The organism is Thermoplasmata archaeon (assembly GCA_036395115.1).
Classification (GTDB): Archaea; Thermoplasmatota; Thermoplasmata; order RBG-16-68-12; family RBG-16-68-12; genus RBG-16-68-12.
This window is the reverse complement of record DASWDU010000022.1, coordinates 1-56,070: the sequence shown is the minus strand read 5'-3', so window position 1 is coordinate 56,070 and position 56,070 is coordinate 1. Positions and strand designations below refer to the sequence as shown.

Annotated in this window: 58 protein-coding genes; 26 read left to right on the top strand and 32 right to left on the bottom strand. The window is 61.1% G+C overall.

From position 1 onward, the window contains the following. Positions 1-163 precede the first annotated feature (163 nt). Positions 164-1,216 (bottom strand): TIGR03118 family protein, encoded by a 1,053-nt coding sequence (locus VF992_05150; protein ID HEX9340542.1) that lies wholly within the window; start codon positions 1,214-1,216, stop codon positions 164-166. 195 nt (positions 1,217-1,411) lie between these two features. Between VF992_05150 and VF992_05145 the strand changes: the two genes are divergently transcribed. Then, positions 1,412-2,659 carry an amidohydrolase family protein gene (locus VF992_05145; protein HEX9340541.1) on the top strand — a complete coding sequence of 416 codons (1,248 nt, stop codon included), beginning with the start codon at positions 1,412-1,414 and terminating at the stop codon, positions 2,657-2,659. A gap of 356 nt (positions 2,660-3,015) precedes the next feature. On the opposite strand, the gene VF992_05140 is transcribed toward VF992_05145, so the two are convergent. The 5 genes from VF992_05140 to VF992_05120 form a co-directional block, all read right to left on the bottom strand. Beyond that, positions 3,016-4,278: a metallophosphoesterase gene (locus VF992_05140; protein ID HEX9340540.1), complete on the bottom strand. Its 1,263-nt coding sequence runs from the start codon at positions 4,276-4,278 to the stop codon at positions 3,016-3,018. Between the two features lie 19 nt (positions 4,279-4,297). Continuing rightward, positions 4,298-6,880, bottom strand: a complete 2,583-nt coding sequence (locus VF992_05135; protein ID HEX9340539.1) for a GMC family oxidoreductase — start codon at positions 6,878-6,880, stop codon at positions 4,298-4,300. Then, on the bottom strand, positions 6,871-7,560 hold the full coding sequence (locus tag VF992_05130; protein HEX9340538.1) for a hypothetical protein: 690 nt from the start codon (positions 7,558-7,560) through the stop codon (positions 6,871-6,873). The genes VF992_05135 and VF992_05130 overlap by 10 nt, the downstream gene beginning before the upstream one ends. Before the next feature lie 252 nt (positions 7,561-7,812). Further along, positions 7,813-8,271 carry a peptidylprolyl isomerase gene (locus VF992_05125; GenBank protein ID HEX9340537.1) on the bottom strand — a complete coding sequence of 153 codons (459 nt, stop codon included), beginning with the start codon at positions 8,269-8,271 and terminating at the stop codon, positions 7,813-7,815. Positions 8,272-8,377: 106 nt separating this feature from the next. Then, a complete protein-coding gene (locus VF992_05120; protein ID HEX9340536.1) occupies positions 8,378-9,136 on the bottom strand; it encodes an SDR family NAD(P)-dependent oxidoreductase in 759 nt (252 codons plus the stop codon). 180 nt (positions 9,137-9,316) lie between these two features. On the opposite strand from VF992_05120, the gene VF992_05115 reads away from it, so the two are divergent. Then, positions 9,317-10,123, top strand: a complete 807-nt coding sequence (locus VF992_05115; GenBank protein HEX9340535.1) for a class I SAM-dependent methyltransferase — start codon at positions 9,317-9,319, stop codon at positions 10,121-10,123. Positions 10,124-10,159: 36 nt separating this feature from the next. Here the strand turns inward: VF992_05115 and VF992_05110 are convergent, their stop codons facing one another. Beyond that, on the bottom strand, positions 10,160-10,978 hold the full coding sequence (locus VF992_05110) for a hypothetical protein (protein HEX9340534.1): 819 nt from the start codon (positions 10,976-10,978) through the stop codon (positions 10,160-10,162). A 197-nt stretch (positions 10,979-11,175) separates the two neighbouring features. Here VF992_05110 and VF992_05105 point away from each other — a divergent pair, with 197 nt between their 5' ends. The 5 genes from VF992_05105 to VF992_05085 are packed head-to-tail and all read left to right on the top strand — an operon-like array spanning position 11,176 to position 15,245. Further along, positions 11,176-12,147 (top strand): ABC transporter ATP-binding protein, encoded by a 972-nt coding sequence (locus tag VF992_05105; GenBank protein ID HEX9340533.1) that lies wholly within the window; start codon positions 11,176-11,178, stop codon positions 12,145-12,147. Then, a complete protein-coding gene (locus tag VF992_05100; protein ID HEX9340532.1) occupies positions 12,144-12,941 on the top strand; it encodes an ABC transporter permease in 798 nt (265 codons plus the stop codon). The genes VF992_05105 and VF992_05100 overlap by 4 nt, the downstream gene beginning before the upstream one ends. Further along, entirely contained in the window at positions 12,938-13,414 is a 477-nt protein-coding gene (locus tag VF992_05095) for a PadR family transcriptional regulator (GenBank protein ID HEX9340531.1), read from the top strand. The genes VF992_05100 and VF992_05095 overlap by 4 nt, the downstream gene beginning before the upstream one ends. An 8-nt stretch (positions 13,415-13,422) precedes the next feature. Next, the gene (locus tag VF992_05090; GenBank protein ID HEX9340530.1) at positions 13,423-14,412 is read left to right on the top strand and encodes an ATP-binding cassette domain-containing protein; all 990 of its coding nucleotides are present in this window, start codon (positions 13,423-13,425) and stop codon (positions 14,410-14,412) included. Beyond that, the gene (locus tag VF992_05085; GenBank protein HEX9340529.1) at positions 14,409-15,245 is read left to right on the top strand and encodes an ABC transporter permease; all 837 of its coding nucleotides are present in this window, start codon (positions 14,409-14,411) and stop codon (positions 15,243-15,245) included. Before VF992_05090 ends, VF992_05085 begins: the two co-directional genes overlap by 4 nt. A 24-nt stretch (positions 15,246-15,269) precedes the next feature. Here the strand turns inward: VF992_05085 and VF992_05080 are convergent, their stop codons facing one another. Both VF992_05080 and VF992_05075 read right to left on the bottom strand, forming a co-directional pair. Further along, positions 15,270-15,836, bottom strand: coding sequence for a DUF5655 domain-containing protein (locus VF992_05080; GenBank protein HEX9340528.1), 567 nt, complete (start codon positions 15,834-15,836; stop codon positions 15,270-15,272). Positions 15,837-16,338: 502 nt separating this feature from the next. Next, entirely contained in the window at positions 16,339-17,580 is a 1,242-nt protein-coding gene (locus tag VF992_05075; protein HEX9340527.1) for an amidohydrolase family protein, read from the bottom strand. Positions 17,581-17,706: 126 nt separating this feature from the next. On the opposite strand from VF992_05075, the gene VF992_05070 reads away from it, so the two are divergent. From VF992_05070 to VF992_05055, 4 genes are all read left to right on the top strand, one after another. After that, the gene (locus VF992_05070) at positions 17,707-18,198 is read left to right on the top strand and encodes a hypothetical protein (protein HEX9340526.1); all 492 of its coding nucleotides are present in this window, start codon (positions 17,707-17,709) and stop codon (positions 18,196-18,198) included. A gap of 33 nt (positions 18,199-18,231) precedes the next feature. Further along, the gene (locus VF992_05065; GenBank protein HEX9340525.1) at positions 18,232-18,870 is read left to right on the top strand and encodes a TMEM175 family protein; all 639 of its coding nucleotides are present in this window, start codon (positions 18,232-18,234) and stop codon (positions 18,868-18,870) included. Between the two features lie 72 nt (positions 18,871-18,942). Continuing rightward, the gene (locus VF992_05060; protein ID HEX9340524.1) at positions 18,943-19,287 is read left to right on the top strand and encodes a VOC family protein; all 345 of its coding nucleotides are present in this window, start codon (positions 18,943-18,945) and stop codon (positions 19,285-19,287) included. A 377-nt stretch (positions 19,288-19,664) separates the two neighbouring features. Continuing rightward, positions 19,665-21,419: an amidase gene (locus tag VF992_05055; protein HEX9340523.1), complete on the top strand. Its 1,755-nt coding sequence runs from the start codon at positions 19,665-19,667 to the stop codon at positions 21,417-21,419. A 164-nt stretch (positions 21,420-21,583) separates the two neighbouring features. On the opposite strand, the gene VF992_05050 is transcribed toward VF992_05055, so the two are convergent. Next, complete coding sequence (locus VF992_05050) at positions 21,584-21,820, bottom strand: hypothetical protein (protein HEX9340522.1); 237 nt, start codon at positions 21,818-21,820, stop codon at positions 21,584-21,586. Positions 21,821-22,002: 182 nt separating this feature from the next. On the opposite strand from VF992_05050, the gene VF992_05045 reads away from it, so the two are divergent. The 3 genes from VF992_05045 to VF992_05035 all read left to right on the top strand — a co-directional run bounded on the left by VF992_05045 (position 22,003) and on the right by VF992_05035 (position 23,308). Beyond that, positions 22,003-22,470, top strand: a complete 468-nt coding sequence (locus VF992_05045; GenBank protein HEX9340521.1) for a helix-turn-helix domain-containing protein — start codon at positions 22,003-22,005, stop codon at positions 22,468-22,470. Between the two features lie 14 nt (positions 22,471-22,484). Then, positions 22,485-23,057 carry a DUF6036 family nucleotidyltransferase gene (locus VF992_05040; GenBank protein ID HEX9340520.1) on the top strand — a complete coding sequence of 191 codons (573 nt, stop codon included), beginning with the start codon at positions 22,485-22,487 and terminating at the stop codon, positions 23,055-23,057. Positions 23,058-23,119: 62 nt separating this feature from the next. Then, a complete protein-coding gene (locus tag VF992_05035; protein HEX9340519.1) occupies positions 23,120-23,308 on the top strand; it encodes a hypothetical protein in 189 nt (62 codons plus the stop codon). An 807-nt stretch (positions 23,309-24,115) separates the two neighbouring features. On the opposite strand, the gene VF992_05030 is transcribed toward VF992_05035, so the two are convergent. After that, the gene (locus tag VF992_05030) at positions 24,116-24,376 is read right to left on the bottom strand and encodes a DUF5678 domain-containing protein (protein ID HEX9340518.1); all 261 of its coding nucleotides are present in this window, start codon (positions 24,374-24,376) and stop codon (positions 24,116-24,118) included. A 153-nt stretch (positions 24,377-24,529) separates the two neighbouring features. Here VF992_05030 and VF992_05025 point away from each other — a divergent pair, with 153 nt between their 5' ends. Then, a complete protein-coding gene (locus VF992_05025; GenBank protein HEX9340517.1) occupies positions 24,530-24,721 on the top strand; it encodes a hypothetical protein in 192 nt (63 codons plus the stop codon). 101 nt (positions 24,722-24,822) lie between these two features. Here VF992_05025 and VF992_05020 read toward each other — a convergent pair whose 3' ends face one another. The 4 genes from VF992_05020 to VF992_05005 form a co-directional block, all read right to left on the bottom strand. After that, positions 24,823-25,089, bottom strand: a complete 267-nt coding sequence (locus tag VF992_05020) for a 50S ribosomal protein L35ae (protein ID HEX9340516.1) — start codon at positions 25,087-25,089, stop codon at positions 24,823-24,825. A gap of 63 nt (positions 25,090-25,152) precedes the next feature. Then, entirely contained in the window at positions 25,153-25,701 is a 549-nt protein-coding gene (locus VF992_05015) for a TATA-box-binding protein (protein ID HEX9340515.1), read from the bottom strand. A gap of 93 nt (positions 25,702-25,794) precedes the next feature. Next, a complete protein-coding gene (locus VF992_05010; protein ID HEX9340514.1) occupies positions 25,795-27,600 on the bottom strand; it encodes an ABC-F family ATP-binding cassette domain-containing protein in 1,806 nt (601 codons plus the stop codon). A gap of 202 nt (positions 27,601-27,802) precedes the next feature. Beyond that, positions 27,803-28,255 carry a hypothetical protein gene (locus tag VF992_05005; protein ID HEX9340513.1) on the bottom strand — a complete coding sequence of 151 codons (453 nt, stop codon included), beginning with the start codon at positions 28,253-28,255 and terminating at the stop codon, positions 27,803-27,805. Positions 28,256-28,520: 265 nt separating this feature from the next. Between VF992_05005 and VF992_05000 the strand changes: the two genes are divergently transcribed. The 7 genes from VF992_05000 (at position 28,521) to VF992_04970 (ending at position 32,306) form a co-directional block, all read left to right on the top strand. Further along, on the top strand, positions 28,521-28,838 hold the full coding sequence (locus VF992_05000) for a ribbon-helix-helix domain-containing protein (GenBank protein HEX9340512.1): 318 nt from the start codon (positions 28,521-28,523) through the stop codon (positions 28,836-28,838). 329 nt (positions 28,839-29,167) lie between these two features. Then, positions 29,168-29,419, top strand: a complete 252-nt coding sequence (locus VF992_04995) for an AbrB/MazE/SpoVT family DNA-binding domain-containing protein (GenBank protein HEX9340511.1) — start codon at positions 29,168-29,170, stop codon at positions 29,417-29,419. Next, on the top strand, positions 29,416-29,856 hold the full coding sequence (locus tag VF992_04990) for a putative toxin-antitoxin system toxin component, PIN family (protein HEX9340510.1): 441 nt from the start codon (positions 29,416-29,418) through the stop codon (positions 29,854-29,856). The genes VF992_04995 and VF992_04990 overlap by 4 nt, the downstream gene beginning before the upstream one ends. 130 nt (positions 29,857-29,986) lie before the next feature. After that, entirely contained in the window at positions 29,987-30,346 is a 360-nt protein-coding gene (locus tag VF992_04985) for a hypothetical protein (GenBank protein ID HEX9340509.1), read from the top strand. Beyond that, complete coding sequence (locus VF992_04980) at positions 30,343-30,960, top strand: nucleotidyltransferase domain-containing protein (protein HEX9340508.1); 618 nt, start codon at positions 30,343-30,345, stop codon at positions 30,958-30,960. Before VF992_04985 ends, VF992_04980 begins: the two co-directional genes overlap by 4 nt. Positions 30,961-31,414: 454 nt before the next feature. Beyond that, positions 31,415-31,588, top strand: a complete 174-nt coding sequence (locus VF992_04975; GenBank protein ID HEX9340507.1) for a hypothetical protein — start codon at positions 31,415-31,417, stop codon at positions 31,586-31,588. A 76-nt stretch (positions 31,589-31,664) separates the two neighbouring features. Beyond that, on the top strand, positions 31,665-32,306 hold the full coding sequence (locus VF992_04970; protein ID HEX9340506.1) for a hypothetical protein: 642 nt from the start codon (positions 31,665-31,667) through the stop codon (positions 32,304-32,306). A gap of 504 nt (positions 32,307-32,810) precedes the next feature. On the opposite strand, the gene VF992_04965 is transcribed toward VF992_04970, so the two are convergent. Next, positions 32,811-33,983, bottom strand: a complete 1,173-nt coding sequence (locus tag VF992_04965; protein HEX9340505.1) for a hypothetical protein — start codon at positions 33,981-33,983, stop codon at positions 32,811-32,813. A gap of 152 nt (positions 33,984-34,135) precedes the next feature. Beyond that, positions 34,136-34,813, bottom strand: a complete 678-nt coding sequence (locus tag VF992_04960; protein HEX9340504.1) for a hypothetical protein — start codon at positions 34,811-34,813, stop codon at positions 34,136-34,138. Positions 34,814-35,038: 225 nt separating this feature from the next. Here VF992_04960 and VF992_04955 point away from each other — a divergent pair, with 225 nt between their 5' ends. The 3 genes from VF992_04955 (at position 35,039) to VF992_04945 (ending at position 38,053) form a co-directional block, all read left to right on the top strand. After that, positions 35,039-36,115 (top strand): RelA/SpoT domain-containing protein, encoded by a 1,077-nt coding sequence (locus VF992_04955; protein HEX9340503.1) that lies wholly within the window; start codon positions 35,039-35,041, stop codon positions 36,113-36,115. Further along, positions 36,116-36,487 carry a hypothetical protein gene (locus VF992_04950; protein HEX9340502.1) on the top strand — a complete coding sequence of 124 codons (372 nt, stop codon included), beginning with the start codon at positions 36,116-36,118 and terminating at the stop codon, positions 36,485-36,487. Positions 36,488-36,796: 309 nt separating this feature from the next. Then, positions 36,797-38,053, top strand: a complete 1,257-nt coding sequence (locus tag VF992_04945) for a 7-cyano-7-deazaguanine synthase (protein HEX9340501.1) — start codon at positions 36,797-36,799, stop codon at positions 38,051-38,053. Between the two features lie 128 nt (positions 38,054-38,181). On the opposite strand, the gene VF992_04940 is transcribed toward VF992_04945, so the two are convergent. The 10 genes from VF992_04940 to VF992_04895 all read right to left on the bottom strand — a co-directional run bounded on the left by VF992_04940 (position 38,182) and on the right by VF992_04895 (position 52,960). Continuing rightward, positions 38,182-40,191, bottom strand: a complete 2,010-nt coding sequence (locus VF992_04940; GenBank protein HEX9340500.1) for an ATP-binding protein — start codon at positions 40,189-40,191, stop codon at positions 38,182-38,184. A gap of 4 nt (positions 40,192-40,195) precedes the next feature. Continuing rightward, positions 40,196-41,290 carry a DNA double-strand break repair nuclease NurA gene (locus VF992_04935; GenBank protein ID HEX9340499.1) on the bottom strand — a complete coding sequence of 365 codons (1,095 nt, stop codon included), beginning with the start codon at positions 41,288-41,290 and terminating at the stop codon, positions 40,196-40,198. A 212-nt stretch (positions 41,291-41,502) separates the two neighbouring features. Further along, positions 41,503-43,260 (bottom strand): AIPR family protein, encoded by a 1,758-nt coding sequence (locus VF992_04930; GenBank protein HEX9340498.1) that lies wholly within the window; start codon positions 43,258-43,260, stop codon positions 41,503-41,505. Positions 43,261-43,349: 89 nt separating this feature from the next. Further along, the gene (locus VF992_04925; GenBank protein HEX9340497.1) at positions 43,350-44,120 is read right to left on the bottom strand and encodes a hypothetical protein; all 771 of its coding nucleotides are present in this window, start codon (positions 44,118-44,120) and stop codon (positions 43,350-43,352) included. A gap of 1,094 nt (positions 44,121-45,214) precedes the next feature. Further along, the gene (locus tag VF992_04920) at positions 45,215-45,754 is read right to left on the bottom strand and encodes a hypothetical protein (protein HEX9340496.1); all 540 of its coding nucleotides are present in this window, start codon (positions 45,752-45,754) and stop codon (positions 45,215-45,217) included. Positions 45,755-45,837: 83 nt separating this feature from the next. Then, positions 45,838-47,328 carry a restriction endonuclease subunit S gene (locus VF992_04915; GenBank protein HEX9340495.1) on the bottom strand — a complete coding sequence of 497 codons (1,491 nt, stop codon included), beginning with the start codon at positions 47,326-47,328 and terminating at the stop codon, positions 45,838-45,840. Continuing rightward, positions 47,325-48,746 carry a class I SAM-dependent DNA methyltransferase gene (locus VF992_04910; GenBank protein ID HEX9340494.1) on the bottom strand — a complete coding sequence of 474 codons (1,422 nt, stop codon included), beginning with the start codon at positions 48,744-48,746 and terminating at the stop codon, positions 47,325-47,327. Before VF992_04910 ends, VF992_04915 begins: the two co-directional genes overlap by 4 nt. After that, positions 48,743-51,406 (bottom strand): type I restriction-modification enzyme R subunit C-terminal domain-containing protein, encoded by a 2,664-nt coding sequence (locus tag VF992_04905; GenBank protein HEX9340493.1) that lies wholly within the window; start codon positions 51,404-51,406, stop codon positions 48,743-48,745. The genes VF992_04910 and VF992_04905 overlap by 4 nt, the downstream gene beginning before the upstream one ends. Before the next feature lie 190 nt (positions 51,407-51,596). After that, positions 51,597-51,884 carry a hypothetical protein gene (locus VF992_04900; GenBank protein ID HEX9340492.1) on the bottom strand — a complete coding sequence of 96 codons (288 nt, stop codon included), beginning with the start codon at positions 51,882-51,884 and terminating at the stop codon, positions 51,597-51,599. Beyond that, the gene (locus tag VF992_04895) at positions 51,881-52,960 is read right to left on the bottom strand and encodes a tyrosine-type recombinase/integrase (GenBank protein HEX9340491.1); all 1,080 of its coding nucleotides are present in this window, start codon (positions 52,958-52,960) and stop codon (positions 51,881-51,883) included. Before VF992_04895 ends, VF992_04900 begins: the two co-directional genes overlap by 4 nt. Before the next feature lie 100 nt (positions 52,961-53,060). Here VF992_04895 and VF992_04890 point away from each other — a divergent pair, with 100 nt between their 5' ends. After that, on the top strand, positions 53,061-53,240 hold the full coding sequence (locus tag VF992_04890) for a ribbon-helix-helix domain-containing protein (GenBank protein HEX9340490.1): 180 nt from the start codon (positions 53,061-53,063) through the stop codon (positions 53,238-53,240). 190 nt (positions 53,241-53,430) lie between these two features. Here VF992_04890 and VF992_04885 read toward each other — a convergent pair whose 3' ends face one another. The 5 genes from VF992_04885 to VF992_04865 all read right to left on the bottom strand — a co-directional run. After that, a complete protein-coding gene (locus VF992_04885; GenBank protein ID HEX9340489.1) occupies positions 53,431-54,051 on the bottom strand; it encodes a nucleotidyltransferase domain-containing protein in 621 nt (206 codons plus the stop codon). Then, positions 54,048-54,410: a hypothetical protein gene (locus tag VF992_04880; GenBank protein ID HEX9340488.1), complete on the bottom strand. Its 363-nt coding sequence runs from the start codon at positions 54,408-54,410 to the stop codon at positions 54,048-54,050. The genes VF992_04885 and VF992_04880 overlap by 4 nt, the downstream gene beginning before the upstream one ends. Positions 54,411-54,892: 482 nt before the next feature. Then, the gene (locus tag VF992_04875; GenBank protein ID HEX9340487.1) at positions 54,893-55,189 is read right to left on the bottom strand and encodes a UPF0175 family protein; all 297 of its coding nucleotides are present in this window, start codon (positions 55,187-55,189) and stop codon (positions 54,893-54,895) included. Then, positions 55,186-55,692, bottom strand: a complete 507-nt coding sequence (locus VF992_04870; GenBank protein HEX9340486.1) for a hypothetical protein — start codon at positions 55,690-55,692, stop codon at positions 55,186-55,188. The genes VF992_04875 and VF992_04870 overlap by 4 nt, the downstream gene beginning before the upstream one ends. A 190-nt stretch (positions 55,693-55,882) precedes the next feature. Then, positions 55,883-56,070, bottom strand: a 188-nt coding sequence (locus VF992_04865) for an Lrp/AsnC ligand binding domain-containing protein (protein ID HEX9340485.1), incomplete at its 5' end; no start/stop codon positions are given.

Here is a 56,070-nt window from a genome sequence, read left to right as displayed (position 1 = left end):
ATGGCTGAGTCCCAGCACCGGGGGGCCAAGCCGGGCGGTATCAATGCGGCAGACGGGCCCGAAGGCGCCGCCGATGGACGGAAAAGCCAAACGCGCTCCGAGCCTCGTTGCCGGAATGCGAGCCTCGCCGACCCCGGCACGGGAACTCGGTTCCACGATTGGTCTACGCGGCTCGGATCGAGCCGAAGAGTCCGTCCTCCTCGTCGTTCGGGCCCGCGGTGAAGAACAGCGTGTCCGTCGGGCCGTTGGCCGTCGCGCCGTGTCCGAACTGCAAGGCCCAGAGTCCGTCGATTGCAAGCCTGTGTCCGTCGGACGTGCGGAGCGTACCGGCCAGCTCGAAGGTCCCGTCCGCCTGTTCTTGGTACGCGTTGATGTGGCCGTCCCCGAAGTTTCCGATGAGCAGGTCGCCGCCGAAGAAGCCGAAGCTCGCCGGGGCCATCGCAATGCCCCACGGCGCGTTCAGCTGGCCGCGCTGCGCGACGCGGACGAGCAGGTTCCCGGTGGTGTCGTAGGCGTCGACGAAGCCGAGGCTCGGACCAGCCGTCTCGTCATTCGAGCCCGGGGTTTGCCTCGCGTATGTGACGAAGATTCGCGTGCCGATCGTCTGGATCCCGAACGGGGCGTATCCGGCGGGGAGACTCGGATCGACGAATCCGCCCGTCGTCTGCACGGCCCAGGTCGTGTTGATCACATCGACGCGCGCGTTGGCGAAATCGGTCGCATAGAGCTGCAGCCCGGTCGCGGTCGAGGCGATCGCGAGCCCCTTGTAGACCGCGCCCGCGCCGGAGGAGTCCACCTTCACCTGCGCCACGGTCCCGAGGGACGGATGCCAGCCGGCAATCGTGCCGCCTTCGGTCGCGAAGATGAACAACGCCCCGGCGTTGCTGCTGCCCACACGGAAGCTCGTCGAATCGCAGTTGAAGACGAGACCGGTCGGAGCACCCGCAACGCCGACTTCGAGGGCGCGCTTCGCCCCGGTCGCGTTGTAGAGCGTCGATAGGTCCGCGCCGTTGTCCGCGACCCACCAAGGCGTCGCTGGGCCGGCGACGAGACCCCATGCGTTCACGAGGTTCGCGTCCACCACCGTGCCCGGCACGCCGTTGTTTGAGACGAGGGGCGTGACGGTGTATCGGTTCGGACTGACCGCGGCGGCGGACGGTGCCGTGAGGACCGCGACCGCCGCCAATGCGAACGCAAGTATGCCGATTTTCTTCACGCCATTGAATCCAGAAGTCCTCACCATGATCCCCGCCCCGTGAGGCGCGGGATGGCCCGTGCCGGGTAGATAGTCGTATGCCCAAATCGTCCTCGGGGCGCGGTTGCGGCTCTCGATTGCGGAGCGCGAACAAGGCCACCCGCGCTGTGCAACGCTCCCAGAATCCTCATTCATACGGAGGCGTTCCCGTTGGGCATGGAACGCATCGAAGCCGACCTCGTGATCCCGGGACGCGGCGAGCCGATCCGGAACGGGTGCGTCGTGATCGATGGCCCGACAATCGCATACGCCGGGCCGATTGAGGGTGCGCCGAAGACGCCACAGGATGTCCCCGTGCATCGCGTGCCCACTGTCATGCCGGGGATGTGGGATTGCCACGGCCACCTGATGGGCATCCGGTCCGCGAACGTCGAGGAGACCGCCAAGACGTCGCTGCCGGTCATGGCGGCGCGGGCCATGAACAACGCGGAGACCGGGCTGATGGCCGGCTTCACCAGCGTGCGCGATCTCGTCGGCCTCGGCGTGCACCTTGCGCGGGTGGTCGACGAGGGAACGCTCCCCGGTCCGCACATCTACGGCGGCGGGGCGATGCTCAGCCCCACCGCGGGCCACGGCGACCTGCACATGTTCCCGACGTCGTACATCCATGCGCTCGGCGAATCGGGGCACTACTTCCAGATCTGCGACGGCGTCGACGAGTGCTTGCGGGGCGTGCGCAACCAGCTCCGTCTCGGCGCGAGGGTGATCAAGCTGTGCGCGTCCGGCGGGGTGATGAGCGAGGTGGACCACCCGGAGCACCAGCAGTTCTCCGACGACGAGTTGAGGGCGATCGTCGGGGAGGCAGCGCGAGCGGAACGCGCCGTCGCGGCGCACTGCCACGGCAAGCCGGGCATCATGGCCGCGTTGAAGGCCGGGTGCGCGACGATCGAGCACGGCTCGTTCCTCGACGACGAGGCCGCGGACCTCTTGCGCGAGAAGAACGCCATCCTCGTCCCGACGCGGTACATCATCGAGCGCCTGCTCAAGGAGGGTCCGAAATTCGGCGTGCCGGACTACGCGTACCGCAAGGTCGTCGCCTTCGGGGACCAGCACAAGCGCTCGCTGCAGCTCGCCGTCCGGAAAGGCGTGCGGATCGCCCTCGGGACCGACATCTGGAGTACCGGCGAAGACACGATCGCCCCGTGGGGCCAGAACGCGCGGGAGTTCCTCCACCTCATCGAGGCCGGGATGAAACCCCTGCAGGCGATCGAGGCCGCGACCGCGAACGGGCCGCTGACGTTGGGGCCGCAGGCGCCGAAGTCGGGTCAGCTCCGGTCAGGGTACGATGCGGACATCCTGGCGGTTCGGAAGGATCCGCTCGCGGATCTGTCGATCCTGACGTCGCCCGAGGCGATCGTTCGGGTGTGGAAGTCCGGGCGGCTCGTCAAGAGCGTTTCCGCGTGATGGGGCCCAAATTCCCCGCGGGGATGCGTCGATTCGCTCCGCCGTGCGGCGTGGAAGACGCAGCTCGGAGCCGGCAGACCGATCATGGGTCCGAGTACGAACAGCCCCGCGTGCGTGGGGAGGGAGGCCATCCCCTGCCCGGGCTTGGGAAACATTGGACGACGATGGTGACGTCGTCCTGTTTGCCCGACGTGTCCGTGACGGTCATGGTCGGGGTGGCCATCATGAGAAATAGCAGGAATGCCGCCCGTGGAAAACACGGCGGGCCGCACGCGGTCAGAAACCCGGTTGGACTGCCGAATGGAAACCGGTGCGCGGTGTCGAGCGTTCCGCGGCGGTTCTCTTGGGGGGCTCATTCAGGTTTTCTGGACATGCATGAGCCTTCGGGATTCCGATCGAGCGGACCATATGGTCCGCGCTTTCTCGTCCGTCCGACTCCACTTTTCGATTAGCTTTTCCGGCCAACCCAGACGTTGCGCGATTTCCGCTTCTGACGAGGAGAGCCGGCGCGTCGGTCGAAGGCTGACGAATTCGAACGGGATATGAAATGGCTTCTTTGCGTTCCAGTCCCAGCCGAGGAATAGAGGGCCTTCTGCGTCCGCGTATAGAAGCGTCGCCGACGTGACCGTTTCGTAGCCACCTCCAGCCGAGATCCAGGACGAGATGTTGTAGGCCGCGTGAGCCTGCTCCCGGCGCCGCTCAGGAGCGTCAGCAGCTAGGTCGCGTTGCGGTCGCACGGCGGGCGCTTTTGGTGGAGGGTCGACCTCGAACCAGTCCAAGACGTGGGTGTGCCCGAAGACGACGGCCAGGGACGCGGTCAGCCGTACCTCCTCCCGAAAACGATTCCACCACCGATGGAATCCGTCTCGTGCGGCCGATCGCCGATACCGCGTGCCGAAGAGACGACGCCAAAGGCGTCGGCCGACCGTCATATAGGCCCGAGGGGTGAACAAGAGAATGAGCGCCACGAGCAGAAGCCAGGCAGCCGCGACCGGCGCCACGATTAAGACCGAGAGGACCGCAAGGAGCATGAGGCCGAAGAAAACCCAAGCGTAACTCCCCAGGGCGGCGCCGATGTGCCGTAGATGTCCGAGCAATCTCCACGTGCGTCCCGCGTGCATGAAATGTCGGTCCAGTTGATGGCCGTGAACGAAGACATAGGACTGGTCACCGATCTGGAGGGGCTCTACTATCCCATCTTTGCCGGGCAACGGGAAGACGTTGGGTACGACGCTCATCGAGAGCGCCGAGATCGGGTAGGTTCCGGCGGATTCTTCGAGGATGTTGTCGTGGTTTCCGAGCACGTAAACGATTTGGCCTTGGATCGAGGCGAGGAACGGCACGACGGAAGCGGCCGACAGGAGGACGGTCTGGTTCTCCGCGTCCCAGAGCTCGAGGATGTCACCCAAGAGGATCAGATGGGTGAGGGGCTTGAGCGTTCGAGTCCCGATTCCCACGGGCTCCAAGACGGGGATGGCCTCCCCCGCGGGAGGTAGCCGGGAAAGCCACCGCAGGAAACCCGCGACGACGGCCGGCGCATCGCTGCTCCGCTCCCAGCCGCGCTCCCGCAGCCCGAGATGGGTGTCTGCGATCGTGTACACGACGGGGTCGGTCGTCACTTTTCTCGCTCGCTGCGCATCAATCGCTATACTCCCGGAACGCGGAGGCGCTGCCGATTCTCTTGAGGACGTACGGAATCGTTACGGTCGACTGGGACCGGTCGATTCGGAGGAAGTCTAAACCATCGGGGAGCCAGCGAAAGAGGCCGTCCCTAGGGGATACGTAGCGGCCGACCATGAGGTCCCGATTCACCTCTCGGATCTCGTCGTGGAATGCACCGGTGATGTCTTGCATCTCGAGGTGATCCTCCGCCTCGTTCACCACCGCGGTCCCGGCCAAGGTCCGGTTGAACACGTAGTCGTTTTTGAGGGTCGGGCCATCGAAGTAATATCGGAAACGGAAGAGCGGATCCGTCCAGGCGGAGTCGGATACCAACTGCCCGTCCCACACTCCGACCATCGTCTCGAGGTTCGGCTTGGTCATCCGGTCGTAGAGCATGGCGTGGTCCTCCGTCGTCATGAACTCAAGCGGATACCGGCGGGCCATGCAGAACGTCAAGACTTCCTGGCCTCGCTTCGGCTCGATCAGGAAGGCCTTTCCCAGGAGGATGTCTTGGTTCACGACCTTGAGCACGTCGTGGAACAAGGAGTAGGGAGCATCCGGATAATCGAGCCGGATGGCTTTGCCGAACTCCGGCGTCTCCCAATCGATCGCCCGATTCCGAGCGTACACGGGAAACAGGTAGGGATGCGTCGTCCCCTCGACCCCGGTCGGCCCCCGTCCGAATCGCTTCCAGAAGCCTCCGAAGTAGTGCGTGAGGGTGCTCGCGACGTCCCCGTCGCGGGGGAAGATTCCCTTCCAATGAGAATTGTTCCCGATCATCAGTGTGTGCGGGTCGAAGGACCAGTTCGTCGAGTCTGCGATCTCGCTCGAGCTATTCGGAAGCACCTCGGTCCCCAGTTTAGGCTCCAGTGTGTCGAACAGCTGCGAGAGGTTGGCCCGGTCGCAATACATCGGCTGCGTGAGCGAGCCCGTGCGGCCGAGACTCTCGCTGACGGTCAGCCTGGCATAGTCCGTGCTCCAATCCAGGAGGATCCGTGCACTTGTCATCGACGCGATGGCCATCACCGTGATTTGCGGGTTCACGCCAACGGAGGTCGGGAAGACGCTCGCATCGCACACGAAGAGGTTCTGAAACCCGTGGACGCGGCACCGGGAGTCGACGACCGAATCGCGTGGATCGCTTCCGATTCGGTTCCCGGATTGAGGATGAGCGGAACCGAGGAGGAGGTGGTCGGAGGCGCCGCGGATCAAGTCCGTGAGCTTCGGCAGGTCGGCCTCCCGCTCGACGACGGTCAGGTCTCGATGCGGGGTGATGACTCGCTTGGCGCCAAGGGCGAACCACATCTTGCCGATGAGCGAGATCCCCAACGCAGTGACGTCCCGCTCCCGGTCGCTGAGGCGATACTGCACGCTCGCCCGATCCGTGGACGTCAGGGACACGCGGCCGTTGTTCGCGTCTCGGATGAGGACCCCGGCCATGGCGAGGTTGTTGAGCCGCTGGAGCAGTTTGCGGTGTTCCCCCACGCCGGCGGGGATTGCCATGGAGAGCTGAACGAGCGGGAGAAAGATGCCTTCGATCAGAAACTCCCCATCGTGGAAGTTGTACGAATCCCTGGCGGCCTCCGAAGTCCGCGTGACCCCGAAGTCGTGAATCGTGTAGGCCATCGGAATGCCCTGATTCCCTTTGATCTCATAGTCGAAGTCGCCAATGAGGAACGGGGCTGGGTGGAGACAGAGACCGCGGCCCGCCGTTTCTTGCGCGATGCCGTTCTGTAACAGCAGCTTGCTCGAGGCGATCGCCCCGGCGCTCACAATCGTGAGCTTCGCGTTCACCCGGATCCGATACCGTGGATTTCCGTCGATGTCCCGAAACTCGCCTTCGACGCCTTCGACCACGCCGTCCTCGTGTACAATCCGATTCGCGTAGCAGTTGCAGTAGACGCGGATTGGGTCGTCGGGCCGTTGAAGGGCGTCGTGCAGGTACGTGACCAGGACGTTCCGCTTGGTTTCGTAGTGACAGCCGAGATGGCAGAATCCGCACTGCATACAGTTCACGCAATTCCGGCGGTTCTTCCGATGATCATTCAATCCGATCGCCTTCGCCCCTTGGCGGACCATGCGATTGTTGCGGTTCAGCTCCTCCTCGGACACGTCCGTCACCTGAAGGATGCGGTTCACCCGTGCCGTGTGGTCGCTCCATTCCCGGTCCGTGAAGTCGACGCCGAGGGACCGCCACTCGGAGATGACCCGCAGGGGTGGGTCGAAGCAAACCGCGTCGTTGATGATGGTCGAGCCGCCGAGACATGACCCCTGGGCGATCGGGATTCGGAAGTTGTCGTCGAAGTTGAAGCCGCCGTTCTTCCAGAGCAGGGGCATCATGTCGACATCCCTCTGGTTCATGTCCGGTCCTTCGTAGTACCCTCCGCGCTCGAGGAGCACGACACTTCGGCCCCCTTCCACGAGCTCTTTCGCGAGGACAGCTCCCGCCGCGCCGGAGCCGATGATGCAGACGTCCGCGGTGTCGACGACGTCTCCCGAGACGACCTCATACCGCTCGTTCCGCCGGGGCACGTCGTCGACGCCGAAAATTACGCCCATCGAAATCCCTCCCGACGCGACCACTGAATCGCGTCTGCGTGTGCTTCACGACGCGGTATGTGCGGGACCTGTGGGCCGTCATACCCGATTGCGCCCAGCCGGCGCTCCTCCATGTCGCGATTGACGACGCCATCGAGCAGGGCCATGAGATGGTTGAAGTTCGCGAGGTTGTCGTCGAACGCCTCCGTCGACTGGCGCAACCGGTCCTGCATGTCGGTTGGGAAGTTTGGGTTCTGAAGGACGTCGAGATTCCAGCGATGCTCGATTCCCATCGTCGCGCCCGCCTCCCGCAAGTACGCGAGCAGGCGACGCGCATTGCCTGCGTATGGGTCGATGGCGTCGGGATGCGGTTTCTCATCGCCGAGTTTGATGTGATACTCGATTTCCTTTCCGGTCTTGCATACGGAGGTCCTGAGCGTTTCCTTTCCGTGCGCGTCCCTCATGATGAGGTAAACGTCCGGAGATCCCTCCAGGACCGCGAGGAATCCCGCGAACTTCGAACTGTCGAAGTCGATTCGGAAGGTTCCGCGTTCGTCGCTCGTGGCCTCGCCGAGGAAATCGTCCGGATTGATGAGTGGGTCGCTGTCATACGCCGCCACGGTCGCACCTTTGAGTGGCTCCCGTCCAGCCGTGATGATCTTGCCGTGAAGTGTGAACGCGGACGAGGTCTCCTCCCCCATTGCGCGACCGGACTAGTTGGCGGCGACTTCGTCGAGACCGAGCCGGTGCAGAATCTCCTCTACCCCGGGGGCGTGAACACATGTCATAGATGATAGAACTTTCGGAGGTATGTCACGCAGTTGGACGCGGTTCGGCGGACCGAAAGCGATCGGCTCTCGGGTAATGGCTGGCGTTTCACGCTCAGTCGTAGCTCATTCCGCCGCCCAAGAGTCGCCTTGTCTCTCGACGGCAAGAGTCCGAAGAGACCCAACCTACGGTAGAACGCTCGCCTTCCGGATCGTGACCTTCGTCCGGGGCCGGTCCTGGTCGTCCGTCGGCGCTCGGCTCATCGCGTCGACGACCTCCATCCCGTCCACGACCCGGCCGAACGCGGGATGCTTCCGGTCCAGCCGCGCGTTGTCGACGACGTTGATGAAGAACTGGCTCCCGCCCGTGTTCGGTCCTGCGTTCGCCATGGAGATCGTCCCTCGCGCGTTCCGGTTGTCTGAGGGGAGCTCGTCTTTGATCGTATAGCCGGGTCCGCCATGTCCGGTGCCCTCGGGGTCGCCGCCTTGGATCATGAAGCTCTTGATCACGCGATGGAAAATCGTGCCGTCGTAGAAGTGCGTCTCGACGAGCTTGCGAAAATTCCCTGTCGTGATCGGCATGCGATCATCGAAGAGCTCGATCTTCACGTCGCCCATCGTCGTCTGCAAGAGGACGGTCGTCATGGTGCCCGCCATCCGTCCTACCTATGTAAAGCCGTGTCGATGCGACACAGGAACTTTCAAACGAAGGAACGGGCAAATCGGGCGCCAGTGGCTGGTCCACGCGCGACTACACCATGACCGCACCACCGGTCACGTCCAAGACGACGCCGGTGATCCACGTCGATTCGTCGGAGGCGAGGAACAGCGCCGCGCGCGCGACGTCCTCGGGCGTGCCAAGACGTCGGACTGGGTGCGTCTCGATGAGTGCCTCCTGTTGCGCCTTGGTGATCCACTCCTTGTTGCGTTCCGTGAGGATCGTCTCGGGGGCGATGCAGTTCGCCCGGATGCCGTACGGGCCGATTTGAGCGGCGAGGTCCTGCGTGAGGATTTCGATGCCCGCCTTCGCGGCGGCGTATGGGATGGGGGACCGGGGATGGGGTCGGCGGCCCGCGGAGGAGGAGATCGTGATGATGTTTCCGCGCTTCCGTTCCTTCATGCCGGGCAGGATGCTCTTGATCGTCAGGAACGTCGCGGTGAGGTTGCCGTCGACCGGCGCGTGCCACCCTTCCTCGGGCGTGTCTTCGAGCGGCCCGGGTGGCGTGAGGCTGCCCCCCGCGTTCGCGACCAGGATGTCGATGGGCCCAAGCTCTCGTTCGATCTGGTGACGCATCGCCTCGATCTCGGCGAAGTTGGTCGTCTCCGCCACGACTCGAATCACGCGTCCGCCCGCGCGCTCGATCTCCGCCTGCACCGCGGACAGGGCTGCCACATCTCTGCCGTGCACCGCGACGCTTGCGCCTCTCTCGGCGAAGAGCTTGGCGATCGCCGCACCGATGCCGCGCGAACTGCCTGTGACCAACGCCACCTTGCCGTCGAGGGCGCTCATACGACCACTCATGAAGGCGACTAGGCCCCGGAGGTTCATCTCGCCTCGGGCCTCTGAGCCTCGAAATCAGAGCCTCTTTATAAAACGCCCGCCCGGTCCGGTGCGACCAGCTGGCTTGGGGCCATTCGCAAACGGCGCCCGAAGCGTTATCCGCCTCAATGCGCTGCCGCGGGCGAAACCATGACGTCCGATCCCTTCGAAGCGTTCAAGATGGCCCAACGCGAGGTGTGGAAATCGTTCGCGCCGCTCGCTCAGATGACGACGCCGACCGCGGCGAAGCTCGTGCACTTCGCCGACGTCCGGCCGGGACAGAAGGTGCTCGACGTCGGATGCGGGACCGGCGTCGTCGCGATCACGGCGCGGCGCGTGGGCGCCGTCGTCACGGGCCTCGACCTGACGCCGGAACTCCTCGCGGTCGCGAAGGAGAACGCGGCGATTTCCGAAGTCGACGACATCGCGTGGAAGGAGGGCGACGTGGAGAGCCTGCCCTTCCGAGACGGCGAGTTCGACGTCGTGCTGAGCCAGTTCGCGCACATCTTCGCCCCTCGTCCCGAAGTTGCGGTCAAGGAAATGCTCCGCGTGCTGAAGCGGGGCGGCACGATCGCCTTCCACACGTGGCCTCCGGAATTGATGTTCGGTCGGGTGTTCGCGCTCGTCGCGCAGTACATGCCTCCGCCCCCGGACCCGAAGCCCGCTCCCGCGAGCCAGTGGGGCGATCCGAACGTCGTGCTCCAGAGGCTCGGGAGTGCCGTCCGCGACGTGACGTTCGACCGCGGGGTGCAAACCGCGCCGGCCCTGAGCCCCCAGCACTATCGGCGGATGATGGAGCAGACCGGTGGACCGATGGTCCGGGTCATACAGACCTTGAAGGACGATCCCACGCGCCTGGCCGCCTTCCGTCGCGAGTACGACGGGATCGTGGCCCAGTACTTCGACCGGAACGTCGTGCACCAAGACTTCCTGATGACGCGCGCGATTAGGGCCTAGCGATCGCTCGTTTATCGGGAAGCTGCCGACCCGGATTCATTTCCGCCGTATCCACCGGGGGACGCCACCGTGGCCGAACCATCCGTACAGTCCGAGCGGGAGGATACTCAACAGGAAAGCAAGGTATACCCACCCGGAGGGGCCGCTCCAATCGACTCCCCCGGAGTACCGACCGAGTGCGACGAGTTCCAAGATCGCGAAGACCGTGTAACCGCCACCCAGCGGCCGGATGCGGAGGAAGTCGTTCTCCCGGACCCCGTGGAACGCGGCGAAGCCAATCCCGACGAGCCACGCCCCGATCGCCCGTCCGGTCAACGCCGTCAGGGCCCACGGCCACATCCGGCCGACGTCGGTCGGCGCGGCGAGGAGGCCCAACCCGAAGGCGAGCATGCCGCCGCCTTGGGCGAGGACCACGATCCGCATCCACCTCGGAGGGGCGGGCCCGGCCGGCGGATCGACTCCCGGCGCGCGAAGTTGCAGCCAGCCGACGAGGAGCATGGCGATTGGCACGCCTGTGTAGATCGCGAGCCAGAACCACGCCGCGCCTTGGGCGCTCGGGACCGAGCTGGAGCTGGAGAAGTGGAAGCGGTCGAAGTGGACGAGGGTGACGACGAGGGTGAGTGTCGTAAAGAGCCAGATCGCCGGGACCGCGACGCGCGCGTGCGACCAGGTCTTCTGGCGTGCGGCGATGACCTCGACAGGTACGGCGGCCCAGTACGCCGCACCGAGGAACGCCGCGGTGATGGGCGGCGAGACGGTCCAAGCGAAATAGGTGGCCGTCTGCTCCGAGAACACCGTCAGTTGGAAACCCGCGAGGAAGACGAGGGCGCTCGCCGCGTACAAGAGCCAACGCATCGATTTGATCAAGGGGCGAACGCCCGGAGACGGACCTGGATCCAACATGTCTCGAGGCCTAACGCGGGGAACGACTCAGACCATAAGAAGCATGCTGGATGGCCGGCCCTCGTTCTACGGTACGTGTCGGCATGTGAACCCGTGTTCTCGCAACCACCTCGAAGAGTTTAAGTATATCGCGATATATCGCGATTCCCATGCAATCCTCCCGCGCACGATCGAGCACGCGCGATTTCCCGGTCCAGCTCGAAAGGCTCGGCAAGGAGTACGGTCACTTCACCGCGCTGAAATCACTCGACCTCACGGTCCCGGAGGGCACGTCCCTGGGCTTCCTCGGGCCGAACGGTGCGGGGAAGTCCACGACGATCAAGATCATGACGAACCTGATTCGACCGTCCCGAGGCCGTGCCGCGTTGTTCGGCATCGATGTCCGGAAGGAGCCGACCCGCGCGCTCGCACGGATCGGCGCGGTCATCGAGACCCCGGAGTTCTACGGCTACCTCTCGCCGCTCGAGACCCTCGCATACGCAGGACGCCTCCGCGGCATGTCGTCCAAGGAGATCGAATCGCGCAGCGAAGACGTCCTGAAAGGCGTCAAGTTGAGCGACTGGGCCGACCACCGGATCCAGGAGTTCTCGAAGGGAATGAAACAGCGCCTCGCGATCGCCCAGGCGCTCCTCAACGAACCCGCCCTCCTCATCCTCGACGAGCCCACGTCGGGCTTGGATCCGAGGGGCATGGCGGAGGTCCGCGACGTGATCCAATCGCTGAAAGGCGAGGGCCGGACGATCTTCATGAGCTCCCACCTCCTCGGCGAGGTCCAGGAGGTCTGCGACGATGTCGCGCTCCTGAACCATGGGGAGCTTCTGATCCACGGTTCCGTGCGCGACCTTTCCCGGGGGTCCGACACCTCCACGTTCCAGACGAGCTTCCTCCGTCCGCCGACGCCGGAAGATCTCGAAGCCCTCGCATCAGTCCCCGGAATTGTGGAGATCAAGAACGAGGGTGACTCGACGATCGACCTCCGAATCTCGGGCGGTGAAGAAGGGCAGGCGCGAGTGCTCGAAGCGATGGTGACCCGCGGCCTGAAAGTCATCACGTATCGGCCGCTCGGCTCATCGCTCGAACAGCTCTACCTCGACCGCATCCAGGAGTCGGATCGCCTATGACGACGACGCCGTTCGGTCAGGTCGTCACCGTCGCGAGCTACGAGATTCGCAAGTACATCCGGGGCCGCCGCCTCCTCGGCATGCTGATCCTCGTGGGGCTGATCATCGGCCTCTTCCTCGGCCTCCCGCCGGGCTTGGGGATCCCGTACGCGTCGACCCCGAACGCGTTCGTCTCGACGTTCGCGACGTTCAGCGGTTTGCTCGTGGTCCTCAGCGGGGTCCTCTTCGCGGCCGACGCGCTCGTCTCAGAGCACGAAAAGCGGACGGGCTACTTCCTGTTCCCGAACCCGGTCCGCCGGGAGGTCCTCGTCGTCGGGAAGATTGCCGCCAGTCTGATCGTTTCCGCCGCCGTCCTCACCGTGTACTACGGCGCCGCGGCGATCGCGGCCCTCGCGATCACGGGCTCCCTGACGTGGGACGTCGGGCTCTCCTACCTCTACGCGCTCGCGTACATGACCGCGGTCGTCGGGGTCGCCTATCTCCTCTCGGCGTTGTTGAAGAGCACGGTCGCGGCGACGGTCCTGACGTTCTTCCTGTTCACGCTGATCTTCGGCATCGTCGGGGCGATCCTCCCGGTCGCGAAGATCGACCCCTGGTTCATCCCGACGTCGGCTTCGGGGATCATCACGAACGCGCTCGGTGGCACAGGGGTGCGACCGGGACCCGGAGGAGGCCAGGAGGGTGTCGGGTTCGTGCCGGATCCCGCGACCTCCGTCCTCGTCTTCGCGGCGTACGCCATCGTCTGCGGCGTGCTCGCGATCCTCTGGTTCCGGCGACGGGAGCTCTCCTCGTGAGCTCCCCCGAGAAGTTCGGCGGGTTCTTCCATTTCTTCGGCAAGGGCGACTTCAAAGAGCTCGTCCTCCGGCTGCTCGAGGAACGCCCGATGCACGGGTACGAGATCATCAAGGCGATCGAGGAACGATACCACGGGTTCTACAAGCCGAGCGCGGGTGCGATCTATCCGGCGCTGAGGGCGCTTTCGCGCAAGGGGTATCTCTCCGTGAGCGGCGAGGAGCGGCGCAAGACGTACCGCATCACCCGCGAAGGCAAGGCGTATCTGCGGAGTCGTCGGAAGGAGATCGAGGCGCGCTTCCGCGCCTTCGAGTCCGCGGTCGGGCCGGAGCGGGCCGCGCTGTTCCGAGAGTTCCGAGCGACGGGCAAGCTCCTCCGGGCGAACATGAGCGACGTGACCCCGAAACAGGCGGAGGAGCTCCGCCGGATGGTCGTCGAGATGCGCGAGAAGGCGCTGCGGATCCTCTCGAAGTGAGGATGGGAATGGCCATGGTCAACAACGCGATCGTCACGGAAAATCTGACGAAGGTGTACGGAAAGCTGACGGCCGTCGACCACGTCACCCTGAACGTCGCCTCGGGGACGGTCTTCGGACTCCTCGGCCCGAACGGGGCCGGCAAGACGACGATGATCAAGCTGCTCACGGGCCTGACCGACATGACGGAGGGCGATGCGTCCGTCGCAGGTTTCGACGTCCGCCGGGATCCGATGCACGTCAAGCAGCGGATTGGCTGGGTCGCGTCCGAGGTCATCCTCGACGACGACTTCACGGCGTGGGAGAACCTCTGGTTGCAGGCGAAGCTCCAGAGCCTTCCAGAGTGGAAGGACCGGGCGGAGAACCTGCTGAAGTACTTCGGCCTCCTCGATCGTCGGAAGGATCGCGTGAAGACCTTCTCGACGGGGATGCGAAAGAAGCTCGAGATCGCCCTGGCGCTGCTCCATCAACCCGAGGTCGTGTTCATGGACGAGCCGACGATCGGCCTCGACGCGAACACGCGACACATGCTCTGGGACTTGATCACGGGCGTGAACCGGGAGTTCGGGATCACGGTGCTGCTGACGAGCCACTACATCGAGGAGGCGGACGCACTCTGCGAGCAGATCTCGATCATCGACCATGGGAAGTTCGTCGCCTCGGGGAGCCCGACGGACCTCAAGGCCAGGGTCAAGTCGGACTTCGTCGAGCTCGAGACAAGCGAGGAGGTCGATGAAGCGAGGTTGCGCGCGATCCCCGGCGTCTCCGACGTCCGCACCCAGGGGAAGACGTGGATCCTACGCGTGTCCGCGGCGGAAGAGGTCCTCCCCCATCTCTTCTCGACGCTGAAGACGGACGAGATCCGGCGGATCAATGTGGAGAAGCCGAGCCTCGAGACGGTCTTCCTGGACATCACGGGCAAGCGGATCGACCAACCGGGGTCCGATGTGCCCGACTACCGCAAATTCTACGCGCAGATGAGGAGGGCTCGACGATGAGCACGGAAACGACCCATGCACGGGTATCGCGGCGGGAGTTCGTGTCCGAACGACCGCGGGTGAGCCAGCGGAGCCAGTTCGTCGGGCTGTACGCTCGTGAGCTCCTTCGGACCTTCCGGAATCCGTGGGTGCTCGTCATCACGTTCGTCCAACCGTTCATGTGGCTCGCGTTCTTCGGGAGCAGTTTCAGTGGGGCCTCGCCCGCCCTGGTGCAAACGATCTTCCACACGGACAGTTACATCGCCTTCCTGCTCCCCGGGGTCCTGTCGACGTCGATGCTGACCGTTGGCATGTTCGGATCGATGAGCACGATTCAGGACAAACGCTTCGGATTCATGAAACGCATCCTGCTGACGCCTACGAGCAAGGCGACCGTGTACTGGTCCAAGGTCCTCGGGTCGACGAGCCGCGGGCTCATTCAGATCCCCGTGATGATCGTGGCCGCCCTCGTGTTCGGCGTGCGCTTCGCGGGGGATCCCCTCATGTGGCTCGGATGGATCCTTGGGATCTTCTTCCTCGGGCTCGGCATGTCGTGCTTCTTCCTCGCCGTGACCGCGTCGAGCACGGACTGGCAGACGCCCGGCGTGATTTCCAACTTCATCACGATGCCGCTCATGTTCGCGAGCGGCGCGCTCCTCCCGCTCGCCAACTTCCCCGCGTGGATGCAGGCGATCGCGAGCGTCAACCCGGTCTCGTTCTCCGCGCTCCTGGGTCGCGGGATCGTCGTCTTCGGGACCGTGGAGTGGTCGTATCTCGGATACCTCGCCCTCTTCGCGACGGGCATGCTCGTTTCGGGAACCGCGATCGCCAGTCGCTACCTGAAGGCGGAGTGAATCATCTTCTTCCGAATCAACCTCTCAGGCGTTCTCGCGGTACGCTCGCTGTAGCCAACGCACCACTTCGGCGTCGACCTCTTTCGCGGACCGGAGGCCGATGTGGACGGGCATCGTCTCGTGGATCCTCGATGGTTGCAGGCGTCCGCCAGGCTTCACCCGCTCGGTGCGCAACGCAAGATCGACCCGGTCCTTCGTCGTGGCCTGGATGCGCGCGAACGTCCGGCGGGGCGAGACGAGCGAGACGAACGTCTTGCGGGCCTGGATCGTGACGTCCCCGAGGCCTGCAGCCGCGTCGATGACGGCATCGTAGATGGGCCTCAGCTGCGGCCGATCCGCATACTGCCCGTCGATGAGTTCGTCCGCCGTCGCAGTGAGGAAGTCCGGGTAACCGAACCGTTCCATCACCAGGAGCGTCTGGGCGTATCCCGTCACCCCGTGTTCCGTCAACCACGTGCGAAGTCCCTCTTCGTCCTCGAAACCCTCCTTCTGGACGCGCCGATTCCAAGCCGCCACGCCCTCTCCCGTCCGTTCTTCGAGGAGGCGGGCGGACATCGTCCGCATATCCTCCCAGTCGCGAATCTTCGCCATGCGCGATCACGCTCGACGGGTCACACGTCGCTCGGAGCCAAGAAAGTTATCCTCCGCCGATCCCGGAACCGCACGGCGCTCGCTGCAGGCGTCGGGGGCCCCTCCGTCGGTTTCCCGAGCGACAACTCGAAAAGAGTCCCTCCCCCCGGTTCCTCCACTGCTGATGGTCGGACCTGGCCCCTTGCTCGTGCCGACCCGTAGATGGGGGCGCGTCGCAACGTCCCCGCTGACGCACCCCCTTGTCCCCGATCGCGGTGCGTCGTCCAGGGTACCCTAATCCAATCGGAACGTTCTCGAAGACGGCATGTCCTCGGTGCGGCTTCCCCAATGCGATTCTCGTTCAGGACCGGTGGTACTGCACAAATCTGCAACATCCCGCACGGCAAGGAAAGTGCGACGGAATTCGTCGTCCGACAATCGTACCGGCCGTAAACGGCAGGGCCGTGCCGTGAGGTTTCCGTGCGGCAACCTTCTGCAATTGGGTACCCTAGCGGCGAGGCGGCTAGACTGCCACCGACGATCCGCGGGGGCGAGCCTGAGGCTCCCAGAGCCACGCGACTTTCCACACCCGCCACAGGGCTGTCGGGTCGGCGAGCGGGTCACCGTGGACGAGGAAGAAGTCGGCGGGTCCGCCCTCGACGATCCGGCCGGCATCGGCCTCTCCGAGGAGTTCCCCGCCCCGCAACGTCGCGGAGGCGAGCGCCTCCCACGGCTTCAGGCCGGCCTCGACGAGCGCCTCGACCTCCCATGCGAGGTGGTTCGCCCGCAACGATCCGCCGCCGAAGTCTGTCCCTGTCGCGATCCTCACGCCGGCGTGGTGGGCGAGCCGGACGCTCTCGATCGCCCGCTCTCGGCGGCGCGCCGTACGTTCCTTCCCCTCGTCGCCTACGAATCGCGCCAATGTCGTCGTATGGGCGAATGACGCCCACGACCGGAAGATCGCCAGCGTGCTGACGAGGAACGTCCCCTGGCGGACCATCTGCGCGGCGGCGTCGGAGTCGAGTTCGAAGCCGTGCTCGAGGCAGTCCACCCCGGCGTCGATTCCGACGCGAGCGCCGGCGAGGAGGCCGGAGTGCGCGGTGACCTTCGCCCCGCGGCCGTGCGCGAGGTCGACGACGGCCCGCACGGTCTCCGTCGACCAAGGGGCCTCCTCCTTCTTCGGTCCGTCGAGGTAGAGCTTCAAGAGGTCCGCGCCGTCGTCGAGCTGTTTGGCGGCCGCCGCGAGGAGTGCCGGGCCGTCGTCCGCATCGATCGTGAGGCCTGGGGGGAGGACGCCGCCGTGCGCGATCCACGTTCCGGCGACGCGGAGCCGCGGCCGCGACAGATCGTCGCGCCATCGCTCGCGGACGCGGAGCGCGAGCGCCCGCATCCTCCCGTCGCGCGGGTCGACAGCCGCCGGCGACCCGACGTCGCGTGCCCAGCGGACTCCCGCGCGTCCGAGGAGATCCCCGTTGTGTTCCGCGACGTCGAGCAACTCCTCTGCGGGGTCGAATCCGCGGTCGATCCAATGCGAGCCGCCGGGGAGGGTGACGTGGCTGTGGGCATCGACCATCCCCGGGACGATCGTCGCTCCGCCCGCGTCGACGACGTGGACATCGGGAGGGAGTTCGCCCTCGTCGGATGTCGGCCGGATCGAACGGACGCGGCCTTGCTCGACCAGGACGCTCACGCCGTTCGTGAGCGAGGGTCCGCTGCCGTCCGCGAGCGCGGCGTCCCGATAGAGTGTGGGCTGGCCTTCGATCATCGCGGCACCGGATGCATCGCCTCACTTAAGGGATGCGCGAGAGTTCGTGGAACGGATCGGAATCCACCGCGGCAAGACTTATCTCGCATATCTGCGTCCCGGGATTCGAGACGAAGGGAGGCCATCATGGCGCCGGGTCGCAGGAGTGGATGGGGACCGGAGTACCGCATCACCGCGACGTTCCGCGTGCCGCTCGATTTCGCGTTCGCCTGGTGTACGGACTACACGCCCGCGGACGCAGCCCTCGAAGGCGAGGCATACCAGCGGAAAATCATCGAGCGGTCGGCGCGGCGCGTCGTGTTCGAGGACCTCGAGGAGATGCCCGACGGCTGGTTCTGGGGGCGGGACGTCGTCACCCTGCGTCCTCCGAACCGTTGGCATATGGACGGCGTCGGCAATCGCCGCGACGTCACGGCTGACTACGTGCTGACATCGCTCCCGGACGGCCGGACGCAGCTCGAGCTTCGCTGGAGGCGGCGGCCCACAATGCCCGGCACGAAGGAACTCACCAAGGCGCAGCGCGAGGCGTCCGCGCGGGTTGCGTGGAAGCGCTTCGGCGCGGCGATGGAGCGCGATTATCGGCACAGCCGGTCCTCCGGAACTCGACGAAAGAAGTGAGCGGCTCCATCGGACACGGGGAGAGCACCAAGCATGGAGTCGGGAACGCGCACCGTCGTCGGGATGCCGCCGGGCCGCCTCCTCACGTTGGCGGATGGCATCTTCGCGATCGCGATGACGCTCCTCGTGCTGGATCTGCGGCTGCCCGACGGGAGCAACGCGGATCTCGCGACGCAGCTGGTCGGGCTGCGCTCCGCCTTCCTTACGTTCGTCATCAGCTTCGTCGTCCTCGGGGTCTTCTGGTTCGCGCATCACCAGACGTTCCACTTCCTCGTCCGGGTGAACCGCACGCTGGTCTGGCTCAGCATCGGGTTCTTCCTGGGGGTCGCCCTGATCCCATTCGTCGCGTCCGTCCTCGGCGCACACCCGGACGACCCGATTGCCCTCACCTTGTACGACGGGGCCATCGGCCTCCTGACCGTCCTCGGGTACGTGACCTGGTGGTACATGACCGGGGACCGCGGGCTCGTGGTCGAGGGGATGGACCCGGGCCTGGTCCGCAAGGTCCAACACTGGATCGCCGTCGGGCCCGTGATCGCCCTCGTCGCGATCGCCCTCGCGTTCGTGAGTCCCCCGGCCTCGTTGCGCATCTACGTGGCCCTGCCGGTCCTGTTCATCGCCTTCAATCCGGTCGACGCGTACCTCGAGCGGCTCCGACAGGACGAGCGGTAGCCTCGATCGGGAGCGAAGTCGTTTGTTGCGGTCCTCCCGCGGTCTCATGCGTCACGGCGGATTCCCGCGCCCATGCTCAGGTTCGAGACGGTCGCGCTCGTCGTGCGCGATGAGGGAAAGGCGACGAAGTTCTGGAAGGACAAGATCGGTTTCCGCGTCGTGACCTCGTTCCCCCATTGGGTCACCGTGGCGCCCCGCGGCGCGAATGTCCGGCTGCATCTGTGCCCCGACTCCCGCCCGGAGAAGGGGAACACGGGATACCTCTTCTCCACGAAGGACGCGAAGCAGGAGGAGGCGGCGCTCCGGAAGAAGGGCGTCAAGATCACCAAGCCGGTCAAGAAAGAGGAGTGGGGCACGATCTTCTGGTTCGCAGACCCCGACGGGAACGAGTTCCAAGTGATGGAAGGAGACGTCTAATTCGCGGTGGGTTCCGCCGGACCGACCGCTTCGGGCAGCCACGCCACGCGCCACGCTCGCCACAGCGCCGTCGGATCCGTGAGCGGGTCGCCGTGGACGACGGGAACGGGTTTCAGGTGATCGAGGAGCAGTCGTGCAGCGTCTGAGGGTCAAGCTGTCTCGCCGATCCGGCGGACGTCGACTCGGCTCAGGCCGCCTCGATCGGACGCCGCGAGTGAGGACAAGTCTTATGCGGGTGGAGGCCTTCAGCCGCGGCGCCCAGCCTCTGGGGGAAGGGGTCATGACACGACCAGTCGGTCCCGGTAGCCTTCGGCCTTGCGGCGTGTCTCGGACGGGCGACTTCACGGACTCGATTCTCGGATCGCGGGAGGGATAGCATGGACCTCGACCGCAGGGACTTCCTGCGCCTCGGAGCGACGGCGGCCGCGGCCACGGCGGCGGCTCGAGTCATCGGAGCGGGAGGGGCGGTCGCCCCGGAGACGCGGACCGTCGAAGAGCTCGGAGCGCCCGCTCCGCAGATCGAGGAGGCCACGATCGCCGACCTGCAGGCCGCGATGACGGCGGGGTCGCTCACGGCCCTTTCTCTCGTGCGGATGTACCTCACGCGGATCCGGTCGCTGGATCAAAGCGGTCCGCGGCTCAACTCGATCCTCGAGGTCAACCCAGACGCCGAGGCGATCGCGATGGCGCTCGATGCGGAACGACGTCAGGGCATCGTGCGCGGGCCGCTGCACGGGATTCCGATCGTGTTGAAGGACAACATCGACACGGCGGACGCGATGGTGACGGCCGCGGGGTCCCTCGCCCTCGTGGGCGCCGCCCCGTCGCTCGATTCCACGGTCGCCTCGAAGTTGCGCGCGGCCGGAGCCGTCATCCTGGGCAAGACGAACCTGAGCGAATGGGCGAACTTCCGGTCGTTCTTCTCCTCGAGCGGGTGGAGCGGCCGCGGCGGGCAGTGCCTCAACCCGTACGTGCTCGACCGAAACCCGTGCGGCTCTTCGTCCGGTTCGGGCGCCGCGCCGTCCGCGAACCTGACCGCCGCGTCGATTGGCACGGAGACGGACGGATCGATCGTGTGTCCCGCGAACGCGAACGGGGTCGTCGGCATCAAGCCGACCGTCGGGCTGGTGAGCCGAGCGGGCGTCGTGCCGATCGCCCACAGCCAGGACACGGTCGGCCCGCACGGTCGGACCGTGGCGGACGCCGCCGCCGTCCTCGGAGCGATCGCGAGCGTCGAGCCGGATCCGAGGGATCCCGCGACGAACACGGGCCCGATCGGGAACCGGGGCGCCGTCTACGATGACTACGTGCAGTTCGTCGACCCGGACGGCCTCGACGGCGCGAGGATCGGCATCCCCCGCGCGGGCGTGACAGACTTTGTGACGGAGGAGGTGAGCGGCGCGTTCGACGCGGCCGTCGCCGCGATCGAGGGCGCCGGAGCGACGATCGTCGATCCGGCGGACATCCCGACGATCGACCAGATCAACGCGGCATTCGAGGAGATCGTCGTCCTCGTGTTCGAGTTCAAGCGCGACCTGAACGCGTACCTGGCGACACGGAGCGACGTGGCCCTCGACCGCGAAGGGTACGATCGGACCCTCGCGGGGCTGATCGCCTTCAATCAGGCCCACGCGGCCGAGGAGCTGAAGTGGTTCGGCCAAGAGTGGTTCGAGCTCGCGGACGCCGATCCGTTCGACCAAGCGACGTACGACGCTGCGGCGCCCGAGGCCCGGCGGACCGGCGGCACCGACGGGATCGACGCCGTCCTCCAGGGCAACGGGCTCGACGCCCTCATCTCGCCGACCGACTCGCCGGCGTGGACGTCGGACCTCGTGAACGGCGACCACTTCATCTTCGGGACGTCAGCGCCCGCGGCGATCGCCGGATACCCGATTATCAACGTGCCGATGGGGGACGCGTTCGGCCTGCCCCTCGGGATGAGCTTCTACGGGACCGCGTTCAGCGAGCCGACTCTGATCAAGGTCGCCTCGGGCTTCGAGGCCACGATGAGGGCGCGACGCAAGCCGTCGTTCTTGCCGACGTTGCCGACGGGCAATCCACCGAGCCGTGCGTCGGGACACAGGCAGCGCTCGGTCCCTCTGGGATCGCGGCGACTAATCCGCCGGCTGTAGGCGACCCGGACCGCATCGAGGTTACGGGAAGGGAGCCTCGGCCCAGCGCGACTGCGGCCTCGTGACAGCGACGGCGGGTTCGGTTTGCCGTCTTCCCTCTCGTGCCTGCAACGGCGCTTCCGATCAGGCATCCAACCGGAGAGAGTAGCGCGCCGGCCACCGGATTACCAGTCCCAGTCGTGTTTCGCCGTGATGTCGATGTGACGCCCCTTCCGAATGCCCACGACGTCCTTCTCGTTGAACCGTGCGACTTCGGCGCGGTCCGAGTCGCGGAGGACGTAGTACCGGATTCGGGAGTTCTTCGAGAGCGGATCGAGTTCAAGGGCGAACGACTCCGCCTCGACGTGCTCGAACTCGAGTCGGCCGTCGGGCCGCCTCAAGATTACGGTCCAGTCTTCCATTACGATCGTATCGGCGGCGTCATGGGAGGACGGCGGGGTTTCGGCGGAAGGGATAAACTCATCGGTGCGCGCATGGCTCAGCGCACACCGTTGGTCGCGGTTTCACGGAGGCCGCGGGGAGCCCGCGTGGCGGATCCTAAAAGGACAATATTCATTATCCCATTTAGACTATATGGTTATCGATGTCCACGATCCTCCAGCCGGCGCTCCGTCGTCTCCTTGGTGGAGAAACGAGGGCGAGAGTCCTCGGCTTGCTCGCGGACGCTACGGTCCCGAAGACCGGATACGAGCTCGCGAAGGCGGCGCGGGCGAACCCTACGAAGGTGTACGGGATCCTCCGCGGCCTCGCAGAGGCGGGCCTCGTGCAGGTCCTCTCGGATCGACCGGCCGTGCGGCGCTACTCCCTCGTCGATCCGGATCTCCGACGCTTCCTCCTGCGCCACGTGAGGATCACGACCCTCCAGGAGTGGTTCTCGCCGGTGCGCGTGCGGCAGAGGGAGGCGAGTCTGGACCGACTCCGGCCGGTACGATTCGCGCCCCGGCCATCCCGGATGAAACGGGAACAGCTCCCCAACTACCGGGAGTTCGAACGACCTCCGGACAAGGACCGCGCGTTGCGGCGAGTCGCCCGGTCACATCCGTCGGATTGATGGAGAGGGCACCGTTGGTCGCCTATCGCGAGGTCGAGGCCATCGTGTCCGGGGCGCCGTCGCCCACGGAGCGTCGGCTACGGTTTGCGGCGCTGCTCGCCTCGGAGCTCCGGGCATCGGAAACGGAGTTCGTCGTCGTGGGAGGCTCGGCCATCGAATTCTATACGCGGGGGCAGTACACGACGGGGGACGTCGACGTGGTCTACACGGGACGCGCGGACGTCGACAAGGTGCTGCTCGGGTGGCGCTTCATCCGCCAAGGTCGTATCTGGCTGAACGAACGGTTGGGCATCATTCTCGATTTCGTCAAGCCTCCCTACACGGGCGACCTGGCGCGCACACAGGCCTTGGAGACGCCGTACGGATCCATCCGCCTCGCGGCCCTGGAGGATCTGATCGTCAAGCGGCTCGCCTCGGCGAAGCACTGGCGGCGGCCTCACGACGCGGATCATGCCCAGCTCCTGGCTGCGGGGTATGAAGACCGGATTCAATGGGCGTACGTGGAGCGTCTGGCGGCGGAGTACGACGTCGAGGATCTTCTCGTCTCTCTTCGGCGGTGGCTTGCCGACCGGCGCCCCCCGGCGTAGCACTCCATTCATGACGTAACATGGTCAAGCATAAGTACCATGGCGGCCATGGTGGCCATGATATGGCCGGCTCGACAACGATTTCCCTGCAGAAGGAAACGAAGGAAATGCTCCGCAAGCTGGGCTCGAAGGGCCAGACTTACGACGAGGTCATCCGGGAACTGATAGAAAAAGCATCGATCAAAGAACTCGATGCCCGGTGGAACCGGATCCTCGAGGAAGAGGAGTTCATCTCATTGGATGAGGTATGAGGTTCCGGGTCACGCTGTCGGAGACAGCGGCTCGGCAGCTGCGCAAACTGCCTGCCGGAACGCGAACTCGCATCGTAAAGGGTTTGCGTGTCCTCGAGGAGGATCCGTTTCGACCTCGTCCGAAGGCCGACATTCGAGTCATCGAGGGGACGGATCCAAGGAAGTATCGTATCCGGATCGGAGATTATCGGGCGATCTACGCGGTCGTGGAGCGCGAAGTGAAGGTCGTCGAGATCTTCATCCGTGGGCGGGGCTATCGGTAAGGGAGCGGGACGGTCGCGGCTGCGATAGCATTCTCGGCACAGTGCTACGCGACTGCCGAATTCTTGACGCTCCGTTTTGTAACAGCGGCGCATGGTCAAGAACTAGCTTCCGCCCAAGCCCCAAGTTCGCAAACCCCCCGGCTTGGCTGATACCGGAGGATCCAGCCGCTAATTCGTAGGAAATCGCGACCCAGCATACTTGGAGCCCATAGCTCCGCTGTCGGAACCGCAATGTGATCGAATTCCAAATGGACTTCCTGTTTCTCCTCTCCGCGGAAATCAAGCACCGCTCCCTCGAGCAATCGACATGGGACTTGGGTCGTCAGGCTAGTCAGTCGAATCGCCTTCGTTGGCCTAAGATCGGTGACCTTCCCTCCAAGACGTCGGAAATCAAAGAGACTTAGGAGGCTACGCGATGCTCCTGTGTCTAGAAGGAATTCAGCCTCGCCACCGAAGGTTCCGGTGAGCGTTCGAACGCCACAAATGACGTACGGCCCATCGTCCCTTGATTCGCCAGCGATCCGCATGACGGGCATCCGAGATACTAGATCAGGTCAATGGGCTTAGGGGTCACGAATCCGACGAAGGTCAGTCGCGAATTGGCGCCTGAAGCTTCGACTTCGCGAATGACCTCATCAATTTCTCGATTCTCAGAGATAACCTTGCCACCAAGAACCGCAACATATCTTCCTGCGTGGCCCCTGCGAAGTTTCTCCAGGTTGCCGTGGAACCAAGCAGCGTCATGACGGAACTGGTCGGAAAGCTTGGTGAATTCGTCCTTGGACAGACCAAGATGATCGTACATGGTCTTCAAGCCAGCAGGCCTCCGGTTTGAGGTTGGCCCAAGCTGCTTCCTCGTATTTCTCAATATCCCGACTCTCTGATAAGCCACTTTGTCAAGACGGGTTAAGCCTGGTGGGGCAGTTCGCAAGGACGATAACGTCCCAACGAGAGAGTCATGATCGAGCTCGACGCAGCTTCGCCACGGAAGAAATCCGTTGAAAAGCTCGGACTCGTCGATGCTACCCGCATCGTTATCCTGCGCCGGTACAGTGCGACACCGAGCGCCCTGAGGCGGATCAAGGACGCCAGGCGGGAAGTCGATGCCGTGATCATTCCACGCCATCTAAGAAAGCAGATTGACTCATAGGACCAGATCACGACCTCGACAACAATGCTACCCCGTGCCGCGAGTGAGAACGGAGCGTCGGCGGATCCGCGCCGTGCCCGCGAAGCGCGCCGGGCGTGGCGTCAGGGAATGATCTTGACCTGGGTGCCGAGGGCTTGAGGCGGGAAGCCGCGGTCCCACCGTACGCGGAGCGCGCCCTTCGAGCCGTGGAGGGCCACGACCCGGCCCAGGATCTGGAGGCCGTCCTTGCGGGCCCACACCACCCGGGCTCCCACGAGTTCCGCCGCATGCTCCGGTTTGGCGAGGTCCACGATCGTCTGGTAGCTGTCCTGCTTGAATTTGCTTTGACGGAACGCGGTCACCGTTCCGGACGCCTCGGCCTTCGCCATACGAGGAGCGCCACCGCTCCCTGCGCTATAAGGCCTCCGCATGCGCTTCGAAGGGGCGCGCGATCAGTGCAGAAGCCCGTTCGCCTTGAGCTCGGCCGTGATCTTGTCGACGGCCTTCTCGACGTCCGCAGGCTTGCGCGCGCCGGTGCACACGACCTTGCCGCTGCCGAACATGAGCAGGACGACCTTGGGCTCGTCGATCCGGTAGACGAGGCCGGGGAACTGCTCCGGCTCGTACTCCACGGCACCGAGCCCCAAGGTGATCGCGACCGCGTTCAGGTCGATCTGGGCGCCGAGGTCCGACGTGGCGACGATGTTCTGGACCTCGATCTCCGGGTTCTTCTTGATCGGGATGCCCGCGGCCTCGATCTGCTTCGCGACCAGGTCGATCGCCATCTTGACGTTCTCGAGGCTCTTCGCGCCGGTGCAGACGACCTTCCCGCTGCGGAACAGCAGGATGGCGGTCTTCGGTTCCTTGATGCGGTAGATGAGCCCGGGGAACTGCTCCGGCTCGTACTCGGAGCCGCCCAGGGCGAGGGCGATCGCCTTGAGGTCGAGCTCGTGCCCGAGGGAGGTCGACGCGACGACGTTCTCGATCCGGAACTTGGCCATGGGAACCTCCGCGGCCGGCCTTCACAAAGGGACTCGGTCGCAGGCAACGGGACACCGGTGGTGCCTTATATGCTTCCGTGCGCCCACGACCCCTCACGTCTCGATGCGCTCCACGCGGCCGTTCGCCTCCGCCCACCGCAGCAGGCGCAGGAAGGCCTGGGTCTCCGCGCCGTTGAGGGCGATCACGTCCCCTCCATGGTAGGCGGTCCCGGTCTCCCAGTCCTTGACGACGCGCAGGACGCGGTACCGGGGCTTCTGCCGCACCGCCATGAACTCCGCCATCTTCGCCGCGGCCCACGAGTCCCGGAAGGTCCCCTGGAACACGGCGAGGCGCCGGTGCGCGATGACCGCGATCTTGTTCGCCACTTCGTTCAGGAAGGAGCGGTTGTGGCTCACGACCAGGAGCATGCCCGGATACGTCCGGAGGGCCGCTGCCACGATCTCCTGGCTCTCGATGTCGAGGTGGTTCGTCGGCTCGTCGAGGACGAGGAGGTCGTAGTCCTGGGCGATGAACTTCGCGAGGGCGAGGCGCGCCCGCTCGCCGCCGCTGAGCTGGCCGACGCGGCTGTGGACCGCGTCCCCCCGGAACCAGAAGCGGCCGAGGAGTCCCCTCGCCCACGCTTCCGGCGGTTCCGGACGTCGCACGCTGCGGATCTCCTCGAGGAGGGTGCGGGAGAAGTCGAGCTCCTCCGCTTCCTGGGCGAAATACCCGATCGCCAGGTTCTTGCCCCGGAACACGGATCCCGCGTCCGCCGCCTGACGCCCAATGAGGACCTCCAGGAGCGTCGTCTTCCCGGCGCCGTTCGGGCCGACGAGGCCGACCTTGTCCCCCTTCGCCAGCTCGAGGTCGACGTCGGCGAAGAGGAGGCGGCCGCCGTGGGACTTCGCGACGCCCTCGAGGCGCACGACCCCCGGGCCCGAGGCGCCCGTGCGGAAGGCGAGGCGGAAGGCGCGCGGGGCGGTCGGAGGCGGCTCCGGCGTCTCGCGCCGCATCCGCTCGACCCGCAGCTTGCGCGAGAGGACCTGCTCGTACACCTTGCGGGACTTGAACGCCTCGATGATCGCGAGCTGCCGTTTGAGCTCCTCCTGGTGCCGGTGGCGCTGGGCCTCCCGGGCCCGCGCGATCGCGTCGCGCTGCACCCTATAGTCCGTGTAGTTGCCGACGTACTCGAGGGTGCGGAGACGGTCGATCTCGATCACCTTGTCCGCGATCGCGTCGAGGAGGAACTTGTCGTGGCTCGCCAGGAGGACGGCCGCATCGATCTCCCCGAGGAACGCCTCGATCGTCTCGATCGTGTCGACGTCCATGTGGTTCGTCGGCTCGTCGAGCAGGAGGACGTCCTTGTCCTTCGCGTTCGCGAGGGCGCGCGCGGTGAGGACCTTGGACTTCTCGCCGCCGGAGAGGGAGCCGAACCGCTGGTCGAGGAGCTCCTCGCCGACGCCCAAGTCGTTCAGGATCGGGTCGTTGACGATCACGCTCTGGCTGCGGGCGGACCCCAGGGCGACGTGCAGGGCTTCGTAGCGGGCCATGCGCGCGCTCGCGTCCGCGGCGTCCCACGCGTCCGGGCGGGCCATCCACGCCTCGAGGGCCGCCAGGTCGGCCTCGATCCGCTGCGCCTCCGGGCTCGGGGCCGAGAGGACGTCCCGCACAACGGTCTCCGGCGGGACGTTCGGGACCTGCGGGAGGTAGCCGTACCGGAGCCCGGGCTTGAGCACGAGGTCCCCCAGGTCCGGCGCCGTCTCGCCCGCGAGGAGCCGGAACAGGGTGCTCTTCCCCGATCCGTTCGGGCCGACGAGGGCGACTTTGTCCCCTGCGTGGAGAAGGAAGTCGGCGTGCTCGAGGACGAGCGTGGGGCCCCAGGATTTCCGGAGGTCCCGGCCCGCGATGATCGGCTCCATGTGCCCGGGGCTAGTCCCAGGTCCCCGATGAGGCTTCGCCCCGGGCCGCCGACTCTACGAGGCCTAGCGGTTCGAGCTCGACAACATCTCGGGGAGGGGGTCGCGTTTGAGGCGGAGACGCTGATCGCTGAAGGCCTTGCCAGCCGACGTTATCTGACGCGAAGCTCGGAACCGGGTGCGACCGACAGCACAGTGCGGTGACCTACCCGCCAACGGCCTTGAGGGCGATCGATTCGTCCTTCTCGAGAGCCTCGTCCACCTTCTTTTTCGTCAGCCCAAGCCTGCGCAAGAGCTGTTCATACGGTGACGGGAGTGCCTGGAGTACTTCCGCGGCACCCACAGTGTCCACGATTCTCTGTTTCAATACTCGTAACCCCCGCGGGGTGAGATATCCGACGTGTTGCAACCTGCGGGCCAGCGCCGGGAGATCGTAATAGAATGGGGTCCTCGTCGACTTGAGGAGATCCTCCCAGTCGGGCTCCTCTTGCACCCCCGCTAGAGCCTGTTGGCATGCCTGGCGGATGAATGCGGATCGGGTGACACCGAAGCGCCCCGCGGCCCTCTCCACTCCTTCCAGCAGGGGCTTTTCAAATAGGAGCGAGACGCGGATGGTGTCCCCCTCCAAATCGTCTGATTCAGTTTCGTTCTTTGCCATAGTTTCCTGCATGTAATATCAGATATTAATAGATGTGCGTCTTGCTATTCCATCCGGGTTTCCTTCGCCTTCGGGCAGAGCTCCATCCTCCCGCTCTCCCGGCAGCGGGGTCGCGCGGATCGCGTTCCGCGCGTAGCAGTTCACTCGGATTGTGACCGTTTCACGTGGCTCCACCGCGGTCTGACAATTCATGTACCTGGAGCAAGTCTCCTAAGTAGTCGGTCCGCAATGCGCATATTGCATGCAAGGCGAGCGCGGTTCCAAGGTGACGACATCCTTTCGCTTGTCCGTCAAGCAGCTCGAAGAAATCGACCGGCTCGTCCGGAGGACAGGAATGCGATCGCGGACGGAATTCTTGGAACGAGCGATCGATCGGTACCTCGATGAACTCAAGGAATCCAAGGTGCTCCTGCTCCGAGAATGGACTGAACCCAGGGCCAAAGCAGCGGTCCTGAAATACCTCAAGGGGGGACGGAAAGCGTACGTGTCAGACATCATCGAGGCTCTTGGCATGGAGCCGGACCTCGCGTTTCGAGTCGTAGACACGTTACTCGAGGAGGGAGCGGTTGCCCGAGCTGCGTAAGCCCGAAGACGCAGGGGCCGGGAGAAACTCCTAGGCTGGGGCCGCAAGATCAGTCGGGTCCACCTCATCTCCGGGACGTCCGCGCACCGTGCGCAAAGCGTGTACATCTGGGGCGCGCCTGCGACGTGCCGGATCGATATCGCGATCCGGTTGCGGTAGCACCACCCTGCTGCGCACCAGGCAACGGAATCTCGGGTTGCGGAAACGGAGACGATTCATTCTGAACTGTCACGGACCAGCCGCAGACACGGCTCTGCGGCGAAGTCAAATTTCAGGATGGAGCCACCACCGACCAAGTTCAAATAGTAAGGATTCCTTACTCAGGTCTAATGGCCGACGTTGTAAAGGTCACCACAAAGGGGCAGCTGACGCTCCCTGCCCGAATTCGAAAGGATCTCAACATTTCCGAGGACACCTATCTCCTCGCGGAGGAGGTGGGTGACTTCGTCGTGCTCCGACGGGCGGAGACTCGGTTCCTCGAGCTGTCGGAACGATTCCAACGGGAGGCTAAGCGCAAGGGAATCACCAAGGAGGCCCTCCTGCGGGCCCTCAAGGGGGCTCGTCGGGGGCCGTCGCGGTGAGGTTCTTCCTCGATTCGAACGTAATTGTCTCGGGAATCGTCTTCGCGGGTACGGAGCGTCGGATTCTCTTGGCCACGTTCGGGAGAGATCACGCTTTCGTCATCTCGCAGGATGTCCAACGAGAAGTCAGGAAGGTCATGCGGCAGAAGTTCCCCCGCCTTCGGGAGGAGTCGGAGGAGGTCATGGCGTTGCTTCGTGCACAGACTTTGCCGAGGAGAACGTACGAGGGACGTTCTCAGGGATTTCCCGAGCTGCGGGATCCGGACGACGCCCACATCCTTGCGGCCGCCATCGTCTCCCGCTGCGATGTAGTCGTGACGGGAGACAAGGACCTCCTCGTGCTCCGGGAAGTCGAAGGGGTGAAGATCATCCGACCGAGTGAGGCTCGCAAGCTGTTGGCTGCCCGAGGCCCTCCGGACAAGACAATCCATACGTAGTGTGTCGCGTGGTAACATCCGGTGTAAGTTGCAACGGTTCTGCAGGGCCAAGGGATCCGGAAATGTGCCACCCTTGCATTCGTCCTGGCGGCCACGACGCTTAAGTACCGGTCGCGTAATTAGTACGCGAATGTCCTCATTGGAAACCCACATGCGGCAAGCGCGGGCGTTCCGGGACGGGGCCGCCAAGGTCGACGAACCGGGCCTCCGGGTCGAAGCTTGGTTTTTGAGCGCCTACCATTTCATCGAAGCGTGTGCGGCCAAACGGAGGGTCCACATTCAGAAGCACCAACGGGTGCCCGATGAACTCGAACAGAACCCTGCGATCCTGGGCCCAAGGACCTCTGCCGTGGTCGACGCGTTCAGGTATCTGGACCATCACGCTCGCGCCAAATTCGTGTACGGCAACTCTGGGACTCGGGCCGATCTCGAAAAGGCGCGCAAGAGCTTCGAGGCGATCGAGTCCATTTGTCAGGAGGTGCTGGGATGAACCCTCCCCGGTTCGAAGATGCGATCCGAGCCGCGGTTCGGGATCTCGCCGCCGTTCCCGGCGTGCGATCCGTGGTCCTGTTCGGTTCGACGGCGCGAGGGAGCGCCGCGGAGGAGAGCGATATCGATCTCTTCATTGACTGTGAGCCGGACGCCGAGGATGCCGCATGGAAGGTCCTCCTCGCCCTCGACCGCCGGTTCGACGTGGAGTTCAGCGTCATCTTCTATCGCCCCGAAGAGCGTGAGGCCTTCGACAAACAATTCCTCGAGTCCATCGTTCGCCAAGGGCGAGTCCTCATCGGGACTCTCCCCGTCGTGACCCCGGGTCAGCTCGACCTCCAGCCCCTCCGCCTCGTGAGCTATTGGACGGACCGACTGGAGCCCCGGAAGCGCGCTCAGTTGCTCCGAGAGATCGATGGGTACGAGACCCGGAAGCGGGTTGGGAAGAAGACGTATGTCGTCCGGAAGCCGGGGTTCCTGAAGGAGGGAGGTGGCTGGCGGGTCGGGCGCGGAGCGGTCATCGTCCCGGAGGAGAAAATCGAGGCGTTCGACGAACTGCTGCGGCGGTATGGGGCCAAGCGCCATATCATTCCGATATGGTGTCAGCGTCCCTGACCAGTGATCGACGCTAGCTGAGCCGTTCGGAGGTACTCCATACATAGCGCTACCGAGGGTAAGTACCGACCTTCTGGCCCCTCGCTTCTCCAGAGTTCCGATTCCCAAGCCCTACTACCTGAGCACCAAGGGCGACGTACTCTGATGGGGCCTACCGTGCGCGCAGAGCGTACTGCGCGGAATCCTCCTACAGCTTTTTTGACGTTCTCGACCAAGCTCTCTCTTCGGAAGGCAGCCAAACGCTCTTCCGGGTTAGCGCTTCCTAGTGCACCCAAAACCCTTGGCTTCTGGGACCTAGCGTATTGACGCAATTCCTAAATACGGCCGGTGTGTATCAGTTCCTTGTATGTAGCACCGGGCGACACGGACCCAGCTTCCTGATCAGCTGCGATTCCGTTCCTGGTGGGACTATTTTCCGGCAGGTATTTAAGAAACCAATATGTCCGGACCCGCCATGGTCCGGGTGTTGGTGAGTCCCGAGGTGGTCACCAAGCTTCCGCAGGTCATCGTCCTGCAGGCTGCCGCCCGGCTCGATAAAGAGCTGCGAGACAATCCACGCCGGGCCAAGAAGAAGACGCAGGAAATCGTGAAGTGGAATGGAACGCGGGTCGCCCTCATATGCGAATGAAAAGAGAAAGAGAATCTCGTCCTGATAACAAGGGCGCGACAATTAAAGCGATGAAAACCAAGAAGGTAACAAGCACATGACGCGGGAATTCCTTCGAATCGAGACGGACACAGTCACGGTCGACTGGGACGGCAACCCAGTCAAGTTACACGGAGTGCCGGCCTTGAAGGATACGAGGACTGGAAAGATCTGGTTCGATCCGGCCGAAGTTGTAAAGGCCGAGCTTCGGCAGCTTGCGGAGTCGTGCGGAGTTAGTCCGAGACAGCTGCCTGTGATGCTCTTGCTGCAGGCCCAGCCCGGGCCTTTTCCTGGTGGCTCCGGCCATAACAAGTACAAGCTGAACAAAATGCTGTTCTACCAGTGGAAAGAACTCGAGAAGCAGGGACTTGGTGAGGCCTATGAGCACGACAGGTTCGAGCCAGCCATCAAAGGACCTATCCCTCGGGAACTCTATTCGGACTTGGCAGATCTTGAAAGCAAAGGCCTTGCCAAACTGAAGGGCGGCAAGAGCCAGAAGAAGACCTTGGAAGTCTACCTTACTTCGGAAGGCCTCAAAGTCGCAAAGTCTCTTTGGGAAGCAGTGCCGCTACCGTATAGAGAGGTTACGATCGGGGTCAAGACAGAACTCTTCCCTCTCGATCCTCACACGATTATGGAGCGGGTCCACGCCGACTATCCAGAGTACAAGAAGATCTTCGTGGAACCTGACGAAGAGTGACTACGGCCGGAGATTGCAGAGCCCGCCTACGAAAACCTCGAAGTATCTCCGAACCTAGTCTTCGATCCGAGCGTGACCCGCGATTTGCCACCAGCCGCGATGGTCGGTGCCGGATCGGCCTCATTTGGGGGACTCATCCACGGAGCCATGACCGACGAGTGGATCGCTGGCCTGATTGGCGGGACCTCATCGGAGCCGTCGTAGGGCCATCGTTGATGCGATAAGCAGGTCGGAGGGGCCCGACCCCCGAAGGACGGCCTCGAAAGGCCCTTTCCGCCAACAACGTGGCAGGGGAGCCCCGGTTCATATGGAGCTGTCGCTTTGTTGAGCCGACAATACGCTGTTGAGCGACCGGTTTCATTCCCGCGTGGCCGTGTGGAGGACAGTCGCAATCGCATCATAGGGCTACAGCCTCAGGCTAACAGAATGCCCGTCAATCGAGGTAGAAGCGTTTCATAAGAGAGACAAAGAGCAATCTTAGACCGTCGACAAGTGGGGGGTCTTCTAGACACTCTTGTTCTTGTCTTTTTCGTTGCGTCGAAGCCACCACTCGACGACCCGCTCAATGGGCACCGTCAAAACGATTCCGGAGAAGACCAAGAGAGTCTCCCGGAGCTCCCTCCAAGGGATTGGAGAATAACTGATGCGAGTATTGGCCGCGATCGACACTCCGTCCGCTATTACGAGTGCGCTGGCTGCAATGAACATCACTCTGACGGCGCCAAATCGGAATGGAGTGAGCGGGGCCGCAAGGTCAAAGTCAAGGAACTCAGCATTGTCGATATCGAGCCCTTCCTTGAAGGGCGACGTGTTGTCCTGATAAGTCGCGTTGCCGGGACCTTCGAACGTAGCACCGCACGATCTGCAGCCCAGGGACAGTCCTATGGGGAATCGAATAATGGGCCCTTCGAAAGCGTCCAGTGATAGAGCGAATTCCCCGAAGTTTGTGATAAGTAGGCGAACCGAGCGATCGAACTGCGAACTTTGTCCATCGACGGTGACGTTTGCGAAATCCAAGTCGATTGAAACGAAATTGGATGAATCACCGGCCGTAAAGGAAGTGTCGAAGGTTACGTGTGGGGTCGGAATCGGAGTCACTTTCATCTCGAGGTCACGGTCGGAAGCGTCAGTGAACGCGAGATTGAGCTCGCGGGAGTCGCCCAAGTCCTGAACTGTCCGGATGTATGACCCGAACACCGCCAGGCGGGTCGAGTTGAAATAGTAGGGTGCTCCGAGCGCGAAATTCCTGAATGATCCGTTTGCGAGCACCTCGAGGGTCGCAGGATCAAGCACGCGATAAGACCCGTTGGCGGTGGGGCCGACCGTGTGGGGGTACACCAGCCGAATTGGACCTGACCCCACAGATGGGAGGACCTCAAAAACCGCGTAAGTCGAGTCGACTGGATTCCCCCGACCTGGGTAAGTGAATGCAAAGCCCCTCCCGGAAATCGTCAGTTGTTCCGCAGGACCTTCCCATGTGCCTGTCACAGTCGCAGGCGAAGGTATCGTATCCTCATGATAGCTGAAGAAACTCACGAGAAAAACCGTCACCGCGAAGGCCGCGACGATCGCAAGGCGCCTCTGATAACTCGTAGATTTCCAAGGGAAGCCAAGTAATCGCCTACGCGCTGGTGGTAAGAATCCCGAGCCTTCTATCCTCAGCGGTGCCAGGGTCATGGGAAGCGGAGGCGTTTGTGATTCTATTTAAGTGCCACGGAGTTTGTTCTGTATTGTCGACCCGAACCCGTCGAGGCTTTAGCGTCATATTACCACACAAAGGCGTGCAGAACTCATTTAGTTGACCGAGCTCGGCCGGCTCCCCGCTTGCATCAGTTTCGGACGTGGGTTCTTCGGGCAACTTTGCCCTTCTCTACCTTGACTTCGATGGACGTCAGCGGTTTGAATCCTTGCGCTGGATCAAACTCGGTCCCGGCTAGCCATGCAGACACCTTCCGATATTCCATTGAGGCTGCGACGAAGAGTTCTTCCAGCCTTTTGAACGATTCAACTTGGCCTCTGGCATCTTTGAGGTTTGCGATCCGGTAGAGGTAAAGGACGAACGGGTGTCTGACCCCATTCTCCTCGCGCTGGAGCCTCTTGAGCTCCTTTTGAATGTCCGGAAGGTTGGCCCTGTCAGGACTCCATCGAAGGCCACCATTCAGCTTCAGCTCAATAGCGACGGTGGGCGGAATGGGCATCTTCAATTCATCAGAGTAGTCCCAACGAGCTATCGAGCGAATGTCGGCCGCATCGAACACTACAAGGTCGAATCGACCACGCCGACCACGTTTGTCGGCATTCCGTGGCGGGTACTCCTTCTGAACCTGTGAGACATCGAAGCCAGCGCCGGACTGATGAGAGTGATTGAGCCCGTGTTTTAGGAGGAGGTAATAGAGCTGGCAATGCAAACTCTGTTCGGTTCTGAGGGCATGGGGCGAGGAGAAGAACTGATCAACAAGCTCCTGCAAGGATTGCCTGACGATGGTAACCGTGGACTTTCGCGGCATGATGCGCGGATTGCTTCGACCGCCATAAACTAGACCTAGCTAGCGACTCCGACTTCTGCCGTAGAGAGTGATGCTTGCGGCAATCGCGCCATTTTGTTCCGGTCCGACGACGTTGCGGCGACGCGATATGCGCGGGAGGCCCATGGATGCATGCTATACCGGTGAGGTCGTGACTTCTTGCGGTAGGATGATTTAACCCCCGGGCGATTCACAAAGGGAGGGTCTTTGGCGAACGGGACACCAGGTTCTAAGCCAGAAGAGCTATCGGTTGACGAAATCGCGGAACAATACAGGGTTCTCCGCCCTTCGTACGAGCGACTTGCAGTTGTGGTGAGAGACTGTCTAGTCAGCGAAATCGCAGCAATCGGACTCACAATCGACGGGTGCACATACCGCGTAAAGACTGTTGAGAGTTTTCAAGAGAAGGTCCTCCGGGAAGAAAAGGACTACAAAGATCCGCTGACGGAAGTCACCGACCTCGCAGGTGTCAGGGCAATGGTCCACTTCCGATCCGATATTGAGACCGTGAGCGACATCGTAAGGAGGAAATTCATCATTGACGAAAAAAATTCAGTGGATTTCAACAAGGCCAGCGACCCAAAGGTCTTCGGATATAACTCTGCGCACTTCGTTGTTACGTTACCCGGTCAATTGGTTCCGGCAGAAGCCCCAGGAATCGCAACGCTCAAATGCGAAATCCAGATTCGGACGATTCTTCAACATGCGTGGGCGGCAACAGCCCACGGGCTAATATATAAACCGCCGACGGAGCCCCCCAGGACAATCGAGCGCCGCTTCTACGCTCTTTCCGGGCTCCTAGAAATCGCCGACAATGAGCTCGAAGACCTGAGAGACTATGGGCGCCGACTGGAGTCGGAGATCGGAAATCGCATCGATCGCGGCGATTTGGAAATCGAGATTGAACCAATAGCCCTCAGGGTTTTCCTATCGAAAAAAGCTTTTCGGAATCAGCACGGGAGTTCAATTACTGGCGAGGTCCTTCGCGACATCACCGAAGAGGCACGGGCTGTTGGCATCACGACACTATCGGCTCTTAATCGCGCCATCGGTGAGTTTCCCGCGGAGGCGGTGGAGGCTCTCAGGCTCGAGCTAAACTATGTGCGTCGGTCTGGGATTGGCAAGGTCCGCGACATCCTGAAGTATCGTAGTCCCCAGGCCTACTACGACTTTGTGAGGCAGAGCCACCCGGAGTGGGACATTCCGACAATCCGTGTTTTCTGTGATCGAGTTGCTGCTCTGAAGCGAGATCGACTTTCTCCAGGCCCAGGGGAGGTCCGCTAAATGGGCGGTCGACGGTCATACTCTCTAGAGGACGTTTTTGGAAAGTCCAAGAAGACAAAGCTGGACAAGAGGCGGGTTACTCGAGCAGTCAAAGAAGGGCGTGCCGATCGAATTGCCTCAGATAGTGCACAGCTCGTTGTCGACAGCGAGAGACCCGTCCGCCTCCTCAGCGAAGCCGTCAGGGCGTACTCGAAGGTTCTTGAAGAAGCGAGGAAGGAAGAACCGAAGACCTACGAACAAAGAAAACGAGCTGCGAACAAGGCTTGGGCCGTCGAGCGCGACAAGAGAGGGATCCAGACTTCGCTTGTTGAAGACAAAATTGTCACTGAAGCGCTGGCACGGGCACTTCGTCGCCGTAAGAGGGGAAAATGATTCGACCCCCACCGGCGGATGCCGCGTTTCTGGAATTCCTTGCCTCTTTGATCGAGAAGATGCTTACCGCTGGCGTCAGGTCGGAAGATATCTCTACGGGCTACCTTACCCTCCCCAAAGATGTCCAACGCGAAGTGGAAAGGCGGAACCGTCAGGTCGCCAAAGCGGCGGCACCGCTTGTGGCGGATAGGCTCCGCACCGCGGGCTATTCTACTGACGATTGGAGCCAAGTCCCGGAAAACGTAATCGAGTCTGCAATCAAGAACGGTATCAGCGCTGCGCGACGGCAGATACAGGAAGCGGACGATATTGAACCGGAGGAGGGTCGTCACACCAGTTAGGGTCTCGAGCCGCGAAAGCGATTATGCCAGGCTCGATGCGTTCGTTTCGGGACGCGATATCTACCGAATCGGGGAATCCGCCATCGCAGTTGAGAATCAAGTCAAGGCGGGCTACCGCAAGATAGAATCTGTCATCCCCGTCTCAATGATCAACTTGGACCGATTTAGAGACAATGACATCACAACTGACCTGGAACACCTGTTCGAATATCTATGGCCCGTCGAGATTAGTGTCAGATTCGTCGCCGCAGATACTCGGGTTCGTACGTCAAAATATGAGGTCAGCCTAACTCAGAAAACCGAGGTTAGCCTCTTCTCAGGCGGGATCGATAGTCTGGCAACCCTACTCAAGCGCATCACAGAGGGCAGACGCCCTATCGCCCTCTTCGTCGCGCATAGCGACCTGGGTGGGCTAATTCACATAGTCCAATCGCTCTACAAGTCAGTTCTCGAGCAAATTTCGGTTCCGCTGCTCACCTTATACGCGCCCCCTCTCCGTCGCGCCGGGTATTCGCAAACCCGCGGCTTTCTGTACGGAATGGCCGCCCTGGCTGTCGCGGAGAGCTTGAGAAGACGTTCCTTCGTAATGGGCGAATGTGGCCCGACCATGCATCAGCCCCGATTCGGTCCTTTCGACACAACCACCATGACTTCCCACCCCTTGGTGCTCGAGGTAATCAGATCAATTGCAAAGAAGCTCACTCAGAATAGAATCCGCCTAGAAACGCCGCTCGCCGGTCATACAAAGGCCGAAGCCATGGCGTTGATCAAAGATAGGGGTTGGCTCAAACTTACCCACTCCTGCATCTCCCAGCAATTTAGGTCTCACGACGGGACGTGTTATGGTTGCATAATTCGTCGACTGGCATCAATGGCTCTTGGAATCCCAGACGTCCATTACCGATACGATTCAATCGTCTCCGGTCGCAAGGGCAAGGACAATCTGGTGTCCCTGCTCCGGTTTTCATATGACATGCTTACGGACTTCGATGCCCTGCCAGAAGACGTAATCGAAGAAATCAAGAAATGGAAGACTAGGGATTTGTTCGAGAGGTTCGCGCTAGACAATCTTGCTGGATTCCGGATTTGGATCCACGCGTACCCGTATACACCACCATTCGCCGACCGAATCTTGAAGGCCTTTCCCATCGGAGAATTGAATGAGGCGCTTACTGAGCGAGTTGCCAAGGTCCGAACCGCGCACGCCGACACTCTGTCACCTTGAATGACGGGTTAGGCGACGGGCAAGTCGTGAAGTTTCAAAGCATCCAGGGTTACGAGACAAACACCGTGAATGAGGACGCCATAGCTCATTCGAACGCGCGGGCAATGGATGCTAGGGGCTTTTTTGGCCTACTGCAGATCCACGACTTCCGATCTCGTGGGTTTCTGGAATTTGAGGGCGTCTGAACCCAAGAGCAGATAGGGGGTCTTCTCCGAACGCATGATCCTGTGGCGTACAGTCAACCGATCGAGTGCCGCAAGGAGCGTGTCATCGGGCACGACTTTGTGCCCGTCAGGCATTTCAGTTGCGAAAACCCGGGCGGCCTCTTGCGACAGGGACTTCCCCACGCCGAGTTTGAGATTCCAGAGCTTCACCGCAACTTGTCCCGCCAAAGGCTGGCCATTGGATACGAGGTTGACATACACGGGTACTTGTCGGTCTTTCTCGAGCAACTCACGAACGGTCCGATCAAGCTCCATTTGGAGATCTGGAATCCTTTTGGCGAATTCCTCAGCTGGAGTCGCTAGCGCCTCCGCGGGTTTGGTGCGCATTGCGCCCTTGGCATAGTCCTCGAAATTCTCCATTCGGACCGAGAGCACGAAGGGTTGGTACGGCGCGCTCCAGACGTATGCGTTTCCAGGGATTGGCTCGTTCAGGATCATACCCAACACATCGCTCGAAAAGTGTGCGTTAGCCCTCTGCAAGGACGCCAGATCGTCCGTACTGAGTAAGTGGAACACGAAGAAGTTGTCTCCCTGGCTCACAAGCTCCGAGGGAATCGCGCCGGGCTGCTGGGTTACGAAGATGCTGCCGAGTCCGTACTTGCGACCCTCCTTCGCCCACTCCACGAAGATGGTCTCACCCTTCTCGCGGTCTGTGGAGAGGACCGTCTGCGCCTCTTCGACGACCGTCACGACGTTCAGGAGCTCCCGCTGGGCGCCCGCTGTGAAGTTGGCCTGGTTCCGCTGGAAGATCTCGTTCAGGATCAAGGATGCGATCCAACGACCGTGGACCGATGCCATCAGGGAAATGTCGACGACGATGATGTGGTTGCGCTCGAGATGCCAGAAGATCCCGTCGAGCATCCGAGAAGCCTTATCATGAAGTCTCTTGACGACGGGGACGATGTTATTGACGATCGCAGGAGGCGTCGTTTCGGCGACGTTTTGGACGATGTCTCGTATCCCGGCCGAGTCGGCGCGGTACCCATCGATCTCAAGCAACCGAACGAGCGCGGCCCACTCATGCTCCTGCAGACCTCGGACCGCGTTCGCCCACACTTGCTCCCACTTTTCGGGGGGCACGCAATTCTTGACCACATTTCCAGGTCTCAGAGAGCCGAGGTTCAAATGAACATCGCCCGCGAGGAACCGCTGATACTTCGGGGACAGCTTTCGATCTGTGTACAAGACAACTTTGTCTTGGAGTTCCGGGACGTCCGCTAATCCAGGTCGCCCCCTCTTGTCCGTGACCGCGTATTCGCCCTCTGGGTCGAAGATCAAGAAGCCGACCTCGGGGTCCGTTTCGTACAACTTCGTGACAAGGAGCTTAACGAGATTCGTCTTGCCGTATCCCGCGTGCGCAAACACGTAGCTCCGCCGACCTACAAGGCGCCGGACATCGAACGGGACAGGCAGATTAGCTTGGCCGTCCCCGTCGAAGACGACGTTGCCGAACGCGAGACGCCCTAGGACCATCGGTTTCTCGCCCGCCTCGATGCCGAGAGAGCAGATGAGCCGGAGGGCATCCTCGGCAGGGACCCCCACGCGGGCACCCAAATGAGGCAGTTGGCGCATGGATGGCTCATATTTCGGGACACCTTTCCCGTCTAGCGTCAACGCGCCGAGCAACTTGACGTTCACGTTGTACCGGAGCTTTGCTTCCTTCAGATCCTCAGGGACCGATCGTCCGGCCTTTGACATCCGGGCGAGGTAGTCCTCCGCCTCGGCCCCGGCCATGAGGCCGACCGGGTGGAACCGGGTGATTCGCCCCAGGAGATAGCGTTGCTTTGACACCTCGACGACCAGGAAGCTACCAAGGAGGGGCGCGAACTCGCTCTGATACGGGACCACGAGATCCGCTTTGAACTCGAGTCCGGACTCGATGAAACCCTTGAAGACGCCGATGACGGTCCCCATCACCTCATCCATATTCCTTCCAGCCTCCTTTGAGCAGACCGCGGCCGATCGCCACGTGCTCGAAGGTCTTGTCGGAGTCGCTTCCAGGCTGATTTCGCAACAACTCCTCGATGAACATGTCTTCCAAGACCGACATCTCCATCCCGTGGAGGACCGCGCCCTCATGCGCGCGGATGAGAGGTTCCGGATAGCCGGGCGTGGGGAAAGAGGATTTCGCGGTCTCGGCGAGGTACTCGAGAATCTCCTTCCGGCGTGGCATAAGCCACTCGGGAATATCGACGGGGAGAATGAGCCCGTCGGGCTCTTCAACGAGTTTCGCGAGGTGTAGTCGGCCGATCGTGTGTTCCTCAAGCCAACTTCGCCACTGCCGATGGGCCTCGCGCTCAATCTGTTTCGGCACCTCACAGAAGCAAGGATAGGACTTGCGGAGAGTCCCCTCGAGGGCAAGGGCAAAGGAAAGGTAGTTCAGAACTTTCGATCGCTTGGCTACCCCGACGAGCAGGCTGCCCTGCTCTCGGTAGGCCTCCTCAAACGACCTGGCGAGCTTGGGAAGAATCTCCTTCCGCAACGCAATGGAACGCAGCAGCCCGTCCCGGATCACGAGTGCCTTCGTTTGCCCCGGATTCCAGGCAATGTCGAGCAACACAGCCCATTCCACGATGTCTCGGAACGGCTGTACGGCGGACCTCAGATCGCCGGCGCTTCGGTCCGGATTAAGAAGGTAGGAGAGGTCATCGTACCTGACGTCGAGGCGTTCCAGAAACTCTGCGAGAAGTGGGACGTGATCGGGGAACGTTCGATCGAAAGCCGCACGGAAGATCCCAGGACCTCCCGATAGCGGGAGGATCTTCTGAAACCGCTCCCGCCCGTCGCTGTCCACGACGCGCAGAATTTCCAAGTTGAAGGGTTCAAACGTGAGGCGGTTCTCGCCCCCGTCGGTGGCGACCGGGGAGATTGCGTAGCACCGCCGGTATCCGATTTCGTGAATCTCGAATCCGCGAACGCGGTCGCGGAGATCCTCGAGCATCGGCCGTTCTTGTTCGAGGGCACTGCGAAGTCCATCCCGAGCCCGCGTCATGTCGATCGTTTCAAGTGCCATCTTCGGACCCCGCAAATCGCTCGCGGCTGGATGAAAGAAGCGGCGCATGGCTTTATAAAGGAATAGCCGCGAAGTCGAGATTCCTGTTGACGAAGCCCACGAACAGCGGCTGATGTGCCTCCTCGCAACCCTCTTTCCGAATCTCCGAAATCATCCCAATGTGACAATCGCTGTCGATCGTCACCAATCCCATCAGAAGAACCATGCGAGGCCTAGGAATCCTCCCGAGCTCTCAACTCTTTCAGGAAGTTCAGATAGCGCTTTTCTGCCGGCGCCCGATGAACGTTTCTGGAACCTCGCCAGAACGAATTGAACTCTCTGTTAAGCCCGCTACCCTGGAAAAACGTTGAGACATCCTTACGCTGCTCCCCCTCACCACGGTTCAATCTATAGAAGAGTAAGGCTGCGCGGAACGTAGCGTCGATCGCGCCTTCGAGAGACTTCGGCCAACCGTACAACGCTTCTGCCATCTTGCGAAATCTGGCACTCCCGCCGATTCCACCCAAGTCACCACTTAGCCGTGTCCAAGCGAAGTTGAGCACGAGCCACTTCGCATACGCCCGTTCGGGATAACCTCTGCTGCGGTTCTGAATCGCTCTCATCAGCCAATACCGCGCGAGGTAGTACCCAGCCCGCTGAGCATTGAAGATTGTCCCGTAGTACCTTTCCTCGAACAGGCCTTCCTTTCCTCGCCGAACAATCGCAGGGTCCAATTCGCAAGCCGCAACAGCCTGCGCTAACTCATCTTTCCGAATCTGTGTGTGATAATGCCTGCCGAACGCGCGCCTCGCTTCCGACTTGGTTTGGCGCTTCCTGATATACTGGTATCCTAACTTGCGGAGCTCCTTCTCAAGAACCACCTGACGACGATCATTCGCCATGAGATCGGAAGCCAAGATTTCGTTCTGCCAATTGGTGGCTTTCACGATGTTGCTGACCATCTTGTCGAAGTAGTGCTCCCCGTTTTCTCCCGTCCTCGGAATCTGGATTAGCCGAACTAGCACACTGGCGCCTTTTTTTGCATACATGTGCAGTTGGCGGGTGGTCTGTTGGCCGTTGATGATCTGCGGATTCCTTACGCGGAAGAACTCTCGTCCTCCCTCCTGGATACGCGTAGCGAGATCGCAAACCAACGTAACTCCGTTGTTGAAGTACCAGAAGTTGTCCGCTTCATGTTCGAGCGTGAAGCGAATGCTATCGTTGATATCGGTCCGACCCAGGAAACCACGAACGTTGCGAGCGAAGAGTCTAATCCCTGCTTTCTCGAAGACTTGGCCCATCTCATTCCCAGTCATCGAAAAGACCCAAGCCGTGATTCCGGTTGTGGGATCGTACCGCTTCAGGACTCCTTCGTTACGAATCCGTCCTTCGGATTCGAGCGGAAAGTCAAGTTCCCTGACAGGGGGTGCTACGCCGTCAAGATAGTCGGTGAAAATCCTCAGAACATCGTGCCCCCCGACCAGGTCGAGCTGAGCCGGACCGTCGGAGTAGCGTGCGTTTAGCATCGCCTCAGAAGTGAGCCCGTTACTGCATCGCCCCGTAGTAACGTAGTAGAGTTGCAACGAGTAGTTCCGCTTCCTGAGTCTTTCTACAGCTTTTTCGACTTTGGCGCGAACCAACGGATCGATCTCGTCGTAGAAGGCGTCGAGTGCCTTCTTCGGACCGAAAAACGTGGAGGCAAGTTGTGAGAATGATATCACATCACTTCGCTTCTCTGCAACCTCGCCAATCCCTTCATGGAATTTTCCCTGAATGACGGAAACCTGCTTCAGGTCCTCATCAACGACTACCGCGTCGATTCCTTTGTCGTGACTGCCTCCCGTGAGGCACTGAGCCGCTTCCGCCTCATCTTCGCAAAGGAACGCCTTTAGGAACCAGAGAACGAACCTCTCATCAGCTTTCAGGCGCGGATTGGCCGTTCCAATCTCCGTCAGGTCCTTCTTCAGATCATCGAAGCCTATGTTGGCCAAGGCGATCCTCCTGTGCCTCGATGGAATCTGGGGCTAAAGCTGTTTCTGGAATCCGAGCGGCGCCGCGAATGAACCGACGAGTCTGCTAATCAGCTGGTGTCAGTTTGAGGTTCGCCGCCGCCAACGGATGTTGCGTGAGCCCTCTTTGCATTCCTGATCATGCGCCTCCTCCCCCAAGTCGACAACATTGTCAGGAGGAGATCTTCGCGCATGGTCATTTGGAGCCTCCAGACGAGGGGCGATAGCTCCTTTCGAATCGCCTCGATGTCAGGGAGCTTCGGTTTCTTGAGATTTGTCGTGGTCTCGACGGACCGTAGCTGGTCTCCAACATGCTGGACCAGAGCGCCGATGGCGTTTTGTACAGCCGGAGTTTCCGCGACCAGCAGAGCGTCTGAGCTTGCCTTTCCAAGCGAGTTCAGATTGAAAACAAGAAGACGGAGCCAGAGAATGAGAAGACTGAGTGTGGTGCCTTCAAGCCAACGATCCGCGACCGCACGCTGTCGGCGCTCATCCGACTCTGCAGAAACCTTCTCGAATTCCTCCGCGAGACTCTGACTTACCTTCGTGCCAAGTCGGGCCTCTTCCTCTCGTGCGAGCGCCACCAGTGTGAGTGCTATCCCTAACTTGTCATCTCTCTTTTCTCGGTCCCAGTCGACGCCAGACACCCAGCTTAAGTACAGATAAGCATTAGATAGCCCTTGGATGGCCACATTGATCTCCCGAAACGCTGCCAGCTTTGCGTGATAGTTTGTCTTTCTTCGTTCGAAACTCCGATCGCGCCATCCGTTGAGAAGATAGCCAAGCACCGCTAGACCGAGCGATCCCGCCACACTGACCAGCACGACATCGATTTCTGCCAACGGATTGTACTCCAGGATTCTGTGAGAGCTGTAACTCCAGATCAGCTCATGTCTTGAAATAGACGGACCGTGGCTCCGGCATCACTCGGTTCGACGTCTCGCCCGATCACCGCTCCCGCGAGAGCCACAGCAGTTCCAGCGGCCGTATCGATAGACCGATCCCTCGACCTTCGCTCAGTTGCCGATCGCCTATTCCGTGGGCGGTCTGGGCTGGAGCAGAACACGATAACGGCCATTTCCCTCAAACTCAAGCACTCCATGGTCCCTTAAGACTTGCAACTGCTGTCTGATCTTGGGTCGAACGTTCCGGTTCCGGGGATGCAGACCGGCGAGAGCTACCTCAAATGCATAGAGGTCGGGGAGGCTGAAAGAGTCCCGGCTGAGGTCTCGGACGCAGCGCAGGACGTCTGCCATCCACCCTCTAGATTCCGATTTTGAGTTATCCAGAAATGAAAATCGGTTCCACGAGGCCCGCACCCCTTGGGATGGCAAGGCGACTTCGTCGCTAACCGCGGGGATTCTTGCATCGGAGGGCAGCGATGAAAGAAGGATATTGCATCCGACCCACCCAGCACGACGAGCTGTCAACGCCAGGGCCCGCCGCTGTTCGATGGCCGAAGAGGAGAGGAAGTATCTTGGAACGAAGAAGAGGTCTCGAACCAGCCAGCGATCTGATCGATAGTGAAGGAAGATAAAAGTCGGAACGCTGCCTTCCTTGATCCGTTCCATCATGGGCCCGTACGAAGCGTCTGTGACCCTTGAGCCAAAAGGGCGGCTCTGGCTTTTTAGCTGAAACGTTTCTTCGCAGGTTTCGCATTGGAAGTCTATTACCTTTGTACCTGGGGCAGTTGGGGTTAGCTCCTCGTGGTTACAAGCGGGACAGTAGAGCTGCTCAGCCACCCAGCCCTCAGTAACAACCCGGGCGACCTGAGATCGACTCGTATACGCCACGCCCAGCGAGGGGTTGAGGTTTAGGTCCACATGTCATGGAAGCCCACTGCCAGCTTGATCTTGCCGCTGCTTCCGCTCGCGGTGCTGTCCAAGACAGTATGTTGATATAGCCCCCGCCCCGCCTGCGTCCAGATTGGACACACTCATTGGCTGGCGTCTATCACCAATCTGACGGCTGCGTCGACTGCCTTTTCTAACTCGCCGAAACTCTTGGTTCCTGTAAGAACAAGATTGCCGGTCCGGAAGAAGATGACCACAGAGCGAGGGTTTCTCAGGCGCAGCACGAGTCCTGGAAACTGTTCCGGTTCATATTCAAAATCTTGCCCTGCGAGCGCCCTAGCGACCATCACGAGATCTAATTTTCGGCCTAGATCGCTCGTCGCAACAATGTTTTGAATGACAGGTTCAGACACGGGTTGCTTGGATTCAATGTGGGAAGCTAACATTCCCGCGATCTCTTTTGATACCTCCCTCGTCTCCTCGATAGTCCGGCATCCTGTAACTACGATTTTCCCGTTGGGATAAATGGCCACGTACCTGTTTTGGGGGCCGACTCGAAGCCCTAGCCATGGCCTTCCGATTTTCCGGACGCTTGTCCCCAACGCTCTCGACTTCACGATCTCCTCAAGAGGAAACATCCTAGCCAATCTGAAAGTCACCACCAGGTTTTGGACAATGTACAAGATCCGCCGCTCTGATTCTCGAGCTCCGGAAGATTTCCCGTGCACTGGATTCTCCGCCGCCTTGAATCACTCCTACCGCGCCGTCATCCAGCGGGAAGGTTCGCCTGCTGAGTTGGCGATCGTGTTTCGGTACCGCGTTGCGATCGGACTTGCTCCAGGAGGACCGAAACCGGCTCGTCGTGCGGGTCCTGCTCCGCTAAGTCCCCTCGGAACGCCTTTGCCAACACCGCTTGGTCCAGTCTGTCAAACCGCAACCAAGCCTCCCGGGCAGCAGCCTCGATGGCGGAGTTCTGAGAGAAGAGAGATTCGATGCGGGAGACGATGCGCTGCTGCTCGGCAAAAGGGGCCAGCGGGATAGGCGTACTCAGCAATATTCCTCGCTCTATTGTGGCCTGGTTTACCCATTGCTTGCACCTTGTTTCGAAGTAGCCCTGCCTCCAGAGAGTGGCCAGATTGTGCCACACCCATCCGGGTATCGTGACATTTGGGTTAATACGAATTCGCGTCAGGTGATTACTGAAAGCATAGCGCCGACCATCGTTCAAGGCAAACAACGCAGTTTTGCCCACCAGCTTTGGACTGTTTGTGTGGCAGAGGAGGACGTCGCCAGATTTCAAGAGGTATTTTTCAAGAGCCAGTTCCTTGGGCACGGTCCGTACGACACTGAGGTTCAGATTACAGTCGGATCCGATGTTATTCATTCTCAGGTGCGCGATCCCGCCCGCCACATCTTTCTTGCCCGAAGCGAAGCCAGTCTGGGTACTCAGAATAATGTCACCAAGCGTCGCCCAGGCCCAGTCCCTCGGCAATTCCCTTAGCCCCCCAGTATCCGCTAGTTCTTGCTTCTCGGGATTGTGCTTCATCTGGCTCTGCTCGTTCGCTTGTCTCTCCTCCCATATCCTGTGCAGCTGCACGAGTGCTGGTTCGTCCCCCTCTTCCCGCGCCGTCAATTCGCCCCGGAACGCCTTTGCTATTACCGCCTGCCAGAAGCGCTTCGTCAGCTGGGGCACGCGGTCCAGGGCCTGACGAGCGACGCGGCTCCCGGCGCAGAGGGCTTCGATCTTGGCGACGATCTGGCGCTGCTCGGCGAGTGGAGGAAGTGGGATTGCTGCGCTGGCAAGGTAGTCCTTTGGAACGCGCAATTGCCCGGCGGTCCCCGTCATATGACCGGCGGCTTCGCCTCTAAATGACTTCTGCCGAACGTAGCGAAAGACGAACTCTGAGGGGATTCCACCGAGTGGACGCAGTACATGAAACTCAGTAGTTCCGAAACCAATTCCGTTTACAAGGCCTCTTGCTATCGCCGACTTTCCGTTCTCCATGCAAGGAGTAATCTTTGCGAACAGTACGTCTCCTTCCTTGAAGGGTGTGAAACCCTTTCGCACTTCTGCCAATGACCTGAGCTGAAGATCCCCGAGCTCGCCATTTCTCGCGTCGACGGACGACATGGGGACGAACGACACCGGCGTAGCGCCCGGAAGATCACCATCCAATCTGCGGGGATTGATTTCGCAGATTTCCCCAAGGGTCGTCCACTCCCATCCCTCGGGGAGCTTCCACGGTCCGTCACTCATGCCCTCCGCTCCTGGTTAGTTGCCTGGAGGAATAGGATAATGTCATCGAGGGCATCCTGGGCGGCTTGCAGATGATTCCGAGCTTCGGCGGCAAGGTCTTCCGGGTCGGACAGATTCTGGGGATCTTCGAGACTCTCGTCTCTTAACCAGAAGATGTCGAGATTGTCGCCGCGGTCCTCGATTTGCTTCCGCGTAAAGCGCCGGAACCGTTCGGTCTCGCGCCGGTCTCCTTTCGGATGGCCATTGGGATCGGGACCGTACGCGGCTTCGAATTCCTTGAAATTCTCGTCTGTCAAGGGGCGACCTTTGGTTATCTTCTCCACATTTGTCCGGAGATCGTAGACCCAGACTTCCTGAGTCGGATGCCCCTTGCGGAAGAAGATTATGTTTGCCTTTACCCCCGGGCTGTACGGCGTGAACGTTCCAACCGGGAGACGCAGGATCGTGTGGAGGTCGCAATCCTGCATGAGGATCCTGCGGACTTGCCTTCCGGCATGCTCTTCGAACAACACGTTGTCGGGGACAACCATCGCCGCACGCCCACCGGGCTTGAGGATCCGAATGACATGCTGGACGAAATTGAGCTGCTTGTTGCTGGTAGGTATTGTGAAATCCGCGCGATTCGGAATTTCTCCCGCGCCCTTCGTTCCAAAGGGAGGGTTCGTCATTACACAGTCATACCGTCGGCTGGTATGCGGACCTTCCGCAAGGGAGTCTCCGTAATATACATCTCCCTCGATTTCGTGAAGATACAGGTTCATCAATGCCAGCCTTCTCGTATCCAAGACGATTTCTCCTCCGGATAAGCTGCGCCTCCGAAGTCGATCGCGGTCCTCTACCTTCAGTAGTGCTCCTTCTTTTGTCACCGAGAGAAGCCATTCGTAGGATCCAATGAGAAAGCCGCCGGTCCCCACTGCCGGGTCGTGAATGGTGAATTCTGGGTGCGCACGAATGTCGGGCTTCACGCATCGCACGACGGAACGGATTGCTTCGCGAGGCGTGAAATATTGACCCGCGCCTTTCTGTTCCGCCGCGTACTTCTGGAGTAGGCCCTCGTAGGCCTGTGCCTTTAAGTCAATGTCGAGGGACGCCCAGTCCTCCTCGTCAATCATCGAGACAAGCTTCTTCAAGTTGACGGGGTCTCGGAATTTGGAAAGAGAACCTGCGAAGATATCTCCCAGCAGGCTAGGCTCTCTTGAGAGACGTCGGAGAATTTCGACATAATGATCAAGCAACGCGGTACCGGATCGGACGCGCAGCGAGTTCCAGTCGTAGCCGTCGGGAATGACCACACCTTTTTCTTCCGCCAGTTTCAGGAAGAGCAGGTAAGTCAGCTGTTCGATATAGTCACCGTAGCCGATGCCATCGTGCCGCAGGGTGTTGCAGAACCCCCAGAGTTTGCCAACTACATCGGTCATTCAACCACCGCCAGATTGATCTCTTTCAGGAGTTCCTCAAGACGACCACCAAAGTCTCGGTTGGCCCTGTTCCAGCCTCCGTGGCGCGAGAATGGGATTGTTTCCAGGTAGGCTCTCTCAATTAGAAGGTTCTGGACGAGATGATCTCGGATGAGCTGGAGCCAATTCTCTTGTATGGGCTTAAAGGTCTTCCCCTGGCGAATTTTGGCCATCGCGCTGTCGACCCGCTGCTCAGCGGTCACGAGAGGTTCGTTCTTGGCTGCATGTCTAATGATTGAGATGATATCTGCGAGACTATCACGGTACACTCTCCTCAAGTTCTCTTCCGTGAACCGCTCGGGCTGCTCCGCGAGCTTCTTCCTCAACTCCGCCAGGTAACGGGTGTCAAATTCCCGAGGCCGGTCAAGGAGGATTTCGAGAGCCTCGATCCGTTCTGGGTTTTTTCTTACAAAACGCTCGAATGCCTGAAGATAGTCCTCAGGTTTCAGTTCACGGCCGTCCGCGGTGCGAAAGTGATACATCGAGCTGACGACGTCTTCAGCGCCTAGCGCCACGAGAAATGTGCGAGGCGCCCTGGGATAGTTCTCCAAGATTTCTTGAAACGCTTTGTTCCTAAGGAGCGCCAAGGTGCCCGTCCAGTCACCCCTCAAGAGGTCCGGCAAACGCCGAGCGAATGAAGCGAGGTCCCCTTCCGGGATGAATTGGGAGAACTCCTCACGGCCCTCGCCTGACACTTCTTTCGCGATCCTTTGGAGTCGCCGGACGAGAACCTGTAAGTTGTACAGCGAATCCTTATTGTCGTATAGTTCTTGGATGACAGCACGAAGCGGTCGTGGCGGCCTCGAAGGATCCTCCACAATGAGATCGCTGGCGTTCCTGAAATAGTCGAGGACCCCAACTGCATCGAACACAACGAAGTGGCTCTTCTGCAGATCCTCGCACCTCCTCGTGCCCCGACCCACCATCTGTTCAAACAGAATCCGCGACTTGACCGGTCGAACAAATAGGAGCGCCTCTACGCTGGGGATGTCCACGCCCGTGGTGAGCATGTCCACGGTTACCGCAATTGCGGGTGCTGGCCGATTTCGAAATTCTCGAATCCGTTGCAGCGGACGATCTACGTTCGGATTGCTTGTGATTTTCTTCACGAAATCATCGCCCCGACGGCACTCATCCCGTAGCATGTTGACCAGCTGATCTGCGTGAGACGTATGTGGAAGATCATTCACCGCAAAGACAATCGTCTTGGGAAAACGACCATACACTCGTTCGTGCTCCAAAGCATGGTGAAGGTAGGCTTGAACGATCTTGCGATTGCTGTCGGGCGAAGTCACCTTTCTCTCAATCTCTGACGTGTCGAACTCACGCTCGTCTTCGAGGACGTCGTAGGCAATCTTTCCTGTGAGTGTGTCAACGAGCTGCACCTCTTCCCCAGGCTTCAAGAATACTCCGTTCATGCGGACATCCGAATGTATGGTCACAGGGTCGTAGTCGACGAGATATCCATCTCGCACGGCTTGATTGTAGTCATAACGGAACACGATGTCCTGGAAGTACGCCTTAGTGTGGGCAGCAGGAGTCGCCGTCAGCCCAATTTTGACGGCGTCGAAGTGGTCTAAGACTTCGCGCCACTTCCCCTCCTCGAGTGTGGTATATCCCCTATGGCATTCGTCGGCTATGATACAATCAAACGCATGGATGGGGATGTCCAATTTTCCCGCCTCTGAATCCTCATCAATGTCCCCGCTCTGGCCAAACGTGTCCTCGGGTTGGCCAAATAAGTTGATTCGCATCCGCTGGATGGTACAGACGTAAACGAATGAGCTACCAGGCTTGGGCTCGGTCAGATAATGTGCGGGAAGTTCCCTTGGATTGAACTTCAGGTTCTCGTCGAAATCCTCCCGATGGAAGCGATGGCTGTAGACTTCGTAGATCCGATCGAACTTCAGGCCTGGCTCGGGTTCGAAGGCCGCCATCTCGGAGGCAGCCTGGGCGGCGAGCGCGCGTCGATCGACCAAAAAGAGGACTCGACGGATGTATCCTGACTTGAGGAGTCGATAGAGCAGGGCGATCGTCGTCACTGTCTTCCCAGTTCCTGTGGCCATTGCGACGAGCATCTTCCTTCGACCATCGAGCAGGGCCTCCTCGATGGCCACAATCGCATCCTTTTGGTACGGGCGCAACCGTGGTAGGTCAACGGTGGACTGCTCAAGCCACTTCTCAGATCTTTCTGTGTCACGTCCAAGCATTTCGTCAAGCGCTGCGGGGGGGTGGAAACCCGAAACTTGTCGGGAACGGCTGTCACTCTGGCGGAGATCGCGAAACCAGAAGGTCATACCGTTAGTGGAATAAGCAAAGGGAATGCGATGGGGTCCGAATTGGAAAGGACCACCTTGGAATGTACGGGCGTACCGCTCTGCCTGTTCCAGAACGTTCTGAGGTGATACAGCTAGCTTCTTTCCCTCGACAACCGCGAGCGGTCGACCCTTGCTGAAAAGGACGTAGTCGGCAGGACCCGACGCCGTTGGGTACTCCTCAACGGTACCGTCCCGAAGGCTACCTCCCGGGATGAAAGCCGTTATAGGGTCCCATCCAGCCTTTTGAAGGGCCTTGTCAATGAAGTCCTTTCGCGTCCTTGCCTCGTCCGGCAGAGAGGGCATGACAATTCCAGGGGATGCGCGTCCCCTACCTATCACTCTTGCGGCGCGGCTCTTCAAGTTCGACCAGATCGGTTCACCGCGAGCTAACGGGGGGTAGAGGAAGAAACCTGGCGAATTGCTCCGTAACCGCACTCCACCGAGCGGACGCTTATCCGAAGCTCCGGCAGCTATGTGTATGGGCAAATCCGCTTTAGTAACCGGAGATCCAAAGCTCCACAGGTTCCAATTCATTCTGCCTCGCGATGGGGCGCTCAGCACCAAGAAGCCTCAGGAGGAATCGAACCTCGTCGTACTCGAATCGGGGGCCTGCCCCGAACGAACTCGACAGTTGGTTTGTGGCGAGCATCTTCCCCAGGATCTCAAACACATCCGAGCAGACCGAGTAGACTTCCGGCTCCCGTTCCCCCGGCACCGTCAGGACGATCGTCTTCGTGGCGCGTCGCCGGCCGCGAGATATTGCTCCAATCTGCGCCATCATGCTCCCTCCCGCAAGATTGTGCTCAGGCCATCCAAGATCATGCTCCACGCACCTTCTTTACCTCGCGGAGCTTGCTTCTTCAGATGTTCAATGAGTTCCGCCTGAGCTGGCTGCGTGGAGGCCACCTGACCGTTGCACAGGTCCAGCTTGGCGAACTCCCTCTTCACATCGTCGAGCTCGACCTCCGCGTATCGGTCCAGCGTCATCGTGACGCTCTCGTGGGCGAGGATTGCCTGAAGAAACTGCGGATCCAACCCCAGCCTCTTCCCCATGGTTGCGGTGGTCTTCCGGAACCGGTGGGGATGAACGCTCTCTGCGAGACCTGCAGCCTCCTGGATACGCTTGCAGGCTCGCCACGCGTTCTGACGGTTCGCTTTCTGGCCTGTTCGACTGCCGGAATCCTTCCCGTACCGAAACAGGGATTCCGATTGGTAGGATCGCGAGGCGAGATGCTCCCTCAGCAGGTCCGCCAGTGTCGGGTGCAACGGGATCGTGACCGGCTTCCCGCCTTTGACGATGGCTTTGATCTCCATTCGATCGAAATCGAGGTCGCTCACCCGCAACCCGTAAAACTGCGCCCTTCCGCCCGTGTAGAGTAGCGTCATCAGGAGGGCGTAGTCTTCCGAAGGGACCGCTCGAAGACCCTCACCGACGAACGCCTGAGCTTTCGCGACCTCGAGAACCCGAGTGAGGACCTCCGGGGCGAAGGGCGTCCATTTCACAGATTTCGCCTTACGCGGCATTCCGATGGCGTTTAGCTTCGTGAAGAGCTCGAGGAGCTGTGGATCCTGCGTACCCTGAGCCTTCAGGCGGTAGAACGTGATGATGTAGCTGAGGTAGCCGCGGGCAGTTGTCCTCGCGATTCCCGACTGGGCCAAGTGGCCCTTGTAGGCTGCGAACTCCTTCCAGCCCGCGGTCGTCAGGTCCAGATTGAACCGTTCGCGAAGGAACTGACTGTACCGAATAAGGACGCCACGTCCCTGGTCCAGTGAACTCGGACGGAGTCCTTCCGCAATGGCTAACGACACAAACTCCTTGATCAAAGGTGGGTCGAGATCCCAGTTGTTCTCCGGCATAGTTGCGTATATGGCTCATGCACGCATCATTCTACTCTGTGCAGTTATACTGCATGTACACGAATGCAACATTCATGACTCTGAGGGAGTTCGGGGGACCATGGCCGACGAGGATTACCTGAGCGTTCGCCTGCCGAAAGAATTGATGAGCGAAATCGATCGCCTGGTGAGCCGGAAGGCGTTCGGCTTTCGATCAAGGGCCGAGTTCATCGCCGATGCCGTGCGACGGCGGCTTGAGGAAATATCGGGGCTGGAACGGATTGCTACACGGCGGAAATAACCAAAATCGGTCTGTGGCGTTCTCCAGTAAAGTGGCTGTAATCAGGCTATAGTGCAGCCTAACGCTATATGCAGATTGTCTCCGAGGCGTCCATTCGTATGTTTGCTACGGTTCGGGTCTGTCAATCGAACGCCTGCCCGGCGTCCGTCGACTGGTCTCGTTCCACGGTTCGCTGCACGGCTGGGCCGCGTCACGAGGTAGCTTGGACCCATACCGTAAAGGCCCACCTTTCCGCACCACGCCTCCGCAGGAGGGCCTCCAGCTGCGGCCAAGACCGGGCGGGGATCAGGAAGGTTCCCCTTCCCAGCTTCCGTCCTCCGACTTCCTCGACGAAGCCCTGTCTACGGCTCCGATACGTCTTGCGTTTGTACTTCCTCACAGACTCGTATCCGTATAGATCCCGGGAGAGCGCCACTTTCTTTCCCTGAGGCAGCCGGTCCAGCTGCAGTGTGACCAGCTGATACGGCTCCATCCGAAGCTGTCGGATGGAGGGATCCAAGGCCTCCCCGACAATCGCAACGCCATCTCGTGTGACGGCTTCCAGGAATTGTGGATCGAGAGCGTCAAGCTCCGGCCGCTCAACGAGGTACGGGCTGATGGTGACGTCGTGACGCGCCCCGATTCGGAATAGGTCCCGTGCGAGATCCTCGTGGACATCCCGAGGAGCGACGATTAGCAGATCGAAGTCGCTGTCGGCTCCGGCCGTACCGACGGCGACTGACCCGTACAGGAGAGCGGACCCCACTTCGTGCCGCTCCGCGAGGTATAGGCGAACCTCCCGGAGACACCCGTCGAACTTGGCGGGGTTCATCGCAGGACCTCCCGGCAGATTTCCTCGATCCTTGCAGCTTTCTCGAACGCGGCCTTGAAGTCATCCGGGCGCCACCTCTTTCCATACACGAACTTGGGCCGCAGCCGCGTCTCAAGGTCCTGAAAGGACAGCCAGACCTCCTCGGTCCGATTGCCAAAGATGGCGCGATTCCGCTCGAGCTCGTAGCGGACCCGCTGATGTTTGTTGATGTGGACGTTTCGCAATGCAGCGCACGCGTCGATGAGATGGAACATGGCCAAGAAGATCGCCTCGACGCGTAGCTGGGGCGGGTTGACCTCGAGGTCGGCGCCCTTCTTGAAGTCTGCGTACTGGGCGAGGTGCTGGGCACGGTCGGCCATGTGTGGTATAATAACACACAACTACTCAATCCTTTGCGCACATGAGGCGAAGTCCGTTAGACTCTCCCCGCTGGCCCGCACGCGGATGATCCTGGCAGATCGTCTCAGGTGCTTCTTTTCGTATGTTTGCTACTCGACTCGGACGGTCCTCGTGACTGCGTAGACTTAGCCTTTCGCCTTGTCGTTTTCGGGACAACGTCATCGTCAAGACGATTGAAGGCTTCCGCCAACTCTTCCAAGCGCTTGCGGTCGAATGGTTCCCGTTCCTTGCGGGCTTGGTCGATTGTCTTCCTCATTTCCTCAGCTGCCGAAAGGCTGAGAATCCCTGCGAAGTCCGAGAGAGGTCGATGGGTCCGTCTCCTGATCACGTCCCTTGGCCTAGCTGGGCTCTCGCGGAGCGTTTCGTCTTCCGCCCGCGTCTTGTCAAGTCCCCTCGACATTTTCTTTGAGGTGCGCGGCTTCACCACGAACAACACCGACGCTCACATCTTGCTCAGCACGAACTCGATCGCCTTCCTCTCCTGACTCGCTGTGACGTTGCCCTTCACTCCATGGTCTAAGAGAATGTCGATCATTCCCCGAACGGTGGTGTCTGCGAGTTCCGCGGCGTCTCTCAAGGTGACCTTGCCCTCACGATAGAGGCGAACCGCATACTCAGTCGCTCCGAGTGCAAGGAGCTGGCGAGTGACGGTCGACTCGTCCAAGTGCTCCCGACGCGCAACCTCTTGCACGGTCTTGAGGAGCCTCTCGGGAATCCGCAGACTGCGAACCGCGCTCATGGTCTCTCTGCCTGGATGGCTGCCCTGGCTTCTGCATATTGTTCTTCGCTAATGTACTCTGCGAGCTTCTCCAGGTACCCGAGTGCCTCGCCTCGTTCGATCCGGTCCCGTTTGGCTAGCGCAACGATGAGAGAACTCGAGGTGGCAAACGGAATCCTAAGAGTTTGGAGAACATTGAGGAACCTGCGGTCGTCACTCACAACGACTTCCACGCCACCCGACGCATGGAGCCGAACCAGGTCGGCTTCGCCACCTTTCAAACTCAAGTTCCTTACGATCGTTTCCGCAGGGCCAGTTTTACGGGTGCCCCGGACATGAATTCTCCGTCGCTTGATGTTCTCCTCCACTCTCAACGCGTCGGGATGGCCTCCCTGTTTGCCCTGTTCGACACACTCCACGTGGACCTCTGGAGGCAGACACACCGTGAACGCAGAGGTTACGGCTTCCTTTAATGAGGTTTTTGTCATCTTGATCACTACGTCGGAGTCCAGTGCGATGTCCACATTACGAAAGATACAATCAACTACATATACCTATCTTGGAGGTATGCGAAACGACACGGTTCGGTCGAGCAAAGAACGCGTAGGAGCTCGGTGGCATTCCGCGCAGATTGTCACGGTGGATAGTGCGCCAGCCGAATGAGTCGCGAACGAAAAAGGGACGAACCGAGTGGGCTCGTCCATGCGTCGATGTTCAGAACTTCGAGAACGCCGGGAGCGTCTCGGTTGAGAGCACGCCGGGCATGCCCTGGACCTTCGTCACGACGGACTCGAGGAGGTTCTCGCGGGGGTCCGCGCTGATGCGGGCCACGATGTCCGAATCTCCGGTCGTGCCGATGATCTCCTGGATCTCGGGGACGTTCTTCAACGCGCTCATGGTCT

What these genes read in the sequence shown, in the direction of transcription:
- VF992_05065 (HEX9340525.1), top strand. Translation starts at nt 18,232, where the DNA reads ATGGAGTCGGGAACGCGCACCGTCGTCGGGATGCCGCCGGGCCGCCTC.
- VF992_04950 (HEX9340502.1), top strand. Translation starts at nt 36,116, where the DNA reads ATGGGCGGTCGACGGTCATACTCTCTAGAGGACGTTTTTGGAAAGTCC.
- VF992_04915 (HEX9340495.1), bottom strand. Translation starts at nt 47,328, where the DNA reads ATGAGTGACGGACCGTGGAAGCTCCCCGAGGGATGGGAGTGGACGACC.
- VF992_04905 (HEX9340493.1), bottom strand. Translation starts at nt 51,406, where the DNA reads ATGCCCTCTCTGCCGGACGAGGCAAGGACGCGAAAGGACTTCATTGAC.
- VF992_04960 (HEX9340504.1), bottom strand. Translation starts at nt 34,813, where the DNA reads ATGCCGCGAAAGTCCACGGTTACCATCGTCAGGCAATCCTTGCAGGAG.
- VF992_05045 (HEX9340521.1), top strand. Translation starts at nt 22,003, where the DNA reads ATGTCCACGATCCTCCAGCCGGCGCTCCGTCGTCTCCTTGGTGGAGAA.
- VF992_04995 (HEX9340511.1), top strand. Translation starts at nt 29,168, where the DNA reads ATGGCCGACGTTGTAAAGGTCACCACAAAGGGGCAGCTGACGCTCCCT.
- VF992_04880 (HEX9340488.1), bottom strand. Translation starts at nt 54,410, where the DNA reads ATGGCCGACCGTGCCCAGCACCTCGCCCAGTACGCAGACTTCAAGAAG.
- VF992_05100 (HEX9340532.1), top strand. Translation starts at nt 12,144, where the DNA reads ATGACGACGACGCCGTTCGGTCAGGTCGTCACCGTCGCGAGCTACGAG.
- VF992_04985 (HEX9340509.1), top strand. Translation starts at nt 29,987, where the DNA reads ATGTCCTCATTGGAAACCCACATGCGGCAAGCGCGGGCGTTCCGGGAC.
- VF992_04970 (HEX9340506.1), top strand. Translation starts at nt 31,665, where the DNA reads ATGACGCGGGAATTCCTTCGAATCGAGACGGACACAGTCACGGTCGAC.
- VF992_05135 (HEX9340539.1), bottom strand. Translation starts at nt 6,880, where the DNA reads ATGGGCGTAATTTTCGGCGTCGACGACGTGCCCCGGCGGAACGAGCGG.
- VF992_05015 (HEX9340515.1), bottom strand. Translation starts at nt 25,701, where the DNA reads ATGGCCAAGTTCCGGATCGAGAACGTCGTCGCGTCGACCTCCCTCGGG.
- VF992_05010 (HEX9340514.1), bottom strand. Translation starts at nt 27,600, where the DNA reads ATGGAGCCGATCATCGCGGGCCGGGACCTCCGGAAATCCTGGGGCCCC.
- VF992_05060 (HEX9340524.1), top strand. Translation starts at nt 18,943, where the DNA reads ATGCTCAGGTTCGAGACGGTCGCGCTCGTCGTGCGCGATGAGGGAAAG.
- VF992_04935 (HEX9340499.1), bottom strand. Translation starts at nt 41,290, where the DNA reads ATGGCACTTGAAACGATCGACATGACGCGGGCTCGGGATGGACTTCGC.
- VF992_05030 (HEX9340518.1), bottom strand. Translation starts at nt 24,376, where the DNA reads ATGTACGATCATCTTGGTCTGTCCAAGGACGAATTCACCAAGCTTTCC.
- VF992_04875 (HEX9340487.1), bottom strand. Translation starts at nt 55,189, where the DNA reads ATGAGCGCGGTTCGCAGTCTGCGGATTCCCGAGAGGCTCCTCAAGACC.
- VF992_05120 (HEX9340536.1), bottom strand. Translation starts at nt 9,136, where the DNA reads ATGAGCGCCCTCGACGGCAAGGTGGCGTTGGTCACAGGCAGTTCGCGC.
- VF992_05145 (HEX9340541.1), top strand. Translation starts at nt 1,412, where the DNA reads ATGGAACGCATCGAAGCCGACCTCGTGATCCCGGGACGCGGCGAGCCG.
- VF992_05115 (HEX9340535.1), top strand. Translation starts at nt 9,317, where the DNA reads ATGACGTCCGATCCCTTCGAAGCGTTCAAGATGGCCCAACGCGAGGTG.
- VF992_05035 (HEX9340519.1), top strand. Translation starts at nt 23,120, where the DNA reads ATGGCCGGCTCGACAACGATTTCCCTGCAGAAGGAAACGAAGGAAATG.
- VF992_04910 (HEX9340494.1), bottom strand. Translation starts at nt 48,746, where the DNA reads ATGACCGATGTAGTTGGCAAACTCTGGGGGTTCTGCAACACCCTGCGG.
- VF992_04885 (HEX9340489.1), bottom strand. Translation starts at nt 54,051, where the DNA reads ATGAACCCCGCCAAGTTCGACGGGTGTCTCCGGGAGGTTCGCCTATAC.
- VF992_04895 (HEX9340491.1), bottom strand. Translation starts at nt 52,960, where the DNA reads ATGCCGGAGAACAACTGGGATCTCGACCCACCTTTGATCAAGGAGTTT.
- VF992_05085 (HEX9340529.1), top strand. Translation starts at nt 14,409, where the DNA reads ATGAGCACGGAAACGACCCATGCACGGGTATCGCGGCGGGAGTTCGTG.
- VF992_04975 (HEX9340507.1), top strand. Translation starts at nt 31,415, where the DNA reads ATGGTCCGGGTGTTGGTGAGTCCCGAGGTGGTCACCAAGCTTCCGCAG.
- VF992_04940 (HEX9340500.1), bottom strand. Translation starts at nt 40,191, where the DNA reads ATGGGGACCGTCATCGGCGTCTTCAAGGGTTTCATCGAGTCCGGACTC.
- VF992_05070 (HEX9340526.1), top strand. Translation starts at nt 17,707, where the DNA reads ATGGCGCCGGGTCGCAGGAGTGGATGGGGACCGGAGTACCGCATCACC.
- VF992_05105 (HEX9340533.1), top strand. Translation starts at nt 11,176, where the DNA reads ATGCAATCCTCCCGCGCACGATCGAGCACGCGCGATTTCCCGGTCCAG.
- VF992_05005 (HEX9340513.1), bottom strand. Translation starts at nt 28,255, where the DNA reads ATGGCAAAGAACGAAACTGAATCAGACGATTTGGAGGGGGACACCATC.
- VF992_05025 (HEX9340517.1), top strand. Translation starts at nt 24,530, where the DNA reads ATGATCGAGCTCGACGCAGCTTCGCCACGGAAGAAATCCGTTGAAAAG.
- VF992_04980 (HEX9340508.1), top strand. Translation starts at nt 30,343, where the DNA reads ATGAACCCTCCCCGGTTCGAAGATGCGATCCGAGCCGCGGTTCGGGAT.
- VF992_05110 (HEX9340534.1), bottom strand. Translation starts at nt 10,978, where the DNA reads ATGCGTTGGCTCTTGTACGCGGCGAGCGCCCTCGTCTTCCTCGCGGGT.
- VF992_05080 (HEX9340528.1), bottom strand. Translation starts at nt 15,836, where the DNA reads ATGGCGAAGATTCGCGACTGGGAGGATATGCGGACGATGTCCGCCCGC.
- VF992_05090 (HEX9340530.1), top strand. Translation starts at nt 13,423, where the DNA reads ATGGCCATGGTCAACAACGCGATCGTCACGGAAAATCTGACGAAGGTG.
- VF992_05050 (HEX9340522.1), bottom strand. Translation starts at nt 21,820, where the DNA reads ATGGAAGACTGGACCGTAATCTTGAGGCGGCCCGACGGCCGACTCGAG.
- VF992_04965 (HEX9340505.1), bottom strand. Translation starts at nt 33,983, where the DNA reads ATGACCCTGGCACCGCTGAGGATAGAAGGCTCGGGATTCTTACCACCA.
- VF992_05020 (HEX9340516.1), bottom strand. Translation starts at nt 25,089, where the DNA reads ATGGCGAAGGCCGAGGCGTCCGGAACGGTGACCGCGTTCCGTCAAAGC.
- VF992_04890 (HEX9340490.1), top strand. Translation starts at nt 53,061, where the DNA reads ATGGCCGACGAGGATTACCTGAGCGTTCGCCTGCCGAAAGAATTGATG.
- VF992_05075 (HEX9340527.1), bottom strand. Translation starts at nt 17,580, where the DNA reads ATGATCGAAGGCCAGCCCACACTCTATCGGGACGCCGCGCTCGCGGAC.
- VF992_05125 (HEX9340537.1), bottom strand. Translation starts at nt 8,271, where the DNA reads ATGACGACCGTCCTCTTGCAGACGACGATGGGCGACGTGAAGATCGAG.
- VF992_04900 (HEX9340492.1), bottom strand. Translation starts at nt 51,884, where the DNA reads ATGATGGCGCAGATTGGAGCAATATCTCGCGGCCGGCGACGCGCCACG.
- VF992_05055 (HEX9340523.1), top strand. Translation starts at nt 19,665, where the DNA reads ATGGACCTCGACCGCAGGGACTTCCTGCGCCTCGGAGCGACGGCGGCC.
- VF992_05130 (HEX9340538.1), bottom strand. Translation starts at nt 7,560, where the DNA reads ATGGGGGAGGAGACCTCGTCCGCGTTCACACTTCACGGCAAGATCATC.